The organism is Pantoea sp. Ap-967 (genome assembly GCF_011752565.1).
Lineage (GTDB): Bacteria > Pseudomonadota > Gammaproteobacteria > Pseudomonadales > Pseudomonadaceae > Aquipseudomonas.
Genome location: NZ_VWXK01000002.1, coordinates 113,941 through 171,611 on the forward strand (window position 1 = coordinate 113,941; position 57,671 = coordinate 171,611).

At 64.5% G+C, this 57,671-nt stretch carries 43 protein-coding genes (2 of these 43 only partly in view); 24 read left to right on the forward strand and 19 right to left on the reverse strand.

Annotation, left to right across the window (positions count from 1 at the left end; all coding sequences use genetic code 11):
- Positions 1 to 864: the 5' portion of a GlxA family transcriptional regulator gene (locus F3J45_RS03005; protein WP_167057131.1), read on the reverse strand. 135 nt of this gene lie to the left of the window's left edge; the window shows 864 of its 999 coding nt (coding positions 1-864); it begins with the start codon at positions 862 to 864; the stop codon falls past the left edge of the window.
- Positions 865 to 963: 99 nt separating this feature from the next.
- Between F3J45_RS03005 and F3J45_RS03010 the strand changes: the two genes are divergently transcribed.
- Positions 964 to 1,575: a LysE family translocator gene (locus tag F3J45_RS03010; RefSeq protein WP_167057134.1), complete on the forward strand. Its 612-nt coding sequence runs from the start codon at positions 964 to 966 to the stop codon at positions 1,573 to 1,575.
- Between the two features lie 23 nt (positions 1,576 to 1,598).
- Here F3J45_RS03010 and F3J45_RS03015 read toward each other — a convergent pair whose 3' ends face one another.
- Together F3J45_RS03015 and F3J45_RS03020 are read right to left on the reverse strand one after the other, a co-directional pair.
- Positions 1,599 to 2,798: an MFS transporter gene (locus F3J45_RS03015; RefSeq protein WP_167057137.1), complete on the reverse strand. Its 1,200-nt coding sequence runs from the start codon at positions 2,796 to 2,798 to the stop codon at positions 1,599 to 1,601.
- Between the two features lie 112 nt (positions 2,799 to 2,910).
- Positions 2,911 to 3,810: a LysR family transcriptional regulator gene (locus tag F3J45_RS03020; RefSeq protein WP_167057139.1), complete on the reverse strand. Its 900-nt coding sequence runs from the start codon at positions 3,808 to 3,810 to the stop codon at positions 2,911 to 2,913.
- A 116-nt stretch (positions 3,811 to 3,926) separates the two neighbouring features.
- Here F3J45_RS03020 and F3J45_RS03025 point away from each other — a divergent pair, with 116 nt between their 5' ends.
- From F3J45_RS03025 to F3J45_RS03040, 4 genes are all read left to right on the forward strand, one after another.
- Positions 3,927 to 4,280 (forward strand): cupin domain-containing protein, encoded by a 354-nt coding sequence (locus F3J45_RS03025; protein ID WP_167057142.1) that lies wholly within the window; start codon positions 3,927 to 3,929, stop codon positions 4,278 to 4,280.
- Positions 4,281 to 4,394: 114 nt separating this feature from the next.
- Entirely contained in the window at positions 4,395 to 5,816 is a 1,422-nt protein-coding gene (locus tag F3J45_RS03030) for a hypothetical protein (protein WP_167057144.1), read from the forward strand.
- A gap of 254 nt (positions 5,817 to 6,070) precedes the next feature.
- Entirely contained in the window at positions 6,071 to 8,488 is a 2,418-nt protein-coding gene (locus tag F3J45_RS03035; protein WP_167057148.1) for a glucose/quinate/shikimate family membrane-bound PQQ-dependent dehydrogenase, read from the forward strand.
- A 113-nt stretch (positions 8,489 to 8,601) separates the two neighbouring features.
- Complete coding sequence (locus F3J45_RS03040) at positions 8,602 to 9,870, forward strand: carbohydrate porin (protein WP_167057151.1); 1,269 nt, start codon at positions 8,602 to 8,604, stop codon at positions 9,868 to 9,870.
- 84 nt (positions 9,871 to 9,954) lie between these two features.
- Here the strand turns inward: F3J45_RS03040 and argE are convergent, their stop codons facing one another.
- Entirely contained in the window at positions 9,955 to 11,115 is a 1,161-nt protein-coding gene (gene argE, locus F3J45_RS03045; protein ID WP_167057154.1) for an acetylornithine deacetylase, read from the reverse strand.
- Complete coding sequence (locus F3J45_RS03050) at positions 11,108 to 11,785, reverse strand: DUF1028 domain-containing protein (protein ID WP_167057158.1); 678 nt, start codon at positions 11,783 to 11,785, stop codon at positions 11,108 to 11,110. The genes argE and F3J45_RS03050 overlap by 8 nt, the downstream gene beginning before the upstream one ends.
- 292 nt (positions 11,786 to 12,077) lie before the next feature.
- Here F3J45_RS03050 and F3J45_RS03055 point away from each other — a divergent pair, with 292 nt between their 5' ends.
- Together F3J45_RS03055 and F3J45_RS03060 are read left to right on the forward strand one after the other, a co-directional pair.
- A complete protein-coding gene (locus tag F3J45_RS03055; RefSeq protein ID WP_167057161.1) occupies positions 12,078 to 13,394 on the forward strand; it encodes an NAD(P)/FAD-dependent oxidoreductase in 1,317 nt (438 codons plus the stop codon).
- The gene (locus F3J45_RS03060; protein WP_167057164.1) at positions 13,394 to 13,810 is read left to right on the forward strand and encodes a RidA family protein; all 417 of its coding nucleotides are present in this window, start codon (positions 13,394 to 13,396) and stop codon (positions 13,808 to 13,810) included. The genes F3J45_RS03055 and F3J45_RS03060 overlap by 1 nt, the downstream gene beginning before the upstream one ends.
- Before the next feature lie 93 nt (positions 13,811 to 13,903).
- Here F3J45_RS03060 and F3J45_RS03065 read toward each other — a convergent pair whose 3' ends face one another.
- Both F3J45_RS03065 and F3J45_RS03070 read right to left on the reverse strand, forming a co-directional pair.
- The gene (locus F3J45_RS03065; RefSeq protein WP_167057167.1) at positions 13,904 to 14,809 is read right to left on the reverse strand and encodes a LysR family transcriptional regulator; all 906 of its coding nucleotides are present in this window, start codon (positions 14,807 to 14,809) and stop codon (positions 13,904 to 13,906) included.
- A gap of 182 nt (positions 14,810 to 14,991) precedes the next feature.
- Positions 14,992 to 15,912 (reverse strand): LysR substrate-binding domain-containing protein, encoded by a 921-nt coding sequence (locus F3J45_RS03070; RefSeq protein WP_167057170.1) that lies wholly within the window; start codon positions 15,910 to 15,912, stop codon positions 14,992 to 14,994.
- 149 nt (positions 15,913 to 16,061) lie between these two features.
- Between F3J45_RS03070 and F3J45_RS03075 the strand changes: the two genes are divergently transcribed.
- The 6 genes from F3J45_RS03075 (at position 16,062) to F3J45_RS03100 (ending at position 21,259) form a co-directional block, all read left to right on the forward strand.
- The gene (locus F3J45_RS03075) at positions 16,062 to 16,811 is read left to right on the forward strand and encodes an SDR family NAD(P)-dependent oxidoreductase (protein ID WP_167057173.1); all 750 of its coding nucleotides are present in this window, start codon (positions 16,062 to 16,064) and stop codon (positions 16,809 to 16,811) included.
- 77 nt (positions 16,812 to 16,888) lie between these two features.
- The gene (locus F3J45_RS03080; protein ID WP_167057176.1) at positions 16,889 to 18,187 is read left to right on the forward strand and encodes an MFS transporter; all 1,299 of its coding nucleotides are present in this window, start codon (positions 16,889 to 16,891) and stop codon (positions 18,185 to 18,187) included.
- A 19-nt stretch (positions 18,188 to 18,206) separates the two neighbouring features.
- On the forward strand, positions 18,207 to 19,055 hold the full coding sequence (locus tag F3J45_RS03085; RefSeq protein ID WP_167057179.1) for a transketolase: 849 nt from the start codon (positions 18,207 to 18,209) through the stop codon (positions 19,053 to 19,055).
- Positions 19,052 to 20,050, forward strand: a complete 999-nt coding sequence (locus F3J45_RS03090) for a transketolase family protein (RefSeq protein WP_167057182.1) — start codon at positions 19,052 to 19,054, stop codon at positions 20,048 to 20,050. The genes F3J45_RS03085 and F3J45_RS03090 overlap by 4 nt, the downstream gene beginning before the upstream one ends.
- A gap of 179 nt (positions 20,051 to 20,229) precedes the next feature.
- Positions 20,230 to 20,616 (forward strand): VOC family protein, encoded by a 387-nt coding sequence (locus F3J45_RS03095; RefSeq protein WP_167057185.1) that lies wholly within the window; start codon positions 20,230 to 20,232, stop codon positions 20,614 to 20,616.
- A gap of 73 nt (positions 20,617 to 20,689) precedes the next feature.
- Positions 20,690 to 21,259 (forward strand): hypothetical protein, encoded by a 570-nt coding sequence (locus F3J45_RS03100; RefSeq protein ID WP_167057189.1) that lies wholly within the window; start codon positions 20,690 to 20,692, stop codon positions 21,257 to 21,259.
- Between the two features lie 80 nt (positions 21,260 to 21,339).
- Here the strand turns inward: F3J45_RS03100 and F3J45_RS03105 are convergent, their stop codons facing one another.
- The gene (locus tag F3J45_RS03105; RefSeq protein ID WP_167057192.1) at positions 21,340 to 23,019 is read right to left on the reverse strand and encodes an MFS transporter; all 1,680 of its coding nucleotides are present in this window, start codon (positions 23,017 to 23,019) and stop codon (positions 21,340 to 21,342) included.
- A gap of 211 nt (positions 23,020 to 23,230) precedes the next feature.
- On the opposite strand from F3J45_RS03105, the gene F3J45_RS03110 reads away from it, so the two are divergent.
- The gene (locus F3J45_RS03110; RefSeq protein ID WP_167057195.1) at positions 23,231 to 23,914 is read left to right on the forward strand and encodes a helix-turn-helix domain-containing protein; all 684 of its coding nucleotides are present in this window, start codon (positions 23,231 to 23,233) and stop codon (positions 23,912 to 23,914) included.
- Here the strand turns inward: F3J45_RS03110 and F3J45_RS03115 are convergent.
- The 3 genes from F3J45_RS03115 to F3J45_RS03125 form a co-directional block, all read right to left on the reverse strand.
- A complete protein-coding gene (locus F3J45_RS03115; RefSeq protein ID WP_167057198.1) occupies positions 23,891 to 24,787 on the reverse strand; it encodes a sterol desaturase family protein in 897 nt (298 codons plus the stop codon). The genes F3J45_RS03110 and F3J45_RS03115 overlap by 24 nt on opposite strands.
- A gap of 175 nt (positions 24,788 to 24,962) precedes the next feature.
- The gene (locus tag F3J45_RS03120) at positions 24,963 to 25,370 is read right to left on the reverse strand and encodes a VOC family protein (RefSeq protein WP_167057203.1); all 408 of its coding nucleotides are present in this window, start codon (positions 25,368 to 25,370) and stop codon (positions 24,963 to 24,965) included.
- A gap of 75 nt (positions 25,371 to 25,445) precedes the next feature.
- Positions 25,446 to 26,372, reverse strand: coding sequence for an alpha/beta fold hydrolase (locus tag F3J45_RS03125; RefSeq protein WP_167057206.1), 927 nt, complete (start codon positions 26,370 to 26,372; stop codon positions 25,446 to 25,448).
- 219 nt (positions 26,373 to 26,591) lie between these two features.
- Between F3J45_RS03125 and F3J45_RS03130 the strand changes: the two genes are divergently transcribed.
- Positions 26,592 to 31,502: a dermonecrotic toxin domain-containing protein gene (locus F3J45_RS03130; RefSeq protein ID WP_167057209.1), complete on the forward strand. Its 4,911-nt coding sequence runs from the start codon at positions 26,592 to 26,594 to the stop codon at positions 31,500 to 31,502.
- 4 nt (positions 31,503 to 31,506) lie between these two features.
- On the opposite strand, the gene F3J45_RS03135 is transcribed toward F3J45_RS03130, so the two are convergent.
- Positions 31,507 to 34,011, reverse strand: coding sequence for a UvrD-helicase domain-containing protein (locus tag F3J45_RS03135; protein WP_167057212.1), 2,505 nt, complete (start codon positions 34,009 to 34,011; stop codon positions 31,507 to 31,509).
- Positions 34,012 to 34,197: 186 nt separating this feature from the next.
- Here F3J45_RS03135 and F3J45_RS03140 point away from each other — a divergent pair, with 186 nt between their 5' ends.
- A complete protein-coding gene (locus tag F3J45_RS03140; protein ID WP_167057215.1) occupies positions 34,198 to 34,896 on the forward strand; it encodes a pirin family protein in 699 nt (232 codons plus the stop codon).
- A gap of 88 nt (positions 34,897 to 34,984) precedes the next feature.
- Here F3J45_RS03140 and pgm read toward each other — a convergent pair whose 3' ends face one another.
- The 3 genes from pgm to F3J45_RS03155 all read right to left on the reverse strand — a co-directional run bounded on the left by pgm (position 34,985) and on the right by F3J45_RS03155 (position 40,613).
- Entirely contained in the window at positions 34,985 to 36,622 is a 1,638-nt protein-coding gene (gene pgm / locus F3J45_RS03145) for a phosphoglucomutase (alpha-D-glucose-1,6-bisphosphate-dependent) (RefSeq protein ID WP_167057218.1), read from the reverse strand.
- Positions 36,623 to 36,705: 83 nt separating this feature from the next.
- Positions 36,706 to 38,967 carry an ATP-dependent DNA helicase gene (locus tag F3J45_RS03150; protein WP_167057222.1) on the reverse strand — a complete coding sequence of 754 codons (2,262 nt, stop codon included), beginning with the start codon at positions 38,965 to 38,967 and terminating at the stop codon, positions 36,706 to 36,708.
- The gene (locus F3J45_RS03155; RefSeq protein WP_167057225.1) at positions 38,964 to 40,613 is read right to left on the reverse strand and encodes a VRR-NUC domain-containing protein; all 1,650 of its coding nucleotides are present in this window, start codon (positions 40,611 to 40,613) and stop codon (positions 38,964 to 38,966) included. The genes F3J45_RS03150 and F3J45_RS03155 overlap by 4 nt, the downstream gene beginning before the upstream one ends.
- A 345-nt stretch (positions 40,614 to 40,958) precedes the next feature.
- On the opposite strand from F3J45_RS03155, the gene F3J45_RS03160 reads away from it, so the two are divergent.
- From F3J45_RS03160 to F3J45_RS03185, 6 genes are all read left to right on the forward strand, one after another.
- The gene (locus tag F3J45_RS03160; RefSeq protein WP_167057228.1) at positions 40,959 to 42,329 is read left to right on the forward strand and encodes an alpha/beta hydrolase; all 1,371 of its coding nucleotides are present in this window, start codon (positions 40,959 to 40,961) and stop codon (positions 42,327 to 42,329) included.
- Between the two features lie 2 nt (positions 42,330 to 42,331).
- Positions 42,332 to 43,411: a serine protease gene (locus F3J45_RS03165; protein ID WP_167057231.1), complete on the forward strand. Its 1,080-nt coding sequence runs from the start codon at positions 42,332 to 42,334 to the stop codon at positions 43,409 to 43,411.
- Complete coding sequence (locus F3J45_RS03170; RefSeq protein WP_167057235.1) at positions 43,408 to 45,219, forward strand: serine protease; 1,812 nt, start codon at positions 43,408 to 43,410, stop codon at positions 45,217 to 45,219. The genes F3J45_RS03165 and F3J45_RS03170 overlap by 4 nt, the downstream gene beginning before the upstream one ends.
- Positions 45,216 to 48,320, forward strand: coding sequence for an ATP-binding protein (locus F3J45_RS03175; protein ID WP_167057238.1), 3,105 nt, complete (start codon positions 45,216 to 45,218; stop codon positions 48,318 to 48,320). The genes F3J45_RS03170 and F3J45_RS03175 overlap by 4 nt, the downstream gene beginning before the upstream one ends.
- A gap of 144 nt (positions 48,321 to 48,464) precedes the next feature.
- Complete coding sequence (locus tag F3J45_RS03180) at positions 48,465 to 49,280, forward strand: hypothetical protein (protein ID WP_167057241.1); 816 nt, start codon at positions 48,465 to 48,467, stop codon at positions 49,278 to 49,280.
- A 5-nt stretch (positions 49,281 to 49,285) separates the two neighbouring features.
- Complete coding sequence (locus tag F3J45_RS03185; RefSeq protein ID WP_167057244.1) at positions 49,286 to 49,903, forward strand: hypothetical protein; 618 nt, start codon at positions 49,286 to 49,288, stop codon at positions 49,901 to 49,903.
- Between the two features lie 90 nt (positions 49,904 to 49,993).
- Here the strand turns inward: F3J45_RS03185 and F3J45_RS03190 are convergent, their stop codons facing one another.
- From F3J45_RS03190 to F3J45_RS03200, 3 genes are all read right to left on the reverse strand, one after another.
- Positions 49,994 to 51,292 carry an aminotransferase class I/II-fold pyridoxal phosphate-dependent enzyme gene (locus F3J45_RS03190; RefSeq protein WP_167057247.1) on the reverse strand — a complete coding sequence of 433 codons (1,299 nt, stop codon included), beginning with the start codon at positions 51,290 to 51,292 and terminating at the stop codon, positions 49,994 to 49,996.
- The gene (locus F3J45_RS03195; RefSeq protein ID WP_167057250.1) at positions 51,292 to 52,641 is read right to left on the reverse strand and encodes a hypothetical protein; all 1,350 of its coding nucleotides are present in this window, start codon (positions 52,639 to 52,641) and stop codon (positions 51,292 to 51,294) included. The genes F3J45_RS03190 and F3J45_RS03195 overlap by 1 nt, the downstream gene beginning before the upstream one ends.
- Before the next feature lie 403 nt (positions 52,642 to 53,044).
- Positions 53,045 to 54,067 (reverse strand): zinc-dependent alcohol dehydrogenase family protein, encoded by a 1,023-nt coding sequence (locus F3J45_RS03200; RefSeq protein ID WP_167057253.1) that lies wholly within the window; start codon positions 54,065 to 54,067, stop codon positions 53,045 to 53,047.
- Between the two features lie 206 nt (positions 54,068 to 54,273).
- Between F3J45_RS03200 and F3J45_RS03205 the strand changes: the two genes are divergently transcribed.
- Complete coding sequence (locus F3J45_RS03205; RefSeq protein WP_167057256.1) at positions 54,274 to 55,188, forward strand: LysR family transcriptional regulator; 915 nt, start codon at positions 54,274 to 54,276, stop codon at positions 55,186 to 55,188.
- A gap of 223 nt (positions 55,189 to 55,411) precedes the next feature.
- On the opposite strand, the gene F3J45_RS03210 is transcribed toward F3J45_RS03205, so the two are convergent.
- On the reverse strand, positions 55,412 to 55,936 hold the full coding sequence (locus F3J45_RS03210) for a cupin domain-containing protein (protein WP_167057259.1): 525 nt from the start codon (positions 55,934 to 55,936) through the stop codon (positions 55,412 to 55,414).
- 144 nt (positions 55,937 to 56,080) lie between these two features.
- On the opposite strand from F3J45_RS03210, the gene F3J45_RS03215 reads away from it, so the two are divergent.
- A protein-coding gene (locus F3J45_RS03215; protein WP_167057262.1) for a thiamine pyrophosphate-requiring protein crosses the window boundary here: on the forward strand, positions 56,081 to 57,671 show its 5' portion. The gene runs 197 nt beyond the window's last position; 1,591 of the gene's 1,788 nt are visible here — the first part of the coding sequence; the start codon lies at positions 56,081 to 56,083; its stop codon lies beyond the right edge, outside the window.

Sequence of the window (57,671 nt, forward strand, 5' to 3'; positions counted from 1 at the left end):
CGCAAGGCTATGGCTTGAGTTGACCAGCCGCCAACGGGCCTGCTGCAGGCGCATCTCCTGCCACCAGGCCTTGGCGGTCATGCCGTGGCTGGCCTGGAACTGGCGGTCGAGCTGGCGGCGGCTGATGCCCAGTTCGGCCGCCAGCTGTTCAATGGACGCGCGCGCCCCCAGGTGATGGCGCATCAGCGCCAGCGCCCGCTGCACCTGGCGCCCATGCCCGGCGTCAGCGTCCAGCGAGCGCAAGGCATGGCGGCTGTCACGCGACTCGTCCACCAGCATATCGGCCAGGCCCTTGAGCGCCCGGGCGCGGCCGCAGGCTTGCGCCAAAAGGGCCACGGCGAGGTCGATGGCGGCCGTGCCACCGGCGCAGGTGATGCGCCCCGCGTCGATGCAATACAACTGCTCGCGCAGCACCTGCAGCTGGGGAAAGGCGGCGCGAAACTCTGCTTCATGGCGCCAATGCACCACCACCTTGCGCCCGTCGAGCAAACCGCAGGCAGCCAACAGAAAGGCCGCATTGTCGATGGCGACCAACTGCAGGCCGGCCTTGGCTGCGCGCTTGAGCAGGCGCTGGCAAACGGGTGCCAGGGCGGCAGTGGCGCTGGCATTGCGGCTGCCGAACAGCACCAGGTAGTCGTACTCGGCCAGGTTGAGTTCATGTGCATTGGCCTCGACTTGCAGCACCGCACCGCTGCTGGAGGGCACCGCTTCCCCGGTCAGCCCGGCGAGGGTCCAGCTGCAGTAGCGCTGCTGGCTGTAGTCTTCGTCATCGGCGCTAAAACGCAGCTTGTCGAGAAACGCACCGAAGGGGAGCAAGGCGAAGTCGGGCAACGGCAGAATCAGCAGGCGGATGTCGGCGGGCATGGCGATGTCCAGAAAGCACCATTGAACGTCCAGATCATACCCTGCACTTTTGCCACTGTCCCTTAGACTGAGCCCCTGAACGTTCGCGAGGTACTTTTCATGGCACTCAATACCTGGCTCATCTACCTGTTGGCGAGCATCGGCCTGTCGCTGACTCCTGGGCCCAACAGCCTGTTGGCGCTGACCCACGGCGCGCTGTATGGCGCACGCCGCACGCTGTTCACCATTGTTGGCGGGGTGTTTGGCTTCAGTGCACTCATTGCCCTGGCGATGTTTGGCCTGACCGCCTTGCTGCAGGCGTCTGCTTCGGTGCTGACGGTGCTCAAATGGGTGGGCGGCGCCTACCTGGTGTGGCTGGGTATTCAGCTGTGGCGCAGCCCTGCCCTGCACCTGGAAGTCAGCGAGCGGACGGCGCGCCTGGGCAACGCGGGCCTGTTCCGTCAGGGGCTGCTGTCGGCCCTGGCCAACCCCAAGGTGCTGCTGTTCTATGGGGCGTTCCTGCCACAGTTCATCGACCCGCAGCGGGGGCTGTTGCTGCAGTTCGCAATCATGGCCGCGACCTTTGCCAGCGTAGAGTGCATGGTGGAGTACCTGCTGGCGCGCCTGGCGTTTCGCATCCGGCCATGGCTGGCAAAGGGCGGCAAGGGTTTCAATCGCTGCTGCGGCGGCCTGTTCGCCGTGATTGGCGTGGCCCTGCCGCTGGGCCGCTGAACCTGCCGCCGACGGGGGCCTTGTCAGGCCCGCCGGGAAACCGCCAGGAAGATCACCAGCGCCAGGCCCGGCAAGGCGGCGCCGACCAACGCCACACCTTGCCAGCCATACTGGGCAAACACCACGCTGGCCACTGCCGAGCCTAGCGCGCCGCCCAGGAAGATGCTGGTCATGTACAGCGCGTTCAGCCGCCCGCGGCCGGCTGGGTCCAGCGCGTACACCTCGCGTTGGCCAATCACCATGTTCATCTGCACCGCGAAGTCCAGCAGCACACCGGTCAGGCCCAGGCCGACCACGCTGTAGCCCGGCGTGGTGAGGCCGATCAGCAGCGCTGCGGGGGCTAGCACCAGGGCCAGCAGCGAGCCGGCGCGGGCATGGCCGGCATCGGCCAGGCGCCCGGCCATGGGCGCGGCGATGGCGCCCACCGCGCCCACCAGGGCGAACAGGGCGATCTGGCTTTGCGACAGGCCATGTTCAGCGGCCAGGGCCAGCGGCACGGCCGTCCAGTACAGGCTGAAGGCAGCGAACATCAACGCCTGGTACAGCGAGCGCTGGCGCAGCACCGGGTAGCGACGCAACAGGGCAACCATCGACGCCATCAGGCCGGCATAGCTGGCCTTGTGCTCTGGCACCCGGCGCGGCAAGGTCTGCGCCAGCAGCAGGATGATCGCCAGCATCAGCACGGCTGCGCCGATGAACACCGTGCGCCAGCCGAAGTGATCGGCCACCAGGCTGGACAGTGGCCGCGCCAGCAGGATGCCGAGCAGCAGGCCACCCATGATGTTGCCGACCACGCGGCCACGCTGTTGCTCCGGCGCCAGGTGCGCCGCCAGCGGAATCAGCATTTGCACCGCCACCGAACTGAAGCCGATCAGCAAGGCATAGGCCAGGAACAATGGGCCCTGGCCGCTGCGGCTGGTGCCTGCCAGCAGCAACGCGGCACAGGCCAGCATCGCCGTGACGATCATCAGGCGGCGGTTTTCCACAAGGTCGGCCAGCGGCACCAGCAACAGCAGGCCCAGGGCGTAGCCCAGCTGGGTCAACGACACGATCAGGCTGGCGTGCTCATGGGACAAGCCCAGGTCCGGGGCGATCAGGCCGACGATGGGTTGGGCGTAGTAGATGTTGGCGACGATCGCGCCGCAGCAGAATGCCAGCAGCGTGACCAGGGTGCGGCTCAGCCCGCCATGGGCAGGCTGGGCGGCGGCAAGGGAGGGATTCATGCGAGGGTCCTCGGCATTGGGTGGAATATGCCGGGCACCTTACCGGGCGGCGCCTGGCGAGTGAATCCGGCCCTGCTGCAACGGGGCTTTGCGCCAGGCGCAACGGCCGCGCTCAGGGTGCCAGCAAGCCTTCGCAAAAGGCGATGAAGGCGCTGACCCGGCGCGAGCCGCGATGGTTGGGCAAATACAGGGCGTTGATGCTGTCATTGGCCGCCCCGGGGCTGGCCTGCCAGTCGGGCAGCAGCCGCTGCAGGCGCCCGGCAGCCACATCCTCGCGCACCAGCCAGTCGGCCAGCAGGGCGATGCCGCTACCGGCGAGGGTGGCCTCGCGCAGCAGGTCGGCGTTGGCGCTGCGCAGGGGGCCCGTCACCTCCAGTTCCAACTGGGTTTCGCCGCGGCGCAAGCGCCAGGCCTTGGCTTTTTGCCCGTAACGAAAGCGCAGGCAGGCGTGGTCGCTCAGTTGCTCGGGGTGCTGCACGCTTTCGCGCCCGGCCAGGTAGGCCGGGCTTGCCACCAGCCAACGCTGGAAACGCCCCAGTGGCCGGCACACCAGTTCCTCGTTTGGCGAGGGGTCGCCAAGGCGAATCGACAGGTCGTAACGGCCGTCGAGCAGGTCGTCGAGGCGGTCGCTCATGTCGATGTCCAACTCCAAGGCCGGGTGGCGCGCCAGGAAGGCCCCCAGGTGCGGCGCGATGACCCGCCGGCCGAATTCCACCGGCATGCACAGGCGCAGCACGCCAACCGGCTCCTCGCCACGGTCGGCCACGCTGGCATCGGCCTCGTCGAGCGCTTCGAAGATTTCCCGCGTGCGGTCATAGTAGCGCGCCCCCGCTTCGGTCAGGCTGACCTGGCGCGTGGAGCGGTTGAGCAAGGTGGTACCCAACTCGGCCTCCAGCGCGTCGACCAGGCGGGTGACCGAAGACGTGGCGACCCCCAGCTTGCGCGCAGCGGCGGAAAAGCCCCGGGCATCGACGGTGGTGCTGAACATCTTCATCGCCAGGAACTTGTCCATGGGAACCCCGATCCGCAAAATCGGAACAGTCCTACAATCCACGGAGCCGGTCAAGAAGCGCGCCTTAGAGCGATCCGGGCCATAGTGGAAAGACCTCTCCTACAGCGAGCCCTGCAATGACTGCCACCAACCTGCTCACCGCCCTGCCCCCCTGCGACCCCAACACCGGCGAATGGGTCGATGACCTGCTGCAACGGCCTGGCCTGCGCATCGAGCGCATCGTTTCCAGCGGCCAGGCCAGCCCGCCGGGCTTCTGGTACGACCAGGCCGAAAGTGAATGGATCACCTTGCTTAGCGGCAGCGCGGCATTGCGCCTGGAGCATGAGGACTTCACCCGCCTGCTGGCTCCGGGAGACTGCCTGGACATCCCGGCACACTGTCGGCATCGCGTGGAATGGACCGCGCCCGGCACCGCCACCATCTGGCTGGCCGTGTTCTACGGCGGTAGCACGCCCTGGCCCGCGCTCTAAGCCGGGGCCTTGCGCCACTGCGCGTTGGCCCACCTGATATTTCTGCCAGTTGTGGGCGATCGCCCGGCCTCACGATACTGGGCCTGCGCGTCACCAGGCCTGCGGTTCGACTGCATGACGTTGCCAATCAATCCATACCACGGATCGACCGAGGCCCTGATCATGCGCTACACAGCCCTGCTCACACTGGTTCTTGCACTGGCGGGCTGCGATGCCCGCTTCCCTGAAACGGCCGGCATGGGCAGTGCCACGCCGGCACAGCCCGCGCAGCTGCTCATCAAACCGGTGCCAGGTGCCTCTCCCACACTGCCAGGCCAATTAGCAATCAAAGGGCCCGCGGCGGCCCGGGAACTGAAGGAATGGTACGACGCCACGCCTGCGCAATGTGGTGGCCCCGACAAGCCGGCGCACCTGTGCAGCGGCATCCTGCTGCGGGCCACCGACACCAACCCGGCCTTCCAACCCTGGGACCCCAGCCCAGGGGCCATCAAACTGGGCGGCGTGTCTTTTTCCTGGTTGCGGCGTGACCAGACCTTCAGCTCGACCTGGGAAGACTGGAATGGCTTCATCCTGTACCCGGGCCAAGCCATCCCAGAAGGCAAGATCAAAGACATCGCCGTGCTGTGCAGCTTTCCAACCAACGCGCTGACGTGGAATCGACCAACCCTGCAAGGCTGCGGGCCAATGGAAAATGTCGCGAACACCGACACCTGCCAGAACCTCGGTATCTTCGATGCCGCCACCTGGCTGGAAAAATACCGGCAAGGGCCCATCGAAAACATCTGCGGCTGGGACATTCGCCAAGGCGCGGGGCCTACGGCAAGCTGGTTCGATGCGTCACTGAAGGCGCATCAGGGCCGTAGTGCCTCTGCACGCATGGTCTTCAACGAGTTGATGTTGTCTACCTGGGAAACGGGCAAGGGCGCCACCTTGCCCCTGCATTCGTTCTTCTACCCTAGCCGCAGCGTCGAATCCCGGGCCAAGGCCAGAATCGACCAGGCGCGCTACTACCAGGCGTTCGGCCAGGTGCTGCCAATCATCCGCCTGGCACTGCCACGCACGCCGGACGCCACCACGGTAATCAGCTTCCTGGAAGGTGACCAGGCGCTTGGCGCTGGCGTGGTGCGCTACAGAGCAAACTTCGAGGACATGCCCAAAGGGCCTGCAGCGGACGTGGTTTCCGGCGGGCTCGGGTTCAGCACCGCGCTGTCTACACAGGTAGAGATCAGCGACGCCAAGCAGGACACCCCGTACCTGTCTGGCAATTATTTGCAGGTGAACCTTGCCGTCGACTTCCCCGTGGATGCAATCGAAGGCGCCGGGGGCAAACGCAAGGTGGCATTTTCCTGGGGGTGCGATGCCTCCTGCTCGGTAACTGAATTGCACAGCGGCCGCACGACCCAACTGCTGGAAGACGAAGACACCGGGCCGCTGCGCTTCGGGCGGGTCGAACTGCAAATCCAACCACCTGAGGTCATCAGGCTTCAAGGGGGCTGGGGTGACCGCATCATCCTGGACAACCTCACCATAGAGTGAACCCACCTGCGAGGTGGTCGCAAAACGTCCGCCTCGCCACTTGCGGCTACGACCAAGGTCTAGCACCGCAAGAAAATCTCAAAGAAAGTTAAACACACCGTTTACTGCAATTTTCCCCGCGTGATCTAGACTTTTAGCCACTCCCTGGCAAGTTCAGCCCTGCGACAATCAGCCCCATAAATTTTTGTACTAACTTGTTAATTAGCTTGCTAAGGGCTTAAACTGCGCCCATTCCACCTGCTGAGATCCCTGGCATGAACGAAACACCGCGCACCTCGGGTGCCACAAAATTCATTCTGGTCGGCTTGGGCGTGATCATCGCCCTGCTTGGCCTCCTCCTGGCTGCTGGCGGCGTCAAGCTGGCCGGCCTGGGCGGTTCCTGGTACTTCCTGATCGGCGGCCTGGCCATGGCCATCGCCGGTATCCTCATTGCCCGGCGCAAGACCGTGGGCGCGTGGGTGTATGCCGCGTTCCTGATCGGCACCGTGATCTGGGCACTGGTTGACGCTGGCCTGGTGTTCTGGCCGCTGTTCTCGCGCCTGTTCATGTTCGGCGCGATCGGCATGGTCGTGGCGCTGGTCTACCCGATGCTGGCCCGCGCCAACGGCGCCAGCGCCGGCCGTGGCGCCTACGGGCTGGCGGCAGTGATGGCCGTGGTGCTGGCGATTGCCGCCGGCAACATGTTCGTCGCCCACCCAAGCGTTGCCCCCACTGGCAAGGGCCCGGGCATGACCCCGGTCGAAGCCGGCAAGGAGCAAAAAGACTGGGCCCACTACGGCAACACCGAAGGTGGCAGCCGCTTCGCGGCGCTGGACCAGATCAACCGCGACAACGTCAACAAGCTCAAGGTGGCCTGGACCTACCACACCGGTGACGTCGCCATCAGCGACGGCAACGGTGCCGAAGACCAGATGACCCCGCTGCAGATCGGCAACAAGGTGTTCATCTGCACCCCGCACAACAACATCATCGCGCTGGACGCCGACACCGGCAAAGAGCTGTGGAAGAACGCGATCAACGCCCAGTCCAAGGTCTGGCAGCGTTGCCGTGGCCTGGCCTATTTCGACGCCACCGCCGCCATCGCCCAGCCAACCCAGCCCAACAGCTCGCCGATCACCGGCGGTAGCGTGGCGGCTGGCGCCAACTGCCAGCGTCGCCTGCTGACCAACACCATCGATGGCCGCCTGATTGCCGTCGACGCCGACAACGGCGAGTTCTGCCAGGGCTTTGGCAACAACGGCCAGGTCAACCTGATGGCCGGCCTGGGTGACGTGCCAGACTCCTACTACCAGCTGTCCTCGGCCCCGCTGATGGCCGGCACCACCGTGGTAGTTGGCGGCCGTGTCGCCGACAACGTCCAAACCGACATGCCTGGCGGCGTAATCCGTGGCTTCGACGTGATCACCGGTGAAATGCGCTGGGCCTTCGACCCGGGCAACCCAGAAGACCGCAAGGCGCCAGCCGACGGCAGCACCTACGTGCGCAGCACCCCGAACAGCTGGGCGCCGATGTCCTACGACCCAGCGATGAACACCGTGTTCCTGCCAATGGGCTCGTCCTCCACCGACATCTATGGTGTTGAACGCAACAAGCTGGACCACACCTACGGCGCGTCGGTACTGGCCCTGGACGCCAGCACCGGTAACGAGAAGTGGGTCTACCAGACCGTGCACAACGACCTGTGGGACTTCGACCTGCCCATGCAGCCGAGCCTGATCGACTTCACCAAGGACGACGGCAAGACCGTGCCTGCAGTCGTGATCGGCACCAAGGCCGGGCAGATCTATGTGCTCGACCGCGCCACCGGCAAGCCGCTGACCAAAGTTGAAGAAGTACCGGTCAAGCCAAGCAACATCCCGAACGAGCCGTACTCCCCAACCCAGCCGAAATCGGTGGGCATGCCGCAGATCGGCGCGCAAACCCTGACCGAGTCGGACATGTGGGGCGCTACCCCGTATGACCAGCTCCTGTGCCGCATCGACTTCAAGAAAATGCGCTACGACGGCCTGTACACCGCACCGGGCACCGACCTGTCGCTGAGCTTCCCAGGCTCGCTGGGCGGCATGAACTGGGGCAGCCTGTCCACCGACCCAGTACACGGTTTCATCTTCGCCAACGACATGCGCCTGGGCCTGTGGATCCAGATGATCCCGTCGCAGAACAAGGGTGACGCCGCCTCCGGTGGCGAAGCGCTGAACACTGGCATGGGCGCCGTACCGCTCAAGGGCACCCCTTATGCCGTGAACAAGAACCGCTTCCTGTCGGTGGCCGGCATTCCGTGCCAGGCTCCGCCATTCGGCACCCTGACCGCCATCGACATGAAAACCCGCCAGATCGCCTGGCAGGTGCCAGTCGGCACCGTGGAAGACACCGGCCCCCTGGGTATCCGCATGCACCTGCCGATCAAGATTGGCCTGCCAACCCTCGGCGGCACCCTGTCGACCCAGGGCGGCCTGATCTTCATCGCCGGCACCCAGGACTTCTACCTGCGCGCCTACGACAGCAGCAACGGTAGCGAAATCTGGAAAGCCCGCCTGCCCGTGGGCAGCCAGGGTGGCCCGATGACCTACGTATCGCCGAAAACCGGCAAGCAATACGTGGTCGTTACCGCTGGCGGTGCGCGCCAGTCGACTGACCGTGGCGACTATGTGATTTCTTACGCGCTGCCGTAAGACCGCGTCGCTTGTTTCGCGGGCAAGCCCGCTCCCACAGGATCAACAATGGCCCTTGTGGGAGCGGGCTTTCCCGCGAGTGGCCCACCCAAAAAACAATTCGAGACACAGCAATGCCAACTGCTATCCGCATCACTCCAACCCTGCTGCTGGCCCTGGCCAGCACGTCTGCCCTGGCCGAAGGCGACCTGCTCAACCGCAGCACCATGACCGGTGACTGGGGCGGCCTGCGCAGCCAGCTCGAAGCCGACGGTGTCAAGTTCACCGGCGACTACAGCGGCGAAACCGCCTACAACGCCCACGGCGGCCTGCACCGCTCGGCGCGCTATTCGCAAAACGTGAAACTGGGCGTGCAGTTCGACCTGTCGAAACTGTACGGCCTGGACAACGGCGGCAAGGTTCAGCTCACCATCAATGACCGCCGCGGCAACAGCGCCTCGGCAGACCTGGTGGGCAACCGCCTGCCGATCCAGGAAAACTACGGTGGCCTGTACACCCGCCTCACCGAGCTGAGCTACGAGCGCACCCTGTTCACCCCCGCACTCAACGTCAAGCTCGGCTACATGGCCATGGGCAACGACCTCGGCGGCCTGGACAGCGGCATCCTGTGCAACTTCATGAACGCCGGTTTCTGCGGCCACCCGCTGAACATGTCCGGCGGCAGCGGCTGGACCAACTACCCCAACGCCCACCTGGGCATGCGCGTGAAGTACGACCTGTCGCCGTCCTGGCAACTGCGCGTGGCAGCGTTCAACGTCGACCCGGAAAGCAACGGCAACTCCAGCCGCGCCTGGCACCTGGGGCCCAAGCACACCACCGGCACCGTGGTGCCGGTCGAGCTGGTCTACAAGCTGCAGGGCGAGCTGCCGGGTGAATACAAGCTCGGCTACTACTACGACAGCTCCGACGTGAAGCGCATCGGTAGCGACAAGGAAGTGTCCGGCCGTGGCGGCCACTACCTGCTGGTCGACCAGGCCGTGTGGAATGACGCAGGTTCCCCAGGCCGTAGCCTGCACGCCTTCGGCCAATACTCGGCGTCGAGCGAGGCCGCCTCGCCGTTCACCAAGTGGTATGGCGCAGGCGTGGTGCTGTACAAGCCGTTCGAAGGCCGCCCACGCGACACCCTGGCGCTGGGCTATGGCCGCGCCGTGCCGAACCCGCGCAGCCGCGATGTGCTTGAAGATGCCGCGTTCAATGCCGGGCAGCAGTTCCCCAACATCGACAACGCCGAGCAGTTGATCGAACTGAGCTATGGCTACCAGGCCACGCCGTGGCTGAACCTGCGCCCGGATGTGCAATACATCATCGAGCCAGGGGCGTTCTCCGGGAAGGATATCGACAACGCGCTGGTGGTGGGCCTGCAGGTCAAGGCGACCTTCTAAGCGGTTGGGGCCGCTTTGCGGCCCATTCGCGGGGCAAGCCCGCTCCTGTAGGAGCGGGCTTGCCCCGCGAAGCAGCCAACACGGTCACCCCCGCCTGAGGTACTCCACCAACCTCAGCAACATCGCATCACATCCCTGCAGCTGTTCGACGCTGACGAATTCATCGGGCTTGTGCCCCTGGTCCATACTCCCCGGCCCGCACACCACGGTTGGAATCCCTGCCTGGTCGAACAACCCGCCTTCGGTGCCGAATGCCACCGTACCGAACGCATCCGAGCCACTGAGCAACGCCACCAGCCGCGCCGCCTCACTGTCAGCCGGCGTCGCCAACCCCGGGTATGCACTCAACGGTTTCAAGTGAATCGCACTACCGGTATTGACCTTGCGCATGCGCGGCAGCAGTTCGGCCTCGGCATAGGTTTGCAACTGGTCCGCCACCGCCTGCGCCTCGAACCCAGGCAGCGCCCGCACTTCGAAATCGAACACGCACTCCTCGGGCACGATGTTCAGCGCCCTGCCCCCGTTGATCACGCCGGTCTGCACGGTGGAGAACGGCGGGTCGAAGCGTGCATCGTGGTGTTCAGGCTGCGCCAGTGCCTCACCGATGTCACCCAGTTTGCCAATCAGCTTGGCGGCATACTCGATGGCATTGACCCCATACGGCGCATACGCCGAGTGGCACGCCGCGCCGTGCACTTCGCAGCGCATCGCCAGCTTGCCCTTGTGGCCGAGCACCGGCTTGAGTTCAGTGGGCTCGCCGATCAGGCACAGGCGCGGTTTGTGCGGGCGCTGCGCCAGCGCGGCCAGCATCGAACGCACGCCCAGGCAGCCGACTTCCTCATCAAAGGAAAACGCCAGGTGCACCGGCAAGCGCAAAGGCTGCGCGAGAAACGCCGGCACCGCCGCCAGCACCGAAGCGATGAAACCCTTCATGTCCGCCGTGCCGCGTCCATACAGGCGCCCGTCACGCTCGGTGAGGGCGAACGGTGGCAGCGTCCAGGCCTGGCCGTCCACCGGCACCACGTCGGTGTGCCCAGACAGCACCACCCCACCCACATCCTGCGGGCCGATGGTGGCGAACAGGTTGGCCTTGGTGCCCTCCGGGTTGTGGAACAGCTCGCAAGGCACGCCCAGGCCGGCCAGGTAATCGCGAATGAAGCCGATCAGTTCCAGGTTGGAGTCGCGGCTTGCCGTGGCAAAACCGATCAGCCGCTCCAGCAGCGCGCGGCTGCTGAACTCACTCATCGCCCGGCACCCCGTAGCTGGGTGCGGTGGTTGGGTCCAGGGCGCGGGTCACGTAATCCTGCATCTGCGGGCGATAGGCCTGCCATAGGCCATCGAGTACGCCGATCGGGTCTTCATCGGCCCAGTCCACCCGCAAGTCCACCAGCGGCCAGGTCAATTCGCCGGCGATCTTCAGCGCTGCCGAATGCACCGGCCCCGCTTCACCACCAGCCGCCATCGCCGCGTGCATCGCCGCCAACAGCCGATCCGCCAGGTGGCCACCGGCCTGTTCGAACGCCTGCACCATCGCCTCGATCACTGCCTGCGACGACAGCAGGTTACCGGCCGCCGCGCATTGCTCGCCCGCCACCGCGTTGTGCACGCCCAAGGCTTCCTTACCGGTGAACAGGGCCACCTGGCCCTGGCTGTCGATCACCGTCACCTGGCGGTATTCGCTCCAACCATTGGCGCTGAGCACGCGGTCCAGCGCCGCAGCAGGCGGCAACTGCCCCTGCTCCAGGGCATCGAGAATCTGTGGGCCAAGCGCCGGCAGGGTGATGTTCTGGGTGGCCACCGCGCCAACACCCGCCCGCACCCACGGGCAGCGGGCGCCCACGGCAATGCTCGACGAGCTGATGGCGATGCCAACCTGGCCGGTTTCCTGGCAGCGCCCGATGATGGAGAAGGTCATGGTGAAGCTCCTGTCGTTCTGTGCGATACAGCGCATTCTGGGCAGAACCTCCAAAGCCACGAAACCAACATTTTCCTGTGCCTTGGGCAGGAAAAAACTAAGGCCCCGAAAAGCCGTCGAATACGCCCCGAAACAGCCGCGCACCCCAGGTGAAGTGGGGCCTTCGCCGTTTTATCGGCAAGCCCCAGCTAAATACTATTTTCGCGAATTTCCGTGCATCCCTAGTCTGGCTCCAGGCAACGGCGGTCCTCCAAACCGACCTGACAAAAACCGCCTGAACAAGGGCTCGGACATGACACTGAACAACATCGAAATCGACACCCTCGTGGTCGGCGCCGGCCAGGCCGGCGTGGCCATGAGTGAACACCTGAGCAAGCTCGGCGTGCCGCACCTGGTGCTGGAGCGCAAGCGCATCGCCGAGGCCTGGCGCAGTGGCCGCTGGGATTCGCTGGTGGCCAACGGCCCGGTCTGGCACGACCGCTTCCCAGGGTTGGAATTCAACCTCGACGCCGACGCCTTCGCCGGCAAGGACCAGGTGGCCGACTACTTCGAGCAGTATGTGCGCAAGTACAACCTGCCGGTGCGCACCGGCATCGAGGTGAAGAAGGTGGTGCGCAACGCCGACCGCCCAGGCTTCACCATCGAAACCAACGAAGGCGTGATCCGCGCCAACCGCGTGGTAGCGGCCACCGGCCCGTTCCAGAAGCCGGTGATCCCGGCCATCGCGCCAAAAGACCCAGGCCTGCACCAGATCCACTCCGCCGCCTACTTCAACCCGCAGCAGTTGCCCGAAGGCGCGGTGCTGGTGGTGGGTGCCGGTTCCTCCGGCGTACAGATCGCCGAAGAACTGATGCGTGCCGGGCGCCAGGTGTACCTGTCGGTCGGCGCCCACGACCGCCCGCCACGGGCCTACCGCAACCGCGACTTCTGCTGGTGGCTGGGCGTGCTCGGCGAGTGGGACGCGGAAATCGCCAAGCCCGGCCGTGAACACGTGACCATCGCCGTCAGCGGTGCCCGTGGCGGCCACACCGTGGACTTCCGCGCCCTCGCCCACCAAGGCATGACCCTGGTTGGCCTGACCCAGTCGTTCGAAAACGGCGTGGCCCGCTTCCAGGACAACCTGGTGGACAACATCAACCGCGGCGACGAGAACTACCTGGCCCTGCTGGACGCTGCCGACGCCTACATCGAACGCAACGGCCTGGACCTGCCGCCAGAGCCCGAAGCACGCAAGCGCCTGGCTGACCCCGAGTGCATGGTCAACCCGCTGCAGCAACTGGACCTGGCCAAGGCCGGCGTCACCAGCATCATCTGGGCCACCGGCTACGGCGTGGACTTCAGCTGGCTGCAGGTCGACACCTTCGACGCCAACGGCAAGCCCCAGCACCAGCGCGGCGTCGCCCGGGAACCTGGCGTGTACTTCCTCGGCCTGCCGTGGCTGTCGCGCCGCGGCTCGTCGTTCATCTGGGGCGTATGGCACGACGCCAAGCATGTCGCCGGCCACATCGCCACCCAGCGCACCTACCTGGCCTACCGTGATCGCGAGCAGCGCAGCGCGGATGAGCAAGACCAACCGATCAGCAACGTCAGCACCTTTGGAGCCCACTGATGCCTACCCATACCCGCATCCGCATGTTCAACACCAAGGAAACCTACCCCAACCAGACCCTGGACAACGACCTGTGCCAGGCCGTGCGGGCCGGTAACACCATCTACGTTCGCGGCCAGGTCGGCACCGACTTCGAAGGCAAGCTGGTGGGGCTGGGCGACCCGCGCGCTCAGGCCGAGCAGGCGATGAAGAACGTCAAGCAGCTGCTTGAAGAAGCCGGCTCCGACCTGTCGCACATCGTCAAGACCACCACCTACATCACCGACCCACGCTTCCGCGAGCCGGTGTACAAAGAAGTGGGCAAGTGGCTCAAGGGCGTGTTCCCGATTTCCACCGGGCTGGTGGTGGCCGGCTTGGCCCAGGCCGAGTGGCTGATGGAGATCGATGTGATTGCGGTGGTGCCGGATCAGCAGTGATTTCTGGGCCCGGGGCTGCTTTGCAGCCCATTCGCGGGGCAAGCCCGCTCCTACACCCTCCCGTGTAGGAGCGGGCTTGCCCCGCGAAGCTTTTCAGAACTTGGCCAATTCCTCACGGCAAAACTCAACGAACAATTGCGCAGGTTTGGTCAGCTGCACCCGCTTCAAATGCGCCGCCGCCAGCCCCGACAACGCCACCGGCTCGGCAATGTCCAGCGTCACCAGCTTCTGCCCGTCGTAGGTGCATTCCGAATGCGGCTTGGTCACCAGCAGTGAAAACCCGAACCCCTGACCCACCATCCCACGCACCATCTCGATCGACGGCGAACTGAAAACGATGTTCGGCGTCAGGCCCATTTCGTTGAACAGGCTGACGAAATACGTGCGGCTCGGCGCCACGTCCAGCAGAATCATCGGCTCCGGGCACAGGTCGCGCAGCGACACCTGGGCCTGGCCGGCAAAGCGATGCTTCTCGGGCAGCAGCACATAAGGCTTTTGCGGCGGCATCAAGGGCTCGGCCTCGATGGTGCCGTCCAGGTCGTGATCGTACAGGAAGGCCAAGTCAAAGGTACCCGCCGTCAGGCCCTGGATCAGGTCTTGCTGTTCGCCGTCGCGCAGGCGAATGTCCACACCGGGGTAGCGCTCGCGAAAACCCGCGATCAGCCGCGGCAGGTACAGCGGCGCGACGGTTTCGAAACAGCCAATGTCGATTTGCCCGGCGACGGTGTCGTTGTCGGCCAGGGCGTTCTGCTCGAACTCGTGGGCCATCTGCAGCAGCGACTTGGTCTTGGCGTAGAAACGCTTGCCACTGGGGGTCAGCGACACGCCCTGGGCATGGTGGCGGATGAACAGCTGCACACCGAAACTTTCTTCCAAGCTCTTGATCGCCGTGGAAATCGAAGGTTGGGCGATGTACAGCTGGCGCGACGCCTCGGCAACGCTGCCGGCCTCGACGGTGGTGACGAAGTATTTGAGTTGTCGCAGGGTGTAGGAAGCCACGGGCACCTCGTGGGCGCCGTTCGCGGGCGCCTTGGAATTTTCCTGCCACTTTACCTTGCTGGCCGGTTGGGCGATGAAGGATTTGCCTATGGCTTGAGCATAGTTTTCTGTTGCCTGTTCCGGCCCTTTCGCTGTAGGAGCGGGCTTGCCCCGCGAAAGGGCCGGCACAGACACCCCCACACTCAATAACTGAAATCATGCCCCAACTGCCCCTGCATCCACTCCAAGAACCGCCTTACCCGGGGCAACTCTGCATGCCCCCGCGGAAACACCATGTGGTGGGCGCTGACCGGGCTCATCTGCTCGGCCCCGAACACCGGCACCAGGCGCCCCTGCGCCACATAGTCCTGGGACAGCAACGAGCTTTCCAAGGTAAACCCATAGCCATGGCTGGCGGCTTCAAGGCTCATGTACGACCGGTCGAAACTCAGCGCGAACGGCGCCTGGGGCAGCGACACCCCCTGCTGGGCAAACCACTGCGGCCACTGCACCAACGCTGACTCGGACAGAATCAGGTTCTGCCCCAGCAGGTCGGCAGGCTGCACGATCGGCTCACGCGCAAGCAAGGCTGGCGAAGCCAGTACCGTGGCGCGCTCATGGCGAATGGTGCGCACCTCAAGGCTTGGCCAGTTGGGGTAACCGTGGCGGATGTCCACGTCGATCTGGTGGCGGCCGAAGTGCAATGCCTCGTAGGAACACGACAGGTTGATCTGGATATCCGGGTGGCTGGTGCGAAACCGCTCCAGCCGCGGCAACAACCACAGCAGGCCAAAGCTTGGAGAAGAATGCAGGCGCAAGCAGTCGAAACCAACCGCACTGCCGGCCCGCTCGGTGGCCGTGGCCAGGCTCTGCAAAATGCCAGACACCTCGCGCAGGTACTGCTCCCCCGCCGCCGTCAAGGTCACCCCCTTGGCCGTGCGCAGGAACAGCGGCCGCCCAATCAACGCCTCCAGGTTGGCAATCTGATGGCTGACCGCCGAGGGCGTGAGGTTCAACTGTTCGGCGGCGCGGGCGACGTTGCCGAAGCGCGCCGCCTGCTCGAAGGCCTGAATCGCTTTCAGCGGCGGCAATTGCAAAGGCTTCTTGCCCAGGTCGAGATTCATCGCATTCCCTTGATGTTGCGGGCCTCGAACAGGGGTACACCCGGCCCGGTACTGAATTTTTTTCAGCATAGGCTGAAGCGCACTGCGTTGCCCAGCCCTCGCCCGGATACCAAGCTGTGCCCACAACAACAAGCAACCGGAGTACACCCATGCTACTCGAAGGTAAATTCGCAATCGTCACCGGCGCCGCCTCTGCCCGCGGCATCGGCCGCGCCACCGCCCAGGCCTTTGCCGCCCACGGCGCCAAGGTGGCCATCCTCGACCTCGACCTGCAGGCCGCCCGCGACGCCGCCGCGCAACTGGGCAGCGGCCACCTGGGCCTGGCTGCCAACGTCGCCGACGAAGCCCAGGTGCGCGACGCCGTGGCCCAGGTGCTGGCCCAGTTCGGCCGCATCGACGTGCTGGTCAACAACGCCGGCATCACCCAACCGGTAAAAACCCTGGACATCACCGGCAAGGACTACGACCGGATCCTCGACGTCAACCTGCGCGGCACCTTGTTGATGTCCCAAGCGGTGATCCCGAGCATGCGCGCCCAGCGCTCGGGCAGCATCATCTGCATGTCGTCGGTGTCGGCGCAGCGCGGCGGCGGCATCTTTGGGGGCCCGCACTACAGCGCCGCCAAGGCCGGCGTGCTTGGCCTGGGCAAGGCCATGGCACGTGAACTGGGCCCGGACAACGTGCGGGTCAATGCCATCACCCCCGGCCTGATCCACACCGACATCACCGGCGGCCTGATGCAGGACGAACGCCGCCACGCCATCATCGAAGGCATCCCCCTGGGCCGCCTGGGCGAGGCGCACGATGTGGCCAATGCCGCACTGTTCCTGGCCAGCGAGCTGTCCAGCTACCTCACCGGCATCACCCTGGACGTCAACGGGGGCATGCTGATTCACTGACACCGCTGCACCCCAAGGTTTCGCATCTGAGCCCCGCCACGGCGGGGCAATCGATAACAACAAGAGATCAGATCGACATGACCACCCTAGCCCTCGACGCGGCCACCGCCGCGCGCAGCAATGCCTATCGCAAGACGGCCTGGCGGCTGATGCCCTTTCTCATGCTCTGCTACCTGTGCGCCTACCTCGACCGGGTCAACGTCGGCTTCGCCAAGCTGCAGATGATGGACGACCTGGCCCTGTCCGAAGCGGTTTACGGCCTGGGCGCCGGGATGTTCTTCATCGGCTACTTCCTGTGCGAGGTGCCCAGCAACATCATCCTGCACAAGGTGGGCGCGCGGCGCTGGATCGCCCGCATCATGATCACCTGGGGGCTGATCTCGGCGCTGTTCGCCTTCGTCGAGACGGCCTGGCAATTCTACGTGCTGCGCTTTTTCCTGGGGGTTGCCGAGGCCGGCCTGGCGCCGGGCCTGCTGCTGTACCTGACCTACTGGTTCCCCTCGTACCGGCGGGCGAAGATGACCGCCTTGTGGTTCATCGCCATCCCACTCTCGGGCATGGTCGGCGGGCCGCTGTCGGGCTGGATCATGGAGCGCTTCGCCGGGGTGCATGGCTGGGCGGGCTGGCAGTGGATGTTCCTGCTCGAAGCCGTGCCCACGGTGCTGGTGGGCTGCCTGGTGCTGAGCTACCTGAAGGACGGCGTGAACCAGGCGCATTGGCTCAATGACGAAGAAAAGGCCCTGGTGCGCAAGGAACTGGCCGAGGACGAACAGCACAAGGTGCAGCACGGTTCGGTGGCCGATTTCATCCGCGACCGGCGCCTGTGGCTGCTGGCTGGCATCTACTTCTGCGTGGTCATGGGCCAATACGCGATCACCTTCTGGCTGCCCACCCTGGTGCGCAACGCCGGGGTCGCCGACCCGCTGCACATCGGCCTGCTCACCAGCCTGCCCTACCTTTGCGCAATCGCCGCCATGCTGCTGGCCGGGCGCAGCGGCGACCGCCACCGCGAACGGCGCTGGCACCTGGCAGTGCCGATGCTGGCCGGCGCCCTGGGCCTGACCCTGGCCGCGCTGTTCGCCAGCCACCTGAGCCTGTCGATTCTCAGCCTGTGCCTGGCAGCCTCCGGCATTCTTGCCGCCTCCTCGTTGTTCTGGATGCTGCCAACCACCCTGCTCGGCGGCGTCTCGGCCGCTGCCGGCATCGCCGCGGTCAACAGCTTTGCCAACCTGGCCGGGTTCTGCTCGCCGTTTCTGATCGGCTGGGTCACCAGCACCCTGGGCAACAACGCCATCGGCATGTACCTGATTACCGCCGTGCTGGTATTCGGCGCGGGGCTGGTGTTCCGCGTACCGGCCAGCCTGGTCAACCGCTAATTCCCCAAGGAGTCACACGATGAACACCGTACCCGCTACAACGGGTGCGCGGCCCCTGGCTGCGCGCGCCCACAACATCCGCCGCAATGCCCTGCGCATGGGCCAGGTCCAGGGCCAGGGTTACATCGGCCAGGCCCTGGGCGCCGCCGACCTGCTGGCCGTGGCCTACTTCCACGCCCTGCGGCTGGACCCAGCCAACCCCGAGTGGGAGCAGCGCGACCGCTTCTACCTGTCCATCGGCCACTACGCCATCGCCCTGTACGCGGCGCTGATCGAGGCCGGCGTCATTGCCGAGGAAGAACTGGAAAGCTATGGCTGCGACGACAGCCGCCTGCCGATGTCCGGCATGGCCGCCTACACCCCCGGCATGGAAATCACCGGCGGCTCGCTCGGCCACGGCCTGGGCATCGCCGTGGGCGCCTGCCTTGGGCTCAAGCGCAAGGGCTCGGCCAGCTGGGTGTACAACCTGCTGTCCGATGGCGAGCTGAACGAAGGCTCGACCTGGGAGGCGGCGATGTCGGCCAGCCACTGGCAACTGGACAACCTGATCGCGATCATCGACGTCAACAACCAGCAGGCCGACGGCCATTCCAGCGAAATCCTGGCCTTCGAGCCCATCGTCGAGCGCTGGCAGGCATTTGGCTGGTTCGTACAGCGGGTCGACGGCAACGACCTCGATGCGCTGGTCCAGGCCTTCGACCAGGCCCGCGCCCACCGCGCTGCACAACCCCGGGTCATCATTTGCGACACCCGCATGGGCAAGGGCGTGCCCTTCCTGGAAAACCGCGACAAAACCCACTTCATCCGTGTCGACGAACACGAATGGGACCTCGCCCTGCAAGCACTGGACGCCGGGAGCCACGTATGAACAGCCAAACCGCCACGCCAAAACGCCTGACCACCTCGGCAATGATCGCCTCCATCGCCGCCGAAGGCCAAGCCACCCGCCCGGCACCGTTCGGCCATGCGCTGAGCGCGCTGGCCGAGCAGCGCCAGGACATCGTTGGCCTGAGCGCCGACCTGTCCAAGTACACCGACCTGCACATCTTCGCCAAAGCGCACCCCAAGCGGTTCTACCAGATGGGCATGGCCGAGCAGTTGCTGATGAGCGCTGCGGCCGGCATGGCCCGCGAAGGCTTCACCCCGTTCGCCACCACCTACGCGGTGTTCGCCTCGCGGCGCGCCTATGACTTCATCTGCATGGCGATTGCCGAGGAAAACCTCAACGTCAAGATCGTCTGCGCCCTGCCCGGCCTCACCACCGGCTACGGCCCCAGCCACCAGGCCACCGACGACCTGGCGATCATGCGGGCCATGCCCAACCTGATGGTGGTCGACCCTTGCGATGCGCTGGAAATCGAACAGGCGGTGCCCGCCATCGCCGCCCACCAGGGCCCGGTGTACATGCGCCTGCTGCGCGGCAACGTGCCGCTGGTGCTGGACCGCTACGACTACCGCTTCCAGCTGGGCAAGGCGCAGGTGGTGCGCCCGGGGCGCGACGTACTGGTGATCGCCAGCGGGCTGATGACCATGCGCGCGCTGGAGGCGGCCGAGCAGTTGCACAAGGACGGGGTGGATGTGTCGGTGTTGCACGTGCCGACCATCAAGCCACTGGACGAAGCCACGCTGCTGGCCGAGGCACGCAAGCCCGGCCGGCTGGTGGTGACAGCGGAAAACCATTCCATCGTCGGCGGGCTGGGGGAAGCGGTGGCCGGTGTGCTGCTGCGCAATGGCGTGACGCCGACCTTCCGCCAAATCGCCCTGCCGGATGCCTTCCTCGATGCCGGCGCGCTGCCGACCCTGCATGACCGCTATGGCATTTCCACCGAGGCCGTGGCGCGGCAGATCAAGGGCTGGTTGTAACCCCCTCACTCGAAGGTTAGGTCATCCCTTGTAGGGCCGGGCTCGCCCCGCGAACGCCGGCAACGCCGGTGCCAGGCACCGCCCCGTATCTTCACGGGCGGTGCCACGGCCCGCCACTGGTGAAATAGGCCAGAACGTCTTTACTGCAAGGTAACGACCCGCAGGAACGGTGTGCGCCTATGAAGATCGTTGTCACCAGCATCCTCGTCGACGACCAGGCCAAGGCCCTGGCCTTCTACCACTATGTGCTGGGGTTCATGCCCAAGCACGACATCCCCATGGGCCAGCACCGCTGGCTGACGCTGACCTCGCCCAGCGACCCCAACGGCGTGGAGCTGCTGCTCGAACCCGATGCGCACCCGGCCGCCAAGGTCTACAAGGCCGCCCTCAAGCAGGACGGCATTCCCGCCACCTCCTTTGGCGTGCGTGACATCCAGGCCGAGTTCACGCGCCTGTGCAAGGCCGGCGTGGTCTTTACCCAGGAACCCACCCTGCTTGGCCCGGTCACCGTCGCGGTGTTCGACGACACCTGCGGCAACTTGATCCAGATCGCCCAGAAGCACTGAACCGGCCTGTGGCAGCCAAGGCTGCCATTCGCTACATTGCAGCTGTACCCGTGCGCCACAACAAGGAAAACAGATGCGCCACGAATTCAGCGAAGTGCTCAACGACCTGGTCGACTATTTCCTGCTGGGCGATATCCAGCTGCTGGACCGTTTCAAGCACGAAAACCACCTCTGCGATGACCTGGCCCATGAGTTCACCCACAACGACAGCGGCGACAAGGCCGTGGCCGAAGGCGTGGTGGTGCCGCTGGCCGGGGTCGACAACCTGCCCTACCACATCCTGTTCACCCTCGACGGCCTGACGCCGGCACTGCTCGAACCTGGCAGCCGGCTCAAGCACCGGCGCAATGGTTATGTGCTGCGGGTCGAACACCGCGCGGTGATGCTGTACACCTGGCGTATTCTGCAGCACTTCACCAACAAGACCCTGGGCGACCTGCTGGCCCGCTACCAGGTGCCAGGGCGGCCGATCATCGAGCTGGACAACGGTTGGTATGACGTCGAGGTGCTGGCCGGTGCGCTGATCCGCGACGGGCTGTATGAGCCAGCGTTCGAATTCGTGATGAAAAAGCGCTGGAGCCGGGGCGAAGCCAAAGGGGTGGATACCGGCTACGCCTTCAGCCTGCGCGGGTATTTCGATTGACACATGGGCCTGGCAACCTGCATATCCACCCCCGTAGGAGCGACCGCAGGTCGCGATAGGCCCACCCTGCCTACCTCGACTCAGGCATGGTTGATATCCCGGTCCTTGGTTTCAGGCATGAAGAATATCCCCAACACTGCCGTCATCACCGCAATCACGATCGGGTACCACAACCCGTAATAGATGTCCCCGGTCGCCGCCACCATGGCAAACGCCACCGTCGGCAGGAAGCCGCCAAACCAGCCATTGCCAATGTGGTACGGCAGCGACATCGAGGTATAGCGGATGCGCGCCGGGAACAGCTCCACCAGCCAGGCGGCGATCGGCCCATACACCATGGTCACGTAGATCACCAACAGGGTCAGCAGCAACAGCACCATCGGGTAGTGGATCTTCGCAGGGTCGGCTTTTTCCGGGTAGCCGGCCTCCTTCAGCGCGGTGCCCATGGTCGCGGTAAAGGCATCACCCTGGGTTTTCAGGTCGGCGGCAGCCAGGCTGCTGCCCTCGAAGCTTGGGATCACCCGCTCACCGATGCGCACCTGCGCCACACTGCCAGGCTCGGCAGCCTGGTTGGTGTAGGGAATCGCGCGCTTGGCCAGCAGGCTCTTGGCGATGTCGCAAGAGCTGGTGAATTTGGCCTTGCCCACCGGGTCGAACTGGAACGCGCATTGGCCGGGGTCAGCCACCACAACCACCGGGTTCTGCTCCTGGGCGACGAACACATCGGGGTTACCGTACTCGGTCAGGGCCTTGAAGATCGGGAAGTACGTCAGCGCGGCGATGATGCAACCTGCCATGATGATTTTCTTGCGGCCAATGCGGTCCGACAGGCTGCCGAAGAAGATGAAGAACGGTGTACCGATCAGCAGCGAACCTGCAATCAGCAGGTTGGCGGTCTGCGGGTCGATCTTGAGCATCTGCAACAGGAAGAACAGCGCATAGAACTGCCCGGTGTACCACACCACCGCCTGCCCGGCCGTGCCGCCAAGCAACGACATGATCACCACCTTGAGGTTGTCCCAGCGGGCGAACGACTCGGTCAGCGGCGCCTTGGACGCCTTGCCTTCGGCCTTCATCTTCATGAACACCGGCGACTCGTTGAGCTGCATGCGGATATACACCGAAACCGCCAGCAGCAGAATCGACAGCAGGAACGGCACACGCCAGCCCCAGTCTTCGAATACCTCGGTGCCCATGGCGGTGCGGCAGGCCAGGATCACCAGCAGCGACAGGAACAGGCCAAGGGTGGCCGTGGTCTGGATCCATGCAGTGAAGAAGCCGCGCCGCCCCTTGGGTGCATGCTCGGCCACATACGTGGCCGCGCCGCCATATTCACCGCCCAGGGCCAGGCCCTGGAGCAGGCGCAGGGTGATGAGAATGACCGGCGCCGCCACCCCTATCGTTGCGTAGCTGGGCAGCAAGCCCACCACCGCGGTGGACACGCCCATGATGACGATGGTGATGAGGAAGGTGTACTTGCGCCCGATCATATCGCCCAGGCGGCCAAACACGATGGCGCCGAACGGCCGCACTGCAAAGCCTGCGGCAAAGGCCAGCAAGGCGAAGATGAACGAGGTGGTTTCATTGACGCCGGCAAAGAAATGCTTGGCAATGATCGCCGCCAGCGAGCCGTAGAGGTAGAAGTCGTACCATTCGAACACGGTGCCCAGCGAAGAGGCGAAGATGACCTTGCGCTCCTCCTTGGTGATGCCGCGTTGGGGCGCGCTACTGCCCGTTGATGCGCTGTCGAGAACCGCCATGGGTTGCCTCCGTCTTGTTGTTATCGCAGGCCGGAGTACCTCACACCCATTTCACCGTCGCACCCAGGCCCGAGGGCTAGCATTGGTTGCGCGAAGCACGACGAAGCGCACCACTTCGAATCGCAGCAAGGTAACCTGAAGCATAATCGGCTTTGCCGGGATATCCACTGGCCAGCACGCCGGCAGTCCGGCCCCGGCACGCGAGGGATACATGAACGCAGCGGCAAACGGCTGGCAGGGTGAACTGTGGTTGGGCATCGATCACGCGCTGCTGCTCGGCACCCCCGGCAGCACGCACCCGCACGCCCACTACGCCCATCAGGTCATGGTCGGCCTTGGCGGCGACCTGCAGGCCTGCATCGGCGGGCAGTATCAGTGTGGGCCGGTGTTGCAGGTGGCCTCGCAGCAGGCCCATGCACTGCTGGGCCAACAGTCGCCTTGCCTGACTCTGTTCGCCGAGCCGCTGGCCTTCACCCTGGACGACCTTGCCAAGGTAGGCCCAGCCCCTGGGGAGGCGCCCGAGCGCGTCATGCAGCGCCTGCAGCAATGGCCCAGGCGCGCACTGGACCCGCGCCTGAACGAGGCGTTGTCGCGCATCCGCGCCCTCGACGAGCAACGCTTGCCCGCCCGGCGACTGGCAGACGCCGCCGCCCTATCACTCAGCCAGCTCGAACGGCTGTTCAGCGCCGAACTGCACACCTCGGTGCGCCGGCTGGTGCTGTGGCAACGCCTGCGCCTGGCGCTGCACGCGGCGCTGGATGGCGCCAGCCTCACCGTTGCCGCCCATGCAGCCGGCTTTGCCGATTCCGCACACCTGTCGCGCAGCGTGCGCAAGCAATTCGGCCTGCGCGCCAGCGACCTGCTGGGCCGCTTACGGCTCCATCCGTTCGGCTAACGCCTGGCGCAGCGGCGCCGGCAGCGGCGCTGGCGGCGTCGGCTGGCCTGGGCGCCAGGGCTCGCGCAACTGGGCCAGGTAAGCCACGGGATAGTCCGGGCGGTCACCGATGCCCACGTCATCGTCTGCCAGCGCATAGCCAGGCAAATACAGGGCCGTGCCCAACAGGCGGTCCCACAGCGGCAGGAACAAGGCGAAATTCACATCCCCGGTGCGCCCGTACTTGAAGTGGTGCAAGCGATGCACCGGCGCCCAGGCGAAGACATGGCGCAGCCAGCCGATGCGCATGTCGACATTGCTGTGCTGCAACAGCAACTGGATTGACACGCTGAAGGCCAGCAACATCGCCACGTCCTGGGGCAGGCCAAGCAATAGCAGCGCAAAGGTGCCGCCGAGGGTTTCCAGCACCTGGTGCAGGGGGTGCTTCATCAACCCGTTGAAACCATAAAGCCGGGTGACACTATGGTGCACCGCATGCAAGCGCCATAGGGCTGCGCTGCGATGGCTGGCGTAATGCACCAGGGTGATCCCGAGGTCGGCGAGGACGATGGCCAGCAGCAGTTGCAGCGCCAACGGCCAATGCCCAGGCCACAGCCCGGTCGCTGGCAGCCAACTGGCCAGCAGCGGGATGCAGGCGATGCTGGCCATGTTCAGGCTTTCGTTGACCAGGGCATGGCAAAGGTCGCGCGGACCCTGCTTGCGGTGCTGGTTCCAGGCGGGTTTGTAGGGCATCAGGGCTTCACCCAGGCGGGACGACAATATGGCGGCGAGCAACAGCGCCAGCAACCACAATGGGCGGTGCTGGTGGCCGACCAGCCACAGGGCCAGGGCGATGTAGCCGAAAAAGAACAGGGGGGCATAAATCAGGCGCATGGGGTGGCTCCTAGAGAACGAGAGCCGCCAGTGTTGGATCATCCGCTGCGCCTGCGCTTGAACGAACGGCGCAGATACCGGGTACGCCTACCAGACCGCATCGCGAGCTGCGCTCGCTCCTACGGGTTTGTGCGGGCATGGTAGGAGCGAGCGCAGCTCGCGATGCGATCTCAAATCAAACCGGCCCCTTCAGCTCCACCTGGTTACCATCCGGGTCATAACAATACAGCGACAACCCTTCCCCCTCAGCGCCATAGCGCGTTTCAGCCGGCTCCACCACCACCCCAGCCGCCCGCAAATAAGCCGCCAACGCCTGTTCATCAAAAGGCTCGATGCGCAGGCAAAAGTGATGCAGGTTGCGCCCTTGCACCCCCGGCCCCGCACCACCCGGCCGCCCCAACGGCCCGTCGAGGGTCACCAGGTCGATCATCGCCGTGCCGGTCGCCAGGTGCACCATGCCCAAGTCAGGCCGTTCACGGCTGACCGTGCAGCCCAGTAGGTCGCGGTAGAAGGCGATGCTGCGTTGCACGTCGCTGACGCGCAACACCAGGTGGTCGATGTGCTGGATGGCGAACGGTCGCATGCCAAGTCTCCTGTGGCCAAGGCGTGGAGGTGACTGTCACCATAGCCCAGCACCCGCCACCCCGGCCATCATCCGCTACTCGTTCACCGCGCGCTGCAGCAGCCCACCCTCATGGCGGGCCAGAATCCGCAGAATCTGGTCGACCAGCGCCCGGTCCGGCGCCTCCAGGTGAAAATGGTGCCCGCCCGGGTGCCAAGACACCTTGGCCTGGGCCGGCAACGCCTCCTGGCGCGAGACGAAACCGTCGCCGGCAAATGCCCCCTGCCGGCCAAACATCAGGTACAGCGGGCAGCGGATTTCCCGCAGCAGGTCACAGGCCTCGCGTTCGGTCAGCGGCATGGGTTCGGGCAGCACCAGGCGCGGGTCGTGGCGCCAGCAGTAGCCGTCGGCCAGTTGCAGCAGGTCGCGCAAGGCCAGCACCCGGGCCGCGTCTTCGCTCAATTCACCGTCCAGGCGTTTGCGCCGCTGCTCCAGGGCCGTTTCAAGGCTGTCGAAGCGCCCGCCGCCTGGCTCGGCGAAGCCATGCAACTGGCTGCGCTGGACCATGCGCTTGAGCCGATAAGCACGCGCCAGGTGCTGCACGCGATCATCCTCGGCCACGGTGAACGGCGCGCCCATGCCGTCGAGGAAGGTCATGCTGGCGATGCCGCTGGTCATCGCCGCCAGCAGCGATGCCACGCCGCTGCCCATGCCATGGGCCAGCACGTGAAACTGCGCAAGGCCCAGGCTGTCGGCCACCGCGAGCATGTCTTCGGCATGCTCCCACAGGTAGTAACCGCTGTCGTGGCGGCGGTGGTCGGAACGGCCGTGGCCGACCAGGTCCGGGGCAACCACGAAACAGCCATCGAGCATGGGTGCCAGGCGCTCGAAGCTGGCGGCGTTGTCCAGCCAACCATGCAGCGCCAATACCGGTATGCCACCTTCGTCGCCCCAGCAGCGCACGGCAATCTCGATGCCATTGAGGTCGAGCAGATGGTCCTTGGGTGTGGATGATGAACGCATGGATACCTTCCTGATTGGTGGCCAGAGGGGTGTGCCGTTATGCCCCCGGCCGGGCCCGCAAGAAATTCCGACGCCCTACCTTCGCGCGATGGGCAGTGTCACGATGCTCCGTGACCGACACAGGCGTAGGCGACACCGACGCGCCAGTGCTACCTATCTACCCCGGGGCCCGGGGTTGGCGCGTGTCCAATGGGCGCTTTGCCCTGACGGAGCCCTGCCATGCACCCACCCCTGCCTTTTCACACCCAGCAACTGGCCCGCACACTACCGCCATGGTCCCGGCACCTGGCCCGCCCCTCGGTCGAACAGATCATGGCCACCCAGCGCCCCGAGCATGTGCAGGCCGACGGGCAACCCTGCCCCTGGTACCGCGACGCCAGCGACGCCCAGCGCCAGGCACTGCACGCCGCCATCGGCCAACGCGACAGCAGCCACCTGGCGCTGCAACGCGCCCTGAAACCGCTCAAGGGCATTACCGAGTTCTGCCAGCCACTGCTGTCGCAACGGCTTGCAATAACAGCCGCAGTCGATGAGGCGGTGTATTTTTTCCAGCCGTTCAAGCAGCGCCCCGGGGTGGATGTGGGCATTGAAAGTGGCATCGGTGCGCTCCCCGGCCCCGACCGCTTCGAGTACGACCCCAGCGGTACACCGCGCAAGGTCACTCTGCTGGAGGCGGCCCTGCACAACTTCACCCACACGGCGGAGGCCGGCCCCTACAGCCAACTGCACCAGGGCAAGACTGACGGCACCCCAATGGTGGGGCTCAGCGTGCCGGAATTCATCGACACCTGCCGCGAACTGGACCTGGGCCAGCAGTACCAGGGCCACCTCGCCGCGTGCTACGACGGTGCGGACAAGCACCGGCTGGAAACCCTCTGGTGCCAGGCATCGAAGGATGCGTTACAGGTACAGGCCCATATCGCCGCCCTGCGCGGCAGGCTTGGCGCGCCTGGCCTGGCCGCCATCGGGCAGCTCTGCACGCAACAGCAGGCCCCCCAGTACGACGGTGCACCGCTTGGCTGCTGGCGCCTGGACCTGTTCGGCACACCGCTGCACGAAGTGCTGGTGATCGGCCCAAACCACGGCAGCCAAACGAACCCCTGCATCCTGTACATTCCTGGCGCACCCGATGCTCCACTGCAGGAGTATGCCTCGGCCAGCGCCGCCGCCGCGGCCCTGGCACTGCGCATGCAGCACGAGCCCCTGCTGCAGTGCATGCTGCGCTTCGCCCCCCAGGCCTTGCAGGCTGGCCTGGCCAAGCGTGTGCGCGAGCACCTGTTCGACCGCCCGCAACCGCCCAGCGTGCCACCCGAACTGCCCAAGCCCAACCCTCGCCTGTTGTTCAAGGCCACGCCGCTGCCAGTTCTGCCATGGCCCAGGCTGTACGCCGCCCATGTGGCCAGGCTCAAGGCCGATGCCGCCACCCTGGCAGTGCCAACCGCTGACGTCGACGCCAAGGCACGGGTCGAGCTGTTCGAACACATCGCCTCGCTGGGCCTGGACCTGGCCAACGTCGCCGCGCTGTTCATTCCGGGGCTGAACACCGTGATGCTGGCCGTGGGCGCGGCGCAGATCATGGAAAGCGTGTTCCACGGTATCGAGGCCTGGGAACAGGAGGACAAGGCCCAGGCGGCAGCCCAGCTGGAATCGGTGTTGCTCAACATTGCCTTGATGGGCGCGGTGGCCGGCGGTGCGGCGCTGCTCAAGCAATCGCGCTTCGTCGATTCGCTGCTACGCATCGAACACGCAGGCGGCGAACGCTTGTGGCACCCCGATGTGCACGGTTACGCCTCGCCTTTAACACTACCTGAAACACTGCAAGCCAACCCAAGCGGCCAACTGCTGCACGAAGGCCGCCACTACGTTCGGCTGGGCGGCCAACTGTACGAGCAAACCCAAGGCGCCGACGGCCAATGGCGGCTCGAACACCCGCGCGACCCCGAGGCCTACCGCCCGGTGATGCGCCCCATCGCCGGGGGCGCCTGGCGCATCGAGGGCGAACAACCGCTGGACTGGCCGCGCGAGCAACTGCTCAAACGCCTGGGCGCCGACGCCGAAGCCCTTGAGCAGGCCGACCTGGACGCCGCGCTGCGCTGCACCGGCCTGGACGAAGATGCCTTGCGCCACGCCCATGTCAGCGAAACCGGTACCCCGCCGCTGCTGGCCGATGCCCTGAAGCGTCTGCGTATCGACCAGGAAACCAGCGAGCTGATCAACAACGTGCGCCACGGCCGGTCGGTGGCCGCGCACAAGCACTATGCCCTGCCCGCCCTGGTGGAACTGCCCGGCTGGCCCCAGGACCACGTGATCGAGCTGTTCCAAGGCCCTGAGCCGTGGGGAGCATCGACGCTCTACGGGCAACACCAGCAACCGGACGCGGTGGTGATCGCCCTCACCCGCACCGAACTGGAGCAAGGCAAGCTGAGCCAGGCCGTCTTGCAACAGCTCGATGATGCATACGCCAGTGCCTTGCTACCCGAAGGGGTGGCGTCAGCAGCCCGCGCCAGCGCGCTGGACGCCAAGCTCGCCAATACCCTCAGCGATCGCCGCGCCGCCCTGTTCGACAGCTTGATGAGCAGCAGCCAGCCGCCCCTGGGCGATGCGGCGCGGGTCATCAAGCGCCAATTCACCAGCCTGCCCACCCCCGCGTTGGACGCCCTGCTCGCCCACGCCAGCCCCGCCGAACACCTGCGCCTGGCCGCCGGGCGCGTGCCGCTGCGCCTCGCCGAAGAAGCGCGCAGGCTGCAGGCCCAGGTACGCCTGGACCGCGCGCTGCTGGGCCTGTATCGGCCGAGCTTGGCCAACGCCGACAGCCATGTGCTGAGCACCGCCCTGCAGGCCAGGCATCCCAACGCCAGCGCCGCACAACGGTTGCAAACGGCGCTGACAGACCGCACCCAAAGCGCGAGCTTGCTCGGCCAGCAACCCATCCGCCCAGGGTACCGCTCGCCCCTGCGCCTGGCCGATGGTCGCCATGGCTACCCCCTCAGCGGCCGCGGCAGGTGGCGGGAGTGGGTAAGGCTTGGCACCACCCGCCACGAAGAACGCAGGCTGCAGGAACTCTACCCGTCGCTGGACGCCCCGCAACGCCGCGCGCTGCTTGATGCCCTGCGTCAGCGCGGCGACATTGGCGAGCAAATTCGCCACCTGCAACGCGAACGTGCCGAGTTGCAGGGCCATCTGCAAGCCTGGGCCGACGAGGCTCAGGGCGACGCCCGGGAACATCGCCTGCGTTTCCAGCAAGCGGTCAACCGCGCAGCGCGGCGCGACGAAGGCGCTGTGCTGACGCTCCAGCACATGACACTGGAGCACCTACCGGCGCTACCGGCACGCCTGGACCACATCACCTCGCTGAACGTGCAAGGGCTGAACCTGCAAACCCTGTCGCCTGTGTTTCTACAGAGCTTCCCGCACCTGGAGCGCCTGCGCCTGTCGCGCAACCCGGCCCTGCAACCCGGCTCGCTGTTCCAGGCGTTACGCCATGCGCCGCAGTTGCGCGCGCTGGAAGTGGCGGGTAGCTCACTGGGGGCCCTGGACGACGCCGGGCGTGAAGCGCTGGCCAGCCTGCGCAGGCTGCGTGAACTGCGCTTGAGCGATGCCGAACTGACGCTGGCCACCCCCGACCTGCAGGCGATCGCGGCCCTGCCGCTGGAGCACCTGCACCTGAGCAACAACGCCATCACCCTGACCGCGGACAGCGCTGCGCAGTTTGGCCAGATGACCCGCCTGGTGGCATTGAACCTGTCGCACAACCCGCTGGGCATCCCGCCCACCCTCGCCCGCCTGCACCACCTGCAAACCCTGGAACTCGACACCTGCGCGCTGCAAGCCTGGCCAGAGGGCTTGACCGAGCTGATGAATCGGCCCGATTACGCCCTGCGCAACATCCAGCTCAGCGAAAACGCCATTCACCGCCTGCCAACGCTCGAAGACATCCTCGCCAGCGCCTATGCGCAAAACCTGCTGAGCGCCCATGGGCAGAACTGGGAGTTTCACTTCAACCGACTGGAGCCAGAGCAAACCCGCCAGCTCCGCGCCATTGGCGTAGGCGTAGTCGAACATGCCGATTTCCTGCCCGAGGCCACTGCCGTCGACTGGCGTGCCGCCGCCAGCACCGAGCGCCAACAGGTGTGGGATGAGCTGTTCGACGCAGGCAACAACCGCGAGCTGCGCGAAGTGGTGGAGCGCGTCGGCCGCTCGGCGCAGGCCCTGCACAACCAGCCATCGCTGGGCACCCAGGTGTGGCGGCTGCTGGAAGCGGCCAGCGAAGACCAGCGCCTGCGCGAACGCCTGAACGAAGTGGCCAGTGAGTTCCCGCCGTCGTGCGGCGATGCCGGCGCCGATGGCTTCAGCACCCTGGAAATCGAACTGTTGGCCTTCCGTGAAAGCCGCCAGGCCAATATCCCGGGCCCCTACCTGTTCCAGTTCTACCAGCGCCTGTTCCGCCGCGAGCAGGTCAACCTGCTGGCAGCCCGTATCCATGCCGCGCGCCTGGCTCGGCAACGCGCCTTGCTCGACTGGCTGGAGCAAACCCCGGAAAGCCGGCCACAGTTCCCGGAGTTGCCGGCACTGGACGAACTGGATGACATCAGCCTCATGGACCTTGAGCAAGGTGGCGTGGATGACATCGAAATCCGCCTGGCCCTGCGCCAATCCCTGGCCGAGCCGCTGGCGTTTCCGGAGCCAAGCCAGGACATGCTCTACCGCGATGCCGCCCGCATCAGCAGCCTGACCATCGACAACGTGGAGGATACGGTACGGGCGCGCGATGAAGCCCCACGCCTACGGCGGGCATGGATTGCCGGGCAGCCGAGCTGGCGGCGCTTTCTGCGGGTACGCTTCGCCACGCGCTTCGCCGAGCTGGATGCGCGCTGGTACCAAGGCATGACCTACCTGGACTTCTGCCTCGACCCACAAGGTGAAGCGGTCAGCAGCCTCGACAGCCGGGTACGCGAGGCCCTGGCCGAGGTGCTGCCGGCGCCGCTACTGGACGACAGCGGTAACCTGCAGCGGATGCCCCTCAACAGCCAGCAGTACGAACAGGCGCTCAAGCGCCTGATGAGCGAGCGTCAGGCCGAGCTGGAAGCGCTGTACGCCCGCCTCACCCGGCAACAGGACCCCAACGACTGAGCCGTCACTGGCCGCGCAAGTCTTCGAAGAAGGCTTGCCGGCCATCCACCTGGCTGGAAGCGCGCGGGGCTGCCGCCGCCTCGCCGCTGGCCGCCTCCACATGCCAGTAGCAGTGCCTGACCGCACGGGTCACAGCCACATAGGCCAGGCGCTGCACCTCCTCTTTCTGGGCCGTGTCGAAGGGCTGGGCATCCCCTGCACGGCCCAGGCCCGCCAGGCGGTACACCTGGTTCTTGTAGGGCGAGCTGGTCAGGTATTGGCAGTCGCCGAGCATGAACACCGCATCAGCCTGCAGGCCCTTGGCACTGTGGTAGGTCAGCTGGCGCAGCCGGCGCTGCTCGGCCGGCAGCATGGCCTCGGCCTGCAGCACCCCCTGCAGGTGGTCGTTCATCAAGGCTTTGTCGCTGCCCTTGCGGTACAGCATCATCACCGACTCGCCACGCTGGTAGTGCTCGATCAGGGTTTCGCCCAACGCCGCCTCATCACGGTCGAACACCCGCACCGGCGCCCCCGGCAGCTCGGCGGCCGGCCCGCTTGCCCTGGCCTTCTTGCCCGCGATGGCCGGGGTGCCCTTGACCAGGTGCTCGGCCGCGTCGATCACCTGCTGCTGGCAGCGGTAGTTGTCGACCAACATCACCCGGGTATTGGCCGGCGACGGGAAAGCCTTGGTGAACTCCATGAAATACTTCGGTGAACTGCCGCGCCAGCCGTAGATCGATTGCCAGTCATCGCCCACGCACATCAGTGAACTGTGCTGGGCATGGCGCCCGGTATGCATGGACGGGCCACGGCGGCGGATTTCCGCAAGGCTGGCGCGTAGCCAGCTGACGATCTGCGGCGAAACGTCCTGGAACTCATCGATCATCAGGTGCGCCAATGGCCGCAGCAGCGGGTCGGGCAGCAACTGCAGGTTTTCCGGGTTGTTCTCGCCAAACAGGGCAAACATGCGGTTGTAGCTCATGACCGGCGGGGTCTGGTTCAGCAGGTGTGACTCCAGTGCCTTCCAGTACAGCGCCAAAGCCTCGAAGAACAGCGCATCCGGGTCGCCGGACGGAAAACTCATGGCCGCGACGGCGCTGTGCACTTCCACGCCCAGGTTTTCAATGAAGCTGGCAGCGCCGACAAAGGCATCGAGCAGCGGCGACGCTGCCAGCTCACCCTTGACCTTGTATTCGAAGCCTGGCCCTGCCACCGCGTCACCGGCCAGGGAGGCGGCCAGGCGCCGGGCCATGCTGTAGTTGTCGAGCCAGATCAGCGGCTTGTCACAGAACGCCTGCAGCAACGTGCGCTTGACCGCCCACTCGGCGCGCACCGCAAGCTTTGCCCCCGGGCGCTGGTACTGGGCGCTCTCCGAAGGGTCGAAACCCAGCACCACCCAAGCATCCAGGCCGGCCAGGCGACCATGCACGTGGAAGCGGCTGCCGCGAATCTCCACGGTTTCACGGCATGGCTCTATGCCCTTGATCGGCCAGGCACCGGCGGCGAACCACAGGTCCTCGATCATGTCGCACAGCTCTTCGTCGCGCTGGGCGGCCAGTTGCGTCACCTGTACGCGCTTCTGCACATCCGGGTGGTCCGGGTCCAGCGGCTTGAGCTGCAGCGCCTCGCGGCGCAGGGTGGCGATGATCTGGGCAAAACGCGGGCTCTCGGCCAGCAGGTCGCTGTAGCACTGGTTGAGCTGCTGGCGCTGGGCGTCGTTCAGGCGCAGGTCGAACGGGTTGCTGTCCGCCTCCGCTTCACGGCCCGCAGGCATCTCGTTGCCCAGGGTTTCGAATGCCCGCACCTGGGCAAAGCCCGGCAAGCTGCGCACCAACGGCAGAATGCGCGAGTGAAAGGTGCGCACCAGTTCACGCGCCTTGGCAGGCTGCAGGTCCAGCTGCCAGAGGGCGAATACTTGAACCAGGCGCTTGATGAAGTCCTTGCGCGACTCGCGGGTGAAGGTCACCACGGTCATTGCATCCAGCTCGTAGCCCAGGTAGTGGCGCAGCAGCAGGATGCGCAACACCAGCGACGTCGATTTGCCCGCACCTGCGCCCGCCACCACGCAGGTGGAAGGCGTATCGCTGAAAATCAACTTCCATTGCGCCGCGCTGGGTTGCGCCTGGGCCGGCAGGCGCTGGGCGACATCGGCCTTGAAGCGCTTTTTCAGCTCAGCGGTCAATGGCAGGCGCCAGTCGTCGAACAGGTTGTCGTCCTGCCCCGGCACGGCGGCGGTGTCTGGGCGCGAATCGCGGATCACCAACACCTGGCGCCCGGCCTCAAAGCCTTCCACCCGGCCGCGCTCGAAGCCCTCGCGCACGCCGTCGGCATGGCCGCTGCGCAGACCCATGGCGTGGCCAAGGAACCAGGAGTCACGGTGCTGCGCCTGCAAGCGGCTCAAGCCACGCCCCAGCAAGCGGGCGGCCAGGCGCCGGAACCAGGGCAGCTGGGCGGGCGGGGTCAGTTCGGCAGGGGCCTGGGGTTGCTCGTGGGCCACGGTCACTCCGTTGAAAATCAAATCAGCGGGCATGTTCGCCGCATCCGCCAAAAATCGCCAGCGAATGCTTGAAGATCAGTGGATTAGGCGATGAATCGCATAATTCACAGCGAGTTAAAATATCTACATATACGATCATATCAAGCCGATATTTACGCTTATTTTCGATCTATTAATGCCGCATCATGGTTCCATTCCCCCGATTCAAGGAGCACGATCATGCTGCAACTGCGACCCTTCGAAAGCCTTGGCCATGCTAACCACGGCTGGCTCGATGCCCACCACCACTTCTCGTTCGCCGAGTACTACGACCCGGCGCGCATGCACTGGGGCAACCTGCGGGTGTGGAACGATGACTTGATCGCCGCTGGCAGTGGCTTCCCGCCGCACCCGCACCGCGACATGGAAATCATCACCTATGTGCGTGAAGGCGCCATTACCCACCAGGACAGCCTGGGCAACAAAGGCCGCACCGAAGCCGGTGACGTGCAGGTGATGAGTGCCGGGACCGGCATCGTGCACAGCGAGTACAACCTGGAAGAAATCGACACGCGCATTTTCCAGATCTGGATCGTGCCGGAGAAAGTCGGTGACGCGCCTTCCTGGGGTGTGCGCCCGTTCCCCAAAGGCGAACGTGGCGAAGGCTTCGTGACCTTGGCCAGTGGCCGCGCCGGTGATGAAGACAGCTTGCAGATCCGCGCCGATGCACGGCTGCTGGCCGCCACCTTGCGTGCAGGAGAAACCGCCGAATACCGCTTCGACGCCGGGCGCCGGGGTTACCTGGTGCCGGCCAAGGGGCTGGTGGAGGTCAATGGCCTGCGGGCCAAGGGCCGCGATGGCGTGGCGATCGAGCAGGAAGACGTGCTGCGGGTGACCGCGGTCGAAGATAGCGAAATCGTTCTGGTCGATGTGGCGTAAGCCAAGGAGAAAGCCCGCCCCTACACACCCGATGTAGGAGCGGGCTTGCCCCGCGAATGGGCTGCCCAGCAGCCCCCGCTCACCTCACTCAGGCAATCGCCGCATCCACCAGCACCTGAGCCTCTTGCACCAAGCGCTTGAGGTGCGCCTCGTCGACAAAGCTTTCGGCGTAGATCTTGTAGATGTCCTCGGTGCCCGACGGCCGCGCCGCAAACCAGCCATTGGCTGTCATCACCTTCAACCCGCCAATGGCCTGGCCGTTGCCTGGCGCGTGGCTCAAGATCTGCACGATTGGCTCACCGGCCAGTTCGGTCGACTTCACCTGCTCTGGCGCCAACTTGCCCAGGGCCGCCTTTTGCCGTGCATCGGCCTTGGCCTCGACACGGGTGGCAAACGGCTTGCCCAACGCCGCCGTCAGGTCGTCGTAGGCCTGGCTTGGGTTACGCCCGGTGCGCGCGGTCATCTCGGCCGCCAGCAATGCCGGAATCAGCCCGTCCTTGTCGGTGGCCCACACCGAGCCGTCCTTGCGCAGGAACGAAGCACCGGCACTCTCCTCGCCACCAAAGCCCAATGAACCCTCGAACAACCCCTGGGCAAAGAACTTGAAGCCCACTGGCACTTCGTACAGCTCACGGCCCAGGCGCTCGGTAACGCGGTCGATCAGGCCGCTGGACACCACCGTCTTGCCGACGGCAGCGTCGCTGCGCCATTGCGGGCGGTGGCGGTACAGGTAGTCGATGGCCACGGCCAGGTAGTTGTTTGGCTGCAGCAGGCCATCGGCGGTAACGATGCCATGGCGGTCGTGGTCCGGGTCACAGGCAAAGGCCACGTCGAAGCGCTCGCGCAGGCCGATCAGGCCCTGCATGGCGTAGGGCGAAGATGGGTCCATGCGGATCTGCCCGTCCCAGTCCACACACATGAAGCGGAAGGTTGGGTCGACTTCGGTGTTCACCACTTCCAGGTTCAGCTGGTAGCGCTCGGCAATTGCCGACCAGTAGCGCACACCTGCCCCACCCAGCGGGTCGACGCCAAGGCGCAGGTTGGCACCGCGAATCACGTCGAAATCAATGACGTTTTCCAGGTCTGCCACATAGTGGCTCACATAGTCATGGCGCTGGGTCGTGGCCGCCTGCAGCGCCTGGGCGTGGCCGATGCGCTTGACCCCGGCCAGGTTCGCGGCCAGCAGTTCGTTGGCCTTGGCCTCGACCCACTTGGTCACGTCACTGTCGGCCGGGCCGCCATTGGGCGGGTTGTACTTGAAGCCGCCACTTTGCGGCGGGTTGTGCGACGGGGTGATGACGATGCCATCGGCCAGGCCCTGGCTGCGCCCACGGTTGTAGCAAAGGATGGCATGGGACACGGCCGGGGTCGGGGTGTACTCGTCATCCTTGGAGAGCATCACCTGCACGCCGTTGGCAGCCAGCACTTCCAGCGCGCTGGCAGCGGCCGGGGCAGACAGCGCGTGGGTGTCGGCGCCAATGAACAGCGGGCCATCGATGCCCTTTTCCTGGCGATACAGGCAGATGGCCTGGGTAATGGCCAGCACGTGGTACTCGTTGAAGCTCAGGTCGAACGAACTGCCGCGGTGGCCCGAGGTGCCGAAAGCCACACGCTGGGCCGCTACGGCGGCGTCGGGGCGGCCGGTGTAGTAAGCGGTGAGCAGGCGGGGAATATCGACGAGCACGCTGGCTGGAGCCGGCTTGCCTGCCAAAGGACTGAGCGTCATGCAAAAACCTCAAGTTCAACGGAAGTGGAAGTTGGAACACGCAGTGTACTGGGAGTTGCAGGCGCGCGCGACGGGCCGTCGGATTATTCCCCGCCCGCCTGCCACCAGGCCGGAAACATCTGTTGCACCCGGGGCTCGGCGAAACGCTCATCGATCAGCACCAGCACACCGCGGTCCTGGTCGCCGCGAATTACCCGGCCAGCGGCCTGGATCACCTTGCGCACCCCTGGGTACAGGTAGGCATAGTCGAAGCCGGCGCCGAACTGCCGGCCCAGGCGCTGCTTGAACTGCTCGTTGACCGGGTTGACCTGGGGCAGGCCCAGGGTGGCGACGAAGGCGCCGATCAGGCGCGTCCCCGGCAGGTCGACGCCCTCACCGAACGCGCCGCCGAGCACGGCAAACCCTACCCCCTGCCCGCCTGCCACGAAGCGGTCGAGAAACCCCTGGCGCGCCGCCTCATCCATGCCCGGCGCCTGGGCCCAGGCGGGAATGCCTGGGTGGCGCTCGGCCAGCAGCGCCGCCACCTGCTGCAGGTACTCGAAACTGCTGAAGAACGCCAGGTAATTGCCCGGCTGCTCGCCATACTGCCTGGCGATCAGTTCAACGATGGGGGCCAGCGAGGCCTGGCGCTGATGAAAACGGGTGGAGATCTGGCTGGCGATATGCACCTTCAACTGTTCGGCGCGAAACGGTGCTGCCACCTCCAGCCATGCCGTGTCCGCCGGCATGCCCAACAGGTCGGTATAAAAATGCCGCGGGCTCAAGGTGGCGGAGAACAAGGTCACGCTGCGCGCCGCCTGCATGCGCGGGCCCAGCAGCCGTGCCGGCGAGACATTGCGCAGGCACAGGCTGGCCAGGCGCTTGCTGCGTGGGCCTGCACGCACGCTGATATCGAACAGGAAGTCGGCGCCAAATACCTCGGCCACCCGGCTGAATTGCAGTGCCTGGTAGAAAAACTGCAGCACCTGGGCATCGACTTCGGCAGGCGCTTGGTTCATGCGTTCCTGGATCAGCCCGATGCAGTGCTGCAAGGCGCGCAAAAAGGTATCGGGCAACTGTTCGCTGGCCTGGTAGGGGGCAACTTGCGCCTTGTACAAGGCATTCCACTGGCGGTTCAGGCGGTCCAGGGCGCTGACCAGCCCAGCAGGCTTGCTTTGGCGCAACGCCAGCAACTGGCCCTGGTCGAGGGTGGCGCTGTACATTGCCCGGCCACGCTCGACCAGGTTATGCGCCTCGTCCACCAACACCGCAACCCGCCACTGGTTGACCTGGGCGAGGCTGTACAGCAAGGCGTGGGCATCGAAATAGTAGTTATAGTCGGCCACCAGCACATCCACCCAACGCGCCATTTCCTGGCCCAGGTAATACGGGCACACCTGGTGCGCCAGCGCCACCTCGCGCAGCGTGGCCCGGTCCAGCAATGGCATGGTGGCGGCGGCCTCGCGCGCGCCCGGCAGGCGGTCGTAGAAGCCTTGGGCCAGAGGGCAGGATTCACCGTGGCAGGCCAGGCCCGGGTGTTCGCAGGCCTTGTCCCGGGCCACCAGCTCCAAGGCGCGCAAGGCCGGTTGTGGCGACGCCCCGGTGACCTGGCGCAGGGCATCCAGCGCCAGGGCGCGGCCCGGCGTTTTCGCAGTGAGAAAGAACACCTTGTCCAGTTGCTGCGGCACCACGGCCTTGAGCAGCGGAAACAAGGTGCCCAGGGTTTTGCCGATGCCCGTGCTGGCCTGAGCCATCAGGCAGCGGCCAGTGCTCACTGCCTTGTACAGGGTTTCGGCCAATTGCCGCTGGCCCTGGCGAAACTGCGGGTAGGGAAACGCCAGCGCTTGCAGGCCATGGTCGCGCGCGGCCAAACGCTGCTGCTGAGCCTGGGCCCAGCCGAGAAAACGCTGGCACTGGGCGATGAAGAACGCCTGCAGCGCCGCCGCGCTGTAGTGTTCGCTGAACAGGGTCTGGGCATCGCTGTCGACGTTCAGGTACACCAGGGTCACTTCGACCTCGGCCAACTGCCGCGCCTGGCACAACAACCAGCCATAGACCTTGGCCTGGGCCCAGTGCAACTGGCGATGGTTGGCGGGCTGGCGCGCCAGGTCGCCGCGGTAGGTCTTGATTTCCTCCAGGCGGTTGGCCGCCGGGTCGAAGCCATCGGCGCGCCCGCGCACCTGCAGGCCCTGATACTCCCCCTCCAGGGCAACTTCCGCCTGGTAGCCGGGGCCACGCCGGGCCACCACCCGGCGATGCCCCTCGATACCCTCCAGCGCCGTGGGCGATGGGGTGAAGCGCAGGTCCAGGTCCCCAGCCTTGGCGCTGAACTCGCACAGGGCCCGCACGGCCACGCGGTAACTCACGCCGCCTCGCTCCAACGCACGTGGCACACCGCGACCGGCAAGCCCTGCTCGGCGCAGAATTCCAGCCAGCGCAGCTGGTTGTCCTGCAGGCGGTCACCCGGCCCCTTGACCTCGACCATGCGGTAGCGGCCCTGCTCCGGCCAGAACTGAATCAGGTCGGGCATGCCGGCGCGGTTGTTGCGAATGTCCTGCAACAGGCGCAGGAAGCACTGTTTCAGGTGGGCGGCCGGCAGGCACGCCAGGGCCTGTTCCAGCAGCGTTTGGCTGAGCATTGGCCAGAACACGAAGGGCGACTGCAAGCCCTGCTTGGCGGCGTAGCAGGCCAGGATCGCCTCGCGGTGGCTGCCATCATCGAGGCGCCCCAGGCAGGCGGCAAAGTGGTCGCTGCGCCGGTGCTGGAAGTCCGCGTCGTGCAGGTCTTGCGGCGCAGCCTGGAAGGGGTTGAAGAAGGCCCCCGGCACCGGTGCGAACACGGCGTCCCAGCACAATAGGCCAAACAGGCTGTTGAACAGGGTGTTTTCCACGTAATGCGCCTGCCCGCCCGCTTGCGCCAGGTGCTGGCGCACCGCCTCCTCGACCCCCAGCGCTGCCTGCTCGCGCGGCAGGTTCAGTTCGATCAGCTCCAGGGGCGCAGGGCGGCGCCGGGGCTGTGGCGGCCCACCCAGCTTTCGCGCGATACGTGGCAACATGCGCTGCAGCGCCTGGGTTTCCAGCGGGTTGAGCGGCGCTGCCGCCAGGGCCAAGGCCAGTTCGTGCGCCTGTTGCCACTGTTCGCTGCGTTCCAATACCCGCACCTGGCGAATGCGCGCCTGGGCGTGGCTGCTGCGTGCATACACCGCCAGGGCCAGCGCCCAGTCGCCCAGCCGTTCGCACTGCTGGCCCAAGGCAAACAGCAAGCGCCCCAGGCGCCGGGCCAACCAGGGGTTGTCGACCTGCAGGTCATCCAGCGCCGGCAAGATCAGCGCAGGGGCCTCGCCCAACTCCAGGCGCTGGCCGCAGTGGTGCAGGGCCATGGCCACGTCGACATCGCCACGCCGCTGCAGTGCACGCGAATCCACGCTGAACGCCACTTGCTCGAAGCGCAGCAGCCCCAGGTCGGCCAGCACGAACTCCGACCAGTCCTGGTACAGGTTGCCAAAGAACAGCAGGCGCATGCGGTCGCACAGCGGCTGCAGGCGCCATTGCAGGATGCCCACTGGCGGCAGCTCGAACCACTGTGAAAGCGGCCGGGGCGACAGTTCCAGGGGCTGCAGTTGCAGCAAAAGATCACCCTTGGCCGCACGTGGGCGAGCCAGTTGCCCGGCGAAACCACTGGCCAGTTCATCCTTGCGCAACAGGCTGAACAACTGCTCCAGGCTCAGCTGTTCCGGCTCACCAACCCAGCCCAGTGCCAACAAGGGCTGCAGCGCAGCCTGCGGGTCGCCGATCTCGGCGTAGTCAAGGCGGTCACTGCGAAACAGTTCACCCTTGCGCATGACCATGCGCACCAACAACGCCTGGGCAGGGGCGCCGAGGGCGAGGAAGTCGCGAATGAACGCTTGCTCCTGGGCATCGAGCAAATCGGCGTAGCGCTGCTCTACCCACAGCAATACCTGGCGGAAGTTGTGCAGGTAGTACAGCGGGTCGTCGACGGAATGGGCAATCACGGGGCGGGTTCGGCAGTGGAAGCGGGTACTGTTTATACATACAGACCGAAGGTGCTGGCAAGCACCCAGGTGCCCGTCGGCGGCCAGCAGAAAACAAACAATCTTCAGCAGAAATTGAAATGCAGTCAGTGACCAATGGAGTTCCAGCATCTGCACAGAGACGTGCGGCGGGTTACGGTAAAAATTTTCCGATCAACGGTGCATAAAACTCAAAGGACTGCGCCGAACGCATACACGCATCGACGGCGGCCGGATGAATACTGGCAATTTGCAATTGCCAAGGAGTTTGACTAGCTTCTCTCAACCCCAAACGAGCACAGCTCGAAACCCGACAAGGAGGTTGAAGTGGATATCGTCATCCTGATTCCTGGCATCATGGGTACTACTCTCCTGGCAACCGGTGCAGATGGCAAGCCAGAAGAGGTTTGGCCGCCGACGCCCTATGAAGCCGTGATGGGCTACAAGCGCCTGGAGCTGCTGACTCGCCCCGACCTTAAAGTCGGCGAGCCGATCAACAAAGTGGCCTGCTACAACTTCTACAGCCTGCTGCGCGAACACCTTGACGACTTGGGGTTCAAGAACACCGACAAAGGCAAACGCCGGATCGAGTTCGGCTACGACTGGCGGCAGGACAACTTCGATAGCGCACAAAAGCTGGCTGAACTCCTTCAAAAGCTGCACATCCAGGAGCCCACTGCGCGCGTTACCCTGGTCGGCCACTCCATGGGCGGCCTGGTCTCGCGTTTGCTGCTCGAACAAGCGCACAACCAAAAACAACCTTGGTTCGCCAACATCACCCAGTTGATTACCCTGGGCACACCTCACCTGGGCGCACCGCTGGCATTGGCGCGTATCTTTGGCCTGGACAGCACCGCTGGGGTCAGTGCAAAAGACGTCAAGCGCCTGGCTAACGACCCACGCTATCCGTCGGCCTACCAACTTCTTCCCGCCCCGGGCGAAGCGGCGGTATGGGCGCTGAACAGCCCTGACCTGAGGGCCGTCGACATTTATGAACAACAGTCGGCCAAGGACTTGGGGCTGGACTATGGCTTGGTGAACAAAGCTCAGCGGATGCACCAGGTGCTCGCTGCGGGCGCACGGCCTGAAGGGGTGCGTTACTTCTACTTTGCCGGCAGCGGCCATCAAACCGTCACCCGGATCAATGTCAACCACACCGCCGGCCAGGCGGTTGAACATGCCGCGTCGGTCATTACCAAAACCAATGATGCCGGCGATGGCACAGTGCCGCTGTATAGCTCGTTGCCTACCACAGGCCAGCGCCAGATCGTAATCAACGAGCACGCCACTGTATTCAAAGGCGAAACGTTCCGCCGTGCGTTCTTCCGCTTGCTGGGCGGGAACGTTGGAACTGTCATCGACGCAGGAGTCAACGAAGCCATATTGGAGGGCTCTCTTGATCGTCCGGTCTACGAGCAGGGCGAGCCCATCGAAGTGACCTTGGAGGTACTCAACCTCAGGGCACTCGATGGCAAAGGGCGCACCGATAGTATCGAAGGGGAATTGGTAATCACCGACGCTCGCGCAGACGCAAAATCGCCAGCAAAGACCTATCGAGTGAACTATTCAGGCCCGCTTCTCGACCGCCTCAGCCTGGTCATCGAGTCGGATGAGCTCGCGCCGGGCCTATATGAACTGCGCTTCCAGGGCCAACCCACACTCAGTGAACCGTTGCACTTCGCAATCACCAAAGGGTGAACATGAACGTCGCACAGCAACTGCGCAGTCGCCTGCGCAGCCAGGTAAACCTGCATGGCCGCGAAAGCCTTGGGGCGGACCCGCTGACCGAGCAGGCACGTGAGCATTCGCTCGCGCGCCTGGCAGCGCAGGTCGATGAAGACGACCCTGCGTCCAGGCACCTGCTGGCCAGTGCTCGTGCAGGCCTGGATTACCTGCGCAGCGAAAGCGGTATCCTCACGCCGGCCATGCGTGTCGGCATCGAGGCGATCATCCTTACCGACGGCTCGCGGCCTGCGCTGTTGGTCAGCAACGACAGCATCGACTACCAGGACCCACAGATCGGTGGCTGGCTCAGCCGCCTGACCAAGAGCAAGCCTCTGCTCAGGGAAACGTTGGGCAAAATTGCCCGTATTGCCCAGCAGCAACCCGACGGGACCAGCAAAACCTTGGGCACGGGCTTCTTGGTCGACACCGGCCTGCTCGCGACCAATCGCCATGTACTGCAAGAAATGGCCGCACTGGACGGCACCGGCACCTGGCGTTTCAAGGACGACCTGGTCATCGACTTTGGCGGTGAGCATGAGCGCAGCAACCCGCCGGCTGCACTCGCTCGGCCCGTCGTCGTTGAGCGCTTCGGGCCTGAGCCGATCTTGCAATTGGGCGAACCACGGCGCTTGGACTTCGCCTTGATCCAGATCCAGGCGCTGCCCAACAATCGCCTGCCCACGCCACTGCAAGTGTGCGATGCCGACGATGCCCAAGCCTTGCAGCCAGGCATGCCGCTCGTCACGATCGGCTTTCCGGCCAAGCCTTCGTTCGGCATGGAGAATGCCAAGGTCCTCTTCAACTTGTTCAAGGGCGTTTTCGACGTCAAACGCCTCTCGCCGGGGCTGTTGGGCGATACGCTGGGCCAGGTGCCCGGTGACAGCCAGCCACCACGCTGCTTCAGCCACGACGCCTCGACCCTGGGCGGTAACTCGGGCGGTTGCGTGATCGGCCTGGACGATACCTGGCAAGTCATCGGCTTGCATTTTGGCGGGCGATCCGGGGAATACAACCTCGCCCATGACATACGTGCAGTGATGGAGAGCGTTTCATGACGGCGGCGGATCTACGCCTGGCCCAGTGGGTGGTCGATGGTGAGTTGGCCTTTGCCGAACTGTTTCTCGCCCTGCAGCAAGGCGATGACACCAAGGTTCAGTACGATACCCTGAGCCAACCCGGCGATACGCTCGAACAGCGCCTGGCCAGAGCCTTCGGCCATGCGCGCGCGGGGGGGTGGTTGAGCGCATTCTGCACCAACTGCGTGACCGCTCGGTTAGTGACTCGCGGTTTCATCGAGGAAGCGATCAAACAGACGGCATCGCCCTGGATGGTCAAAGCGCAGGCCTTGATCGATGCCGATTCACCGTTCTTGAACAGTGCCCTGCATGCCAAGGGGCTACTTCATGTTGCCGACTATGTGTGCCGCATCGAGATCGATGGCCGGCATGCCGGTACGGGGTGGCTTGTACCGCCCGACATGGTGGTCACTGCCGGCCACGTGCTGACTTCAAGCGCAACGAATGACCCGTTGGTCGACATAGCACAGCCCGAGGAAGCAGACCCTTTCCGGGTCATTGTTTACTTCGACGACAAAGTCGACATGTTCGGGGGCCGCCGCATACGCCGCAAACCCCGTGAATTCCTGCTCGCCGAACAGTGGCTGGTAGCACTCAATTCACCGGCAATACAGCCTGGTGGTATCGTCCAGCATGGTTTGGCCGGCCAGGACTACGCCATCATACGCCTGGCCGAAGCGCCGCTGCCTATGGCCAGGCGCATGGAAATGAACGCTACCCTGCCTTATCCTCAGGATTACCTGCTGGTAATGCAGCATCCCGTCGGCCAAGCGATGTGCCACCAGCAAGGCAACATCACCGGGCTGCACGTGACACCGGGGCTATTCCAGCATTCCGTCAATTCCGAACCCGGCAGCTCCGGGGCACCCTGCTTCGACGTCAACTTCAGGGTGGTCGGGGTGCACACCGGAGAAATGCTGGGGGTGACACCCGCCAGCAACCTGGCAACGGCCATCGATCAAGTGGCTGAGGCCATTGCACAACAACCTATGACGTTGTCATCAAACTGGCCCTACAGTTTCGATGATGCGGACGGTTTCTCGCGCCCCATCGTTGATCGCGAGCAGACCCTGGCATGGCTGCGTGAGGCCTGCACCAACGACAACCAGCGCGGGCTGATGATTCGCCCGAGCCTGCGCATGCCGGCTGGGATGACGTTTACCGCTGACTTGTTCAAGGCCCTGCTTCCACCTGAGCAGCACCGTGTGGTGCGAATGTCGGCGCTGGATATCCACGCCCTTGGCGCAGAAGAATTCGCACTGCGACTGCTGACGGCCGCAGGCAAGAGCAACCCCACGCCGTTCACCCCGCCGCAAGGTGAAACCACGTCCGTAGCCTACCTGCGCAACACCCTGGTACCCGAGTTGCTGGCCAGGCTCGACCAAGCACGCATGGAACGTCATGTCTGGTTGCTGCTCGACGACCTGAAACGCCCGGACGCCTCCCATGTGCCGCTGGGCGAGGGCAATAACCTTCGCGAATTACTGGAATTGCTCTACGAGGCACTGGCGGGTTACCGCTGGCTGCGCATCGTGTTGCTGGGCTATGAGGGCACGCCTCCCAGAGTCGCAGCCGCCTACTGGAGCGAGCAGATACTGCCCGACCTCACGCCTGCAAGGTTCTCGCAGTACATGGATAAAGCCTTCTCTGGCGTGCCCGACGTCAAGTACCGCACGGCATTGAGCAAGCGCTATAAAACAATGACTGCCGGCCAGCCCACAACGGCCAATCTGCACTGCATGGCCACGACGTGCGGGCTGTTCCTCGACAACATGAGATCCCTATGACGGCCTCTGACGACGAAGCACTCAACAAGCGCCTCGCCGCGCTGGATGAACGCCTGGCGGCCCAGCCAGTGACGGCCATCGACGGCCTCACCGACAAGGCGCGCGAACTGATTGCCAGAGTCGCCTTGGCAGGAGCGTTCGACCTCAGCCAACTGGCACGCAAAGCATCCCCCGACGAGCGCGAGGCACTGGTTGCGTACCTCAGCGACATCTCCGAACTGGTGATCGATGCCGGCGACCTATACCGGCGCCTGTCCATCGGGCCTCGGCGCCAGGCGCTGGCCGAATTGCTGGCCGATCCTGGGTTCAAGCGCAACGTACTCGACCATTTCGAGCCCACCCCTCAAGACCTCGAAGGCAAGTACACCGCGCAACTACTGCGTGGCTGGCAGCCGCAACTGCAACGGCTTAGCACGCCGCAGTTGCAATCCTTGGCGGTGGCCAGCGGTTGGTTGCAAGGCCTGTCCGACACCCGTAAAACCCTGAGCCTGCCAGATGCGCGGCAGGTGCAAAGCGAAATTGCCAACCGCACCCGTGACCAGGAGCTACAGGCACTCGTGGGTGAAGGATTGATCGGCCGCGAAAATGAACTGAGCGAGCTCCAGGACTTCGCCACCGATGGGCAAAATAAAGGGCAAATCCGGGTCATCGACGGCGAGGGCGGGATCGGCAAGTCGAGCCTGCTCGCGTCACTGACCCAATCATTGAATGCCCTCGCGCCTCCCCTGCCCATCGTGCATTTCGATTTTGACCGGCCCTCGCTAGACCCTGAAGGGCCTGGCCTGACCTTGGAGCTCACCCGCCAGTTGGCCCGCTACTACCCCAAGGCCAAAGACGATTTCAACGAGATCAGACAGAACTTCAAGCGCTCGTTCACCGATCGTTCGGCTAGCCGCTACGACATGAGCTCTAGCCGCGAACAGACGTTGTCGTCCAGCATGGAAGGCAGCGCGTTCACCCGCGCCGTCATTCATCGGCTCGGGCTGCACCAACAACCTGTCTTGCTGGTGTTGGATACGTTCGAAATGCTCGCTGGCCGTGGCGATAGCGCCGTTGGCGCGTTGGCCGAGTGGCTGGAAGTAGTCTGGCAGGACTTCGACATGCACGGCATGCGCGTGCTGGTGGCAGGGCGTGCGGCGGCAAACATGGCGCGTCCGCTGGGCTACAGGATCGGTAAACCGTTCAACCTGGCGCCACTGTCTCAACGCCATGCCCGTGCACTACTGAGCCGCGAAGGCCTCTGCAGCGGCGATGCAAAAAAAGTGGCCGCCGCGCTGGACGGCAACCCACTGGTACTGAGGCTCGTGGGCCGTTACCTGGCAAACCATCCCGACGATGCAGAAGCATTCCTGAAAGATGCTGCCGGGCTGGACAAGGCGCTCGGCCAGGGCGTGCTCTACACCCGCATTCTCAATCGCATTGGCATTGGCGAAAGCGACCCGCTGCGCAAGCTGGCGTATCCGGGGTTGGTACTGCGTGTGGTCACGCCAACACTGGTGCATGACGTATTGGCCCCCCTGGTGCTGGGCGACGAGCTATCGCAGGACCAATCGCAGGTGCTGTTCGACCGCCTCAGGCAGCACGCCTGGTTAGTCGATGAGTACGCGCCGAATCAGGTACGCCACCGCAAGGACCTGCGTATCGTGACCTTGGGCCTGCTGCGCAAGGACCCGGTGGCCGGGCCGCTTGCGCAGCAGTTGCACCGCGAAGCCATTGAGTATCATCGAGAGGAATGCGACCCGGACCTGTCGAGCGAGCAGCACCTGGTGGAAGTCGTCTATCACCGCCTGATGACGCTGCAAAGCCCGCTGCAGTTGGACCAGCAAGAGCAGACGCTGGTCAGGCAAGCCATGGCCGGCGACCTCAGTGAGCTCACGCCCTACGCGGCAGCGCTGGCACGCGTCTACTGCCAAATGCCACCGTTGCGCGAAGACCTTGCATTGCTGCCGGGTGAGTTGCAGCGTGAGGCGACCGCTGAATACGCCTGGGCACTGATCGATGCCGACCGGGCCGAAGAAGCCTTGGCACTGCCGACGCCAGGCGTTCTGCCCGTGTGGTGGCTGACCGCGCAGCATGACTTGGCCAGGTGGAATACCCCTGCCGTTGGTAATGCGCTTGGCATGGGCCATGAGGCCTTTCGCGGTATCGCCTCCAGTAGCCGCGAGCATCAACAGAACGCCCTTGCGGTCAGCGCCTTCCTCGACCTCTGGCGGCGCCGAACCCAGAATATCCCCAAGCCGTTAGAGTTGCTGCGTTTGGTCGAATCACGAGGCACAAAACGCATGACCGGCAGGCTCAAGGCCATGGTCGCCTGGGGCATTGGCGCGCTGCAGGAGCGTGCCAACGTCGATCAGGAATGGGAGGTGATGTACGCGTTCCTGACACAGGCCATAGATGATTCACCGCTCGCCAGTTACGAGAAAGCACGACTCTGGCTACTGTTGTGGGCGGCGGGCCACGTCAGTGAGGACGACGTCTTCGAGGTTCACGGTGATGCCTTGTCACTAGACGACCGTTGCCTGGCGAAACTCGATAGGTTATGCGATGTCGTACCGGGCAGTTACCCGCTTCGTGCTTGCCTGGCCAAGGTCAGAGCTCAACCTGTCGAACTGGAGCAGGTCGGGCTCTATACCCGCCAGCTTGCCGAGGCCATCACCCAGTGCCAGGCCAATCGGATTGGCTTTTTTACGATCGCTGGGTTCACGCCCTACGAAATGCTGCCTGGGATGATCGTCGAGTTACGTGCACCCACCCGGCAACTGATCCGCTCTGCCCTCTCCGATGCCACTCAGCGCAAAGCCGCCAATCGGTACTTCCTCGACCTGATTGCCACTACACAAGGCACCCCGGCCGCGCTCAAACGGGATGTTTGGCTGAGCAAATTATGGAAAAGCAGTGGCAATAGGGTGTTGATACCCTTCGTCGAATGGCTTGCGCGCATGGGTTTGGCTAGTGAGGTGTGCCGCGAGTTCGAGCGGATCTGTACAGGCGACGCTTCGCGACAGTTCCACCAACTGACGCAGGCCTGGCGCTTGATCGAGGCGCTCGAACCATCCCCACCAGCGCCAACGCCCCGGAGAACCAACGGCCCCGGCCTCTGACAGCCGGCAGCAGATCCTCGCTATTGGGGTCGCATTCGCACGAAGAGACAGTGGCATTGCCAGCGCGGGCACAAGCCTTATGCGTAGAGAAAAGATGATTACACCGTACGATGAAACCCCTTGGCGCTTAAGGCTGGAGATAACATGCTCGCTGCAATATTGAACGGCAAGCGCCGAGGTAGCGGCGTTGAAGGTAAGCACTCAAGCCTGGGAGATGCCACCGGGGCGGAAGACATCCTGACCGCCACCATCGTCGAGCGCCTGATTTACTTACCCGAATCTGTGCGTGACCGCTTCTTCTCTCAACTGTTGGGACCAGACAGATCGATCGGCACCTTGGAGGATTTCGAGTTCTGGCCATCATGGTGGCTTGACGGACGACGTGTCGAACCCGATGTGGTGCTGTATGGGTCGGAGCGTACGCTGCTGATCGAAGCCAAGCGCCACGACGATCTCCAACAGCAATATGCTGTACAGCTGGCAAATGAGTTGCGGGCTGGTTGGGCAGGCAAGCAGCTGGGTGAAGGCGCGATACTCCTCACCCTGGGTGGCCTTCAAGATTACACACAGAAAAGCATTGCTGAGCTCGAATCCCAAATCGAGAGAGAACTGTCCGGGGTAGGCTCAGATTACGAGTTGGCGTGCTGCAGCTGGTATCAGCTGTTCCAGGCTTTGGAGGCCGCGATTTCCAACGCATCTTCGGACTCATCGCCAGGCCTTCAGCGCCTGCTGGATGATGTTGCCGCCGCATACGAATGGCATGGACTGCGTATTACTCCCCGGCGCTGGTTAGGTCAATTGGCCCCAGTATCGATCGACGCTACGCGTTCTCCTGTCTTTGCGCCTGGAATCGTTAGCGACAAGCGAATCCCAAGCTGCGTAGCGACATACCGCTTCCTATCAGATCTTTCTGAGCCTTCTATTCAATTTACCCAGTTTCCCATTGCAAGGTGGAGTTAACTAACTTGAACACTGCGACTTCAATCGACAGCGCTTTGCTCGATGTGCGCAAGGCCTATCGCCTGCTGGCGGATTATCAACAGCGGATTCTTGAGCTACTGGGCTTTATACGAGAGGAGTTCGGCGCCGATTACTACTCTCAGATATCGCGAAATCGTGTGCCCCGCAGCCTCGATGGGCTAGAGGTCAGCAACGGCGCAGGGCAACGTTTTCTGCCGTTCAACGACATTTCCGTGCTCTGGCTTCGTAACGGCGGGCAAGAAGACCCCGTGCATTGCCATGAGAAAGGTGATCTGTTGTTCGACGTTTGGGTCAGGAACGACACGGGCAATGGTGAAGACGCCGAAGAAGCATCAATCGTCGAGAACAGCCGAAGCGAGTTGCGCATCTATATCTTCCAATGCCTGGAACCCCACAAAGGGCCATACAACTGGCGCACCCAGGTCTGGGACCTGACGTACTATCCAGCAATGGGAGAGGTACACGAATGTGATGGCAATCCTGGCTATCGCGCCTACGCGGAGGCTTTGGACTTGTCTGTATGCACCGATGAGAACGCCGTCCGCACCGCCTTGAACGCGCTGAGAAAGCGCGCGTCGGAGAAGCTTGATCAGCACATTTGATGCCTGAACGTGGGCTACTTTAACCCATCCTTCCCGATTTTTTCTGAAGACGGACGACGGTGCCTGCGGTCGGCGCACCGACGAATGGCATCAGCGCCCTCCCCCTTTGAGCAGCACTGCCAACTCCTGCAACGCCGCGACCAGCAGCTGCAGCTGACCGCCCTGCCAGCTCAGTGCCAGGTATTGCCGATAGTGCCCCTGGACACTGAACCGCTCGCCAGGCAGGGCCTGCAGCGTGGGGCCGAGCGCTTCGGCCAGGTGCAGGTTGCAAGGTACAGGCTGGGCCAGCTTGAGCCATAGCACCTGCCCACCCTCAGGCCTGCTGAATGCTGCCTGCGTGCCCAGGCAGGCGGCCACCTGCTGGCACAACAATGCCATGCGCCCGCGTAATTCTTCGCGCACGTGGGTCAGGGCCTCGTCGATCTCGCCTTTGCCAAGCATCTGCGCCAGGGCCTGCTGGCGTAGCGGCGCCAGCTGGAACGCGCGCCGGTCGAATGCCTGGGCCACCGCCAACTGGCGGCTGAGCACATAGCCATAGGGCGCTTCGGCGCCCACCGCAGCCTCCAGCGAACCCAGCACCAGCAGCCAGCGCGGGTCAACCCAGTCACGCAGGCGTGAACAACGCGGGGTCGTGAAGCAGTGTTCGCTGTCCAGGTCGTTCTCCAGCAACCACACCGGCTGTTGGGCCAGCAGCCTGGCGAGCCGCTGCTGCTCCTGCCGGGCCATAAGGCGGCCCGTGGGCATGCCCAGGCACGAAGGCATCACCAGCATGCTGACCTGTTCCTGGCCCAACACCCTGGCGATGGTTTCGACATCAACGCCGCCGCGGGCATCCTCAGGCACTTCGAGTACGCGCAGGCCCGCCTGCTGCAGCCAGCGCAACAGGCGCCAGCAACAGGGCGAGCCGACCAGCACGGTACAGCCCTGCAGCGCCAATGCGGCCAACAACGTTTCCAGCACGGCTTGAACATCCGGGCCCACCTGCACCTCTTCGGGCTGCCAGCATTGGCGGGAGGAACGGGTGTAACGCTCGGCCAAGGCCTGGCGCAGGCGCATAAGGCCATGGCTTGCAGGCAATCGCGAGCGGGCCAGCCGCCGCTCCTGGGCGAACAGTGCGCGCTCCAGCAACGGCACCGGCACACGCCCGGCCAGCCCCGGCGCTGCGCGCCTGGTAGCGGTCTGGGCGAAATAACCGGACTTGGGCACCGACAACACCCGCCCTTCATGTTCAAGCAAGCTGTAGGCTGCCTGCACGGTGGCCAGCGAAACCCGCAAGCGCCGCGCCAGCACGCGCAGCGAGGGCAAGCGCGGCGGCCCGCCCTGCCCGACGTCTTCGATCAAGCCTTCCAGGTAGCGGTATACCACCTGGTAGGCGAATTCTCGCTGCATCAGCCCAAGGCCTCGTCCGGTGGCGGCAGCAGGCGCAGTTCCACGTCACGCCGCGCCAGGCTCGCCAGCAGCCGCCGTGGGCCTTCATCCAGCCGCCCCGCGTACAGGGTGCGCAGCTGCGCCAGGGCCAGGCCACTGGTGTTCACCAACCAGTCCTTGACCGCGTCGGGGCAAGGCTCGCCCTGCAAGGCGCGATGAAGGTACGGCAATGCAACCAGCATGTCGGCATGCCGGCTGCGCAGGAAACGCTCAAGGCCCTGACCGCGATCGACGAAGGGGCGGTACAGCAGGCATTCAAGCTGCACCGGGCCAATGCCGTAGGCCTTGCCCAAGCGCACCTGCTGCGCGGCCTGGGCCCTGTCCTCACCCTGATAACTGACCAAGCGCAGTGGCGCCCGCGGCAACAAGGGCGCCTGGCAGCGGGCTTGCAGTTCATGCAACTGCGCCAGGGCCAACGGGTCGAGAAACGCCGCCAGCGCGCTGCAGTCCTGCCCCGGTTCGAAGCGCCAACCCATCACCAGGTCCAGCTCGCCTTCGCTGAGCAGTTGCGGCAGCAGGTCGTCCAATGCCAGGACCCGCATCAAGGCCTGCGCCTCCGGCTCGATGGCCGAATGCGCCAACAAACCCGCCACGCCATGCAACTGGCCAAGGCCGGCGAGCAGGCTGCCCATGCCAGCGTGCGAAGGGCCCGGGCCCGTTTCAACGCCCAGGCGCAACAACTTGCGTGCCCAGGCCAGAAAGCGCCGCCGCTGGCACCACGGCATGGCGGTTACCAGGGCATCAATGCAGGGTTGCCCGGCGAGCGCCAGGCGAATGGCATCGGCCAACTCCAGGTGCATACGGCAGCCCAGCAACACTTCGGGGCGTGCGTCCACCAGATGGCCGAACTGCAGCAAGGCGTCGCGCGCCTGCGGCCACGGCTCAAGCGCAAGCACCGGGCGGCGATGGAAAGGCACCAGGGTTCCAGCGCTGATCACCTCCAGCTGCACCCGCGGATCATCTTGCATGAACAAGGCACTGAAACTGCGCTCATGCTGCTCCAACAGCGCACTGCTGGTGGCTGGCAGGCAGGCCACCAGCACACGCAGCTTGAAGGTGACCGGTGCGCGCAAGGCGATACTCAACTGCGCCGCACGCAATACCGCCAGCAGGCGGGCACTGCGCCGGTCACTGCCCTGCACCACCAGCAACCTGAAGTTGCCGATGTAATCTGGCCCGCCTGCGGCCACCAGCAGGCGCTGAATCAACAATTGCAAGGACGCGCGCTGCGCTTGGGACATGTGCCGCAACAGGCGCTCCAGTACCTGTTGGTAGATGTAGTGCATGGCCTGATCGTGAATAATGCTCACACCACCCCCTCACATGGCCAGGAGGGGTAAGGGCTGCCGCCAGCCCATTGAAAGACGCGCTCCCGTCTGCATCGCACGCTCCTTGCGTTGTCGTTCTCCGCGCTATTATCGAATGTTGCAAGGCGATTAATAGATACAGATTCCGGCAAAAAAACCATTCAGCAAGGGTGCAGCAGCGTCTTCACTCGCGCAAAGCCCAAGTGGTTTCAGAACGTGTTCCCATCGCGAGCCACAGCTTTCCCTGCCTCTTGTAGGAGCGGGCTTGCCCCGCGAAGCAAGCGACGCGGTGAATGGCACCGGCTGCGCCGGTGTTCGCGGGTCAAGCCCGCTCCTACAGGGTTACAAGCACCCGCAAAAAACCCGGGACAATGCCCGGGTTCTTGTACAACACGAAAGCAGGCTGTCAGGCCGAGGCCATGTCCAGCACCACCCGCCCCCCGCAAGGGCATTCATCCATGTACCGATGCGCCTCGACCACCTGGCCAAACGGGTACACCTTGATGATCTGCGGTGTCAGCAACTGATCGGCCGTGAACTGGTTGATATCGCGCAAGGCGCGGTGCAGGGCCACCTGGTCCTGGCTGATGCCCAGTTCCGGCTTGCCGGTGAAGTTGCCGATGCAGTGCACGTAGAACTGAATGTTCTTCTGGAACGCCGCGCACGCCGGGAACGGCGTCTGGTTGCCACCCTGCAGGCCGTACAGCACCAGGCTGCCACGTGGCGCCAACACGTCGCCAAGCAGCGACATCTGCGGCCCGCCCATGCCGTCGAGCACCATGTCCACGCCCCGCCCGTCGGTGTACTTGCCCACCTGCATCAGCAGGTCCTGCTCTTCGGTCACGATCACCTTGTCCGCGCCCAGCCCCAGCAGGTATTCACGCTGCTCAGGCTCCTTGGTCACCGCGAACACCTGCAGCCCCAGCGCCTTGCCCAGCTGCACGAAGGCTGGCCCGGCACAGTGGCTGGCATCGGTAACCAGCGCCGTTTGCCCGGCCTTGGCGCGAGCCAGGTCGATATAGGCGAAGTAGGCGATCAGCAGCGGCGTGTAGTGCACGCTGGCCTCGATCGGGGTAAGCACATCCGGGTAACGGGTAATGGCGGTGCGCGGCAAGACGATGACGTCGCCATACACCGGATGCTCGTTGGCGCTGGTGGCCGGGAAGCTGGCCACCCGGTCGCCCACCGCAATGTCGTCTACGCCAGCGCCAACGGCCGTGACCACCCCGGCCATCTCGTGGCCGATCCCGGCGGGCAGACGTGCCTGGGACGGCGCCAGGTTCTGCCGCCAGAGCACGTCATACCAGCTCACGCCGATCGCCTCGACGCGGATCTGCACCTCGCCGACGGCAGGTGACGGTTCGGCCTGCTCTTCGCAACGGAGCACGTCGGCAGCACCGAACTTGTGGAAACGGATGATGCGGGACATCGCATACCTCGCCTGTGTGAATCTCGTATTACCACGGACTTTATCCGGGCTTTTACCGTTAGACCATCAGTGGCTATTAATAGTCGACATGCCTGTCATCGATTGGGCACCTGACTTTCCTGTGCATTGGCCCCCGGAAATCGGTGCAGGGTAGCAGCCTTTGGCCTTAAGATTCACCCCTGCCCCACTTTAGGCGAAGCGCACCGATGAATCGAAACGACCTGCGTCGCGTAGACCTCAACCTGCTGATCGTGTTCGAAACCCTCATGCATGAGCGTAGCGTGACCCGTGCCGCGGAGAAACTGTTCCTCGGCCAGCCGGCCATCAGCGCGGCCCTGTCGCGCCTGCGCAACCTGTTCGACGACCCGCTGTTCGTGCGCACCGGCCGCAGCATGGAGCCGTCGGCCCGGGCCCACGAAATCTTCGCCTTGCTGTCACCGGCACTCGACTCGATCTCCACTGCCGTGAGCCGTGCCGCTGAATTCGACCCGGCCACCAGCAATGCGGTGTTTCGCATTGGCCTGTCGGACGACGCCGAATTCGCCCTGCTGCCACAACTGCTCAAGCGCATCCGCGCCGAAGCGCCGGGCATCGTTCTGGTGGTGCGCCGGGTCAACTACCTGCTGATGCCGACCCTGCTGGCCTCCGGCGAGATTTCCGTCGGCGTCAGCTACACCAGCGAGCTGCCGGCCAACGCCAAGCGCAAGATACTGCGGCGCAGCAAGCCCAAGCTGCTGCGCGCCGACAGCGTGCCGGGCAGCATCACCCTCGACGACTTCTGCGCCCGGCCCCATGCCCTGGTGTCCTTTGCCGGCGACTTGTCCGGGTTCATCGACGAAGCACTCGACGAGATTGGCCGCAAGCGCCACGTAGTGCTGGCGGTGCCGCAGTTCAACGGCCTGGGGAGCTTGCTGGCGGGAACCGACATCCTCGCCACGGTGCCGGACTACACCGCCGATGCACTGACCGCAGCGGGCGGGTTGAGGGCCGAGGATCTGCCGCTGCCGGTGCGCACCTTCGAACTGCACATGGCCTGGCGCGGGGCGCAGGACAACGACCCGGCAGAGCGGTGGTTGCGGTCGCGGATACAGATGTTTTTTGGCGACCCCGATAGCCTGTGACAAAGCTCCATCGAGTTCTATAAATATCAATAAAATCAGTACTTTAATAAGACTTAAAATTCACAACCGTCCGTCGATCCCCACTGATATTTCGTTAAGGATCTACGATGGACTAAGGGTCAAAGCTATTCAGGACGAAGACAGCGGAGTGACGGAAGATAACTGCTGAGCAAAAAGCAGTTTTCGGCCTCCTCGCTGGGTTCGTACATCTCGTTTTTTCTGATCAATGCCAGAGTCTCATCAAGACACCGTGAGCTCCGCTTACCGGGTCCTGCTCGGGGTGCGGCACTCGGGCGATACGTGCCAGCGCCTGCTGGTGACCGGCAACTTCTGGTCGCTGGATGTCGTAATCTTCCTGACCTTGGGGATAGGCGCCCACGACCAGAAAGTCGTCGCTGGACGCCATGCAACGATGCCCCGTCCCTGCTGGCAAAACCAGAACATCACCCGCCTTGACCGTCAGCGCCTGACCCGCTGCACCGCCCAACATTATCCGAGCATGGCCGCGAGCAATACCAAGCACCTCGTGCGCATTGGGGTGAAAATGGTGGTAATCGAAAATCCCGGCACGCCACAGCGGGGTCCATTGATGAGCGGCGAACAAGGTCTCGAACGCGCCGGCATTGTCATGCGCAGGAGCAAGTTGCAGTCGGTACAGCAACACGGGGAAACGACTATTGGGCGTCGCGCCGTCATCCTCGAACCGCAAGGCCTGCAGGGGCTGGGTGCTGCTGTCGATGGCAAACATGGGGGCATCCTGATCAGATGGGCAATGTCCTTGAGAAGCCATACCTGTCCCGAGGTTCCTGCGGGCTGACCACGTACAACCTGTTGAAACTTTCCTCTTCGCGGCCCAGTCCAGACCCTATCGATCACAGACAGGGAAAAGACGATGACAACGACAGTAGGCGACTTCCTGATCGAGCGTTTGTACCAGTGGGGCGTGCGACGCATCTTCGGCTACCCGGGCGATGGTATCAATGGCGTATTTGGCGCATTGAGCCGAGCCAACGGCAAGATTGAATTCATCCAGGCTCGCCATGAAGAAATGGCCGCGTTCATGGCCAGCGCTCACGCCAAGTTCACCGGCGAGCTTGGCGTGTGCATCGCCACTTCCGGCCCCGGCGCCTCGCACCTGCTGACCGGCCTCTACGATGCACGCATGGATCACCAGCCGGTGCTGGCCATCGTCGGCCAGCAGGCGCGCGCGGCGCTGGGCGGGCATTACCAGCAAGAACTGGATCTGTTGTCGATGTTCAAGGATGTGGCCGGTGCCTTCGTGCAGCAGGCGTCGACCCCGGAGCAGGTGCGGCACCTGCTCGACCGCGCAGTGCGTACTGCCGTCGGTGAACGCCGGGTCACCACCATCATCCTGCCCAATGACTTACAGGATCTGCCCTACCAGGAGCCAGCACGGGCACATGGCACAGTGCATTCGGGCATCGGCTTCAGCAAGCCCAAGGTCGTGCCGTTCGACGCTGACCTACAACGGGCGGCCGAGGTGCTCAATGCCGGGAAAAAAGTGGCGATTCTGGTCGGTGCCGGCGCCTTGCAGGCGACCGAGCAGGTCATCGCCGTGGCCGAAAAGCTCGGTGCCGGCGTGGCCAAGGCGCTGCTGGGCAAGGCCGTGCTGCCTGACGATTTGCCCTGGGTCACCGGCGCCATTGGCCTGCTTGGTACTGAACCGAGCTACCAGCTAATGAACGAGTGCGACACTTTGCTGATGATCGGCTCCGGCTTCCCCTACGCCGAGTTCCTGCCCAAGGAAGGCCAGGCCCGTGGGGTGCAGATCGACCTGCAACCGGACATGCTCAGCCTGCGCTATCCAATGGAAGTCAACCTGGTCGGCGATGCCAGCGAAACCCTGCGCGCCCTGCTGCCGCTGCTTGAGCACAAAAGCGAGCGCCGCTGGCGCGACAAGGTCGAAAGCTGGCGTGCGCACTGGGACAAGACCCTGGAGAAACGCGCGCTGGTCAAAGCCGACCCGATCAACCCGCAGCGCGTGGTGCATGAGCTCTCCCCTCGCCTGCCCGACCGGGCCATTGTCACCAGCGACTCGGGCTCGTGCGCCAACTGGTTTGCCCGCGACTTACAGATCCGCCAGGGCATGCAGTGCTCGCTGTCCGGCGGCCTGGCCAGCATGGGCGCGGCGGTGCCCTATGCCATCGCCGCCAAGTTCGCCCACCCGCAGCGCAGCGTAGTGGCACTGGTGGGCGACGGCGCGATGCAGATGAACAACCTGGCCGAGCTGATCACTGTGGCCAAGTACTGGCGACAGTGGGAGAACCCGCAGTGGATCTGCGCGGTCTTCAACAACGAAGACCTCAACCAAGTAACCTGGGAACAACGCGTGATGGAAGGCGACCCAAAGTTCGAGGTTTCACAGTCGATCCCCGACGTGCCCTACCACCTGTTCGCCATCTCTATTGGCCTGCATGGCATTTTCGTCGACCATGAAGAGCAAATCGCCAGCGCCTGGGAGC

Excerpts from the sequence above, each read along its gene's own strand:
- F3J45_RS03020 (WP_167057139.1), bottom strand. The coding sequence starts at position 3,810 with ATGGACAAGTTCCTGGCGATGAAGATGTTCAGCACCACCGTCGATGCC.
- F3J45_RS03010 (WP_167057134.1), top strand. The coding sequence starts at position 964 with ATGGCACTCAATACCTGGCTCATCTACCTGTTGGCGAGCATCGGCCTG.
- F3J45_RS03055 (WP_167057161.1), top strand. The coding sequence starts at position 12,078 with ATGACACTGAACAACATCGAAATCGACACCCTCGTGGTCGGCGCCGGC.
- F3J45_RS03125 (WP_167057206.1), bottom strand. The coding sequence starts at position 26,372 with ATGCGTTCATCATCCACACCCAAGGACCATCTGCTCGACCTCAATGGC.
- F3J45_RS03015 (WP_167057137.1), bottom strand. The coding sequence starts at position 2,798 with ATGAATCCCTCCCTTGCCGCCGCCCAGCCTGCCCATGGCGGGCTGAGC.
- F3J45_RS03080 (WP_167057176.1), top strand. The coding sequence starts at position 16,889 with ATGACCACCCTAGCCCTCGACGCGGCCACCGCCGCGCGCAGCAATGCC.
- F3J45_RS03085 (WP_167057179.1), top strand. The coding sequence starts at position 18,207 with ATGAACACCGTACCCGCTACAACGGGTGCGCGGCCCCTGGCTGCGCGC.
- F3J45_RS03205 (WP_167057256.1), top strand. The coding sequence starts at position 54,274 with ATGAATCGAAACGACCTGCGTCGCGTAGACCTCAACCTGCTGATCGTG.
- F3J45_RS03175 (WP_167057238.1), top strand. The coding sequence starts at position 45,216 with ATGACGGCCTCTGACGACGAAGCACTCAACAAGCGCCTCGCCGCGCTG.
- argE (WP_167057154.1), bottom strand. The coding sequence starts at position 11,115 with ATGAGTGAGTTCAGCAGCCGCGCGCTGCTGGAGCGGCTGATCGGTTTT.
- F3J45_RS03060 (WP_167057164.1), top strand. The coding sequence starts at position 13,394 with ATGCCTACCCATACCCGCATCCGCATGTTCAACACCAAGGAAACCTAC.
- F3J45_RS03075 (WP_167057173.1), top strand. The coding sequence starts at position 16,062 with ATGCTACTCGAAGGTAAATTCGCAATCGTCACCGGCGCCGCCTCTGCC.
- F3J45_RS03180 (WP_167057241.1), top strand. The coding sequence starts at position 48,465 with ATGCTCGCTGCAATATTGAACGGCAAGCGCCGAGGTAGCGGCGTTGAA.
- F3J45_RS03070 (WP_167057170.1), bottom strand. The coding sequence starts at position 15,912 with ATGAATCTCGACCTGGGCAAGAAGCCTTTGCAATTGCCGCCGCTGAAA.
- F3J45_RS03190 (WP_167057247.1), bottom strand. The coding sequence starts at position 51,292 with ATGCAGCGAGAATTCGCCTACCAGGTGGTATACCGCTACCTGGAAGGC.
- F3J45_RS03170 (WP_167057235.1), top strand. The coding sequence starts at position 43,408 with ATGACGGCGGCGGATCTACGCCTGGCCCAGTGGGTGGTCGATGGTGAG.
- F3J45_RS03100 (WP_167057189.1), top strand. The coding sequence starts at position 20,690 with ATGCGCCACGAATTCAGCGAAGTGCTCAACGACCTGGTCGACTATTTC.
- F3J45_RS03135 (WP_167057212.1), bottom strand. The coding sequence starts at position 34,011 with ATGCCCGCTGATTTGATTTTCAACGGAGTGACCGTGGCCCACGAGCAA.
- pgm (WP_167057218.1), bottom strand. The coding sequence starts at position 36,622 with ATGACGCTCAGTCCTTTGGCAGGCAAGCCGGCTCCAGCCAGCGTGCTC.
- F3J45_RS03095 (WP_167057185.1), top strand. The coding sequence starts at position 20,230 with ATGAAGATCGTTGTCACCAGCATCCTCGTCGACGACCAGGCCAAGGCC.
- F3J45_RS03050 (WP_167057158.1), bottom strand. The coding sequence starts at position 11,785 with ATGACCTTCTCCATCATCGGGCGCTGCCAGGAAACCGGCCAGGTTGGC.
- F3J45_RS03210 (WP_167057259.1), bottom strand. The coding sequence starts at position 55,936 with ATGTTTGCCATCGACAGCAGCACCCAGCCCCTGCAGGCCTTGCGGTTC.
- F3J45_RS03025 (WP_167057142.1), top strand. The coding sequence starts at position 3,927 with ATGACTGCCACCAACCTGCTCACCGCCCTGCCCCCCTGCGACCCCAAC.
- F3J45_RS03130 (WP_167057209.1), top strand. The coding sequence starts at position 26,592 with ATGCACCCACCCCTGCCTTTTCACACCCAGCAACTGGCCCGCACACTA.
- F3J45_RS03035 (WP_167057148.1), top strand. The coding sequence starts at position 6,071 with ATGAACGAAACACCGCGCACCTCGGGTGCCACAAAATTCATTCTGGTC.
- F3J45_RS03120 (WP_167057203.1), bottom strand. The coding sequence starts at position 25,370 with ATGCGACCGTTCGCCATCCAGCACATCGACCACCTGGTGTTGCGCGTC.
- F3J45_RS03105 (WP_167057192.1), bottom strand. The coding sequence starts at position 23,019 with ATGGCGGTTCTCGACAGCGCATCAACGGGCAGTAGCGCGCCCCAACGC.
- F3J45_RS03115 (WP_167057198.1), bottom strand. The coding sequence starts at position 24,787 with ATGCGCCTGATTTATGCCCCCCTGTTCTTTTTCGGCTACATCGCCCTG.
- F3J45_RS03110 (WP_167057195.1), top strand. The coding sequence starts at position 23,231 with ATGAACGCAGCGGCAAACGGCTGGCAGGGTGAACTGTGGTTGGGCATC.
- F3J45_RS03040 (WP_167057151.1), top strand. The coding sequence starts at position 8,602 with ATGCCAACTGCTATCCGCATCACTCCAACCCTGCTGCTGGCCCTGGCC.
- F3J45_RS03140 (WP_167057215.1), top strand. The coding sequence starts at position 34,198 with ATGCTGCAACTGCGACCCTTCGAAAGCCTTGGCCATGCTAACCACGGC.
- F3J45_RS03090 (WP_167057182.1), top strand. The coding sequence starts at position 19,052 with ATGAACAGCCAAACCGCCACGCCAAAACGCCTGACCACCTCGGCAATG.
- F3J45_RS03030 (WP_167057144.1), top strand. The coding sequence starts at position 4,395 with ATGACGTTGCCAATCAATCCATACCACGGATCGACCGAGGCCCTGATC.
- F3J45_RS03165 (WP_167057231.1), top strand. The coding sequence starts at position 42,332 with ATGAACGTCGCACAGCAACTGCGCAGTCGCCTGCGCAGCCAGGTAAAC.
- F3J45_RS03200 (WP_167057253.1), bottom strand. The coding sequence starts at position 54,067 with ATGTCCCGCATCATCCGTTTCCACAAGTTCGGTGCTGCCGACGTGCTC.